40 protein-coding genes (1 of these 40 only partly in view) are annotated in these 57,671 nt (G+C 64.8%); 22 read left to right on the top strand and 18 right to left on the bottom strand.

Annotated features, from left to right (window positions below; all coding sequences use genetic code 11):
- Positions 1-61: 61 nt before the first annotated feature.
- The gene (locus VT84_RS09850) at positions 62-1,585 is read right to left on the bottom strand and encodes a hypothetical protein (protein ID WP_082839407.1); all 1,524 of its coding nucleotides are present in this window, start codon (positions 1,583-1,585) and stop codon (positions 62-64) included.
- Positions 1,582-2,787: a glycosyltransferase family 87 protein gene (locus tag VT84_RS09845; RefSeq protein ID WP_052559964.1), complete on the bottom strand. Its 1,206-nt coding sequence runs from the start codon at positions 2,785-2,787 to the stop codon at positions 1,582-1,584. Before VT84_RS09845 ends, VT84_RS09850 begins: the two co-directional genes overlap by 4 nt.
- 339 nt (positions 2,788-3,126) lie before the next feature.
- Between VT84_RS09845 and VT84_RS09840 the strand changes: the two genes are divergently transcribed.
- A complete protein-coding gene (locus VT84_RS09840) occupies positions 3,127-3,591 on the top strand; it encodes a hypothetical protein (protein WP_082839406.1) in 465 nt (154 codons plus the stop codon).
- A 361-nt stretch (positions 3,592-3,952) separates the two neighbouring features.
- Here the strand turns inward: VT84_RS09840 and VT84_RS09835 are convergent, their stop codons facing one another.
- Positions 3,953-5,146 (bottom strand): Lpg1974 family pore-forming outer membrane protein, encoded by a 1,194-nt coding sequence (locus VT84_RS09835; protein ID WP_052559967.1) that lies wholly within the window; start codon positions 5,144-5,146, stop codon positions 3,953-3,955.
- A 72-nt stretch (positions 5,147-5,218) separates the two neighbouring features.
- Entirely contained in the window at positions 5,219-7,249 is a 2,031-nt protein-coding gene (locus tag VT84_RS09830; protein ID WP_082839405.1) for an adenylate/guanylate cyclase domain-containing protein, read from the bottom strand.
- Between the two features lie 343 nt (positions 7,250-7,592).
- Between VT84_RS09830 and VT84_RS09825 the strand changes: the two genes are divergently transcribed.
- On the top strand, positions 7,593-11,648 hold the full coding sequence (locus VT84_RS09825) for a hypothetical protein (RefSeq protein ID WP_082839404.1): 4,056 nt from the start codon (positions 7,593-7,595) through the stop codon (positions 11,646-11,648).
- A gap of 104 nt (positions 11,649-11,752) precedes the next feature.
- Here VT84_RS09825 and VT84_RS09820 read toward each other — a convergent pair whose 3' ends face one another.
- The 7 genes from VT84_RS09820 to VT84_RS09790 form a co-directional block, all read right to left on the bottom strand.
- Positions 11,753-12,538 carry a hypothetical protein gene (locus tag VT84_RS09820; RefSeq protein ID WP_082839403.1) on the bottom strand — a complete coding sequence of 262 codons (786 nt, stop codon included), beginning with the start codon at positions 12,536-12,538 and terminating at the stop codon, positions 11,753-11,755.
- A gap of 178 nt (positions 12,539-12,716) precedes the next feature.
- On the bottom strand, positions 12,717-13,487 hold the full coding sequence (locus VT84_RS09815; protein ID WP_052559975.1) for an inositol monophosphatase family protein: 771 nt from the start codon (positions 13,485-13,487) through the stop codon (positions 12,717-12,719).
- A gap of 52 nt (positions 13,488-13,539) precedes the next feature.
- Positions 13,540-14,547, bottom strand: coding sequence for an ROK family protein (locus VT84_RS09810; RefSeq protein WP_082839402.1), 1,008 nt, complete (start codon positions 14,545-14,547; stop codon positions 13,540-13,542).
- A gap of 103 nt (positions 14,548-14,650) precedes the next feature.
- Entirely contained in the window at positions 14,651-15,304 is a 654-nt protein-coding gene (locus VT84_RS09805) for a phosphoribosylanthranilate isomerase (protein ID WP_052559978.1), read from the bottom strand.
- A 9-nt stretch (positions 15,305-15,313) separates the two neighbouring features.
- Positions 15,314-15,898 (bottom strand): Uma2 family endonuclease, encoded by a 585-nt coding sequence (locus VT84_RS09800; RefSeq protein WP_082839401.1) that lies wholly within the window; start codon positions 15,896-15,898, stop codon positions 15,314-15,316.
- A gap of 23 nt (positions 15,899-15,921) precedes the next feature.
- Positions 15,922-16,878, bottom strand: coding sequence for an ROK family protein (locus tag VT84_RS09795; RefSeq protein ID WP_082839400.1), 957 nt, complete (start codon positions 16,876-16,878; stop codon positions 15,922-15,924).
- Between the two features lie 98 nt (positions 16,879-16,976).
- Entirely contained in the window at positions 16,977-19,622 is a 2,646-nt protein-coding gene (locus VT84_RS09790) for a bifunctional YncE family protein/alkaline phosphatase family protein (RefSeq protein ID WP_082839399.1), read from the bottom strand.
- Positions 19,623-19,830: 208 nt separating this feature from the next.
- On the opposite strand from VT84_RS09790, the gene VT84_RS09785 reads away from it, so the two are divergent.
- The 4 genes from VT84_RS09785 to VT84_RS40680 all read left to right on the top strand — a co-directional run bounded on the left by VT84_RS09785 (position 19,831) and on the right by VT84_RS40680 (position 23,414).
- Positions 19,831-20,379, top strand: coding sequence for an HD domain-containing protein (locus VT84_RS09785; RefSeq protein WP_082839398.1), 549 nt, complete (start codon positions 19,831-19,833; stop codon positions 20,377-20,379).
- A 120-nt stretch (positions 20,380-20,499) separates the two neighbouring features.
- A complete protein-coding gene (locus VT84_RS09780) occupies positions 20,500-21,705 on the top strand; it encodes a hypothetical protein (protein WP_082839397.1) in 1,206 nt (401 codons plus the stop codon).
- A 188-nt stretch (positions 21,706-21,893) separates the two neighbouring features.
- A complete protein-coding gene (locus tag VT84_RS09775; protein ID WP_082839396.1) occupies positions 21,894-22,262 on the top strand; it encodes a hypothetical protein in 369 nt (122 codons plus the stop codon).
- A 36-nt stretch (positions 22,263-22,298) separates the two neighbouring features.
- Positions 22,299-23,414: a hypothetical protein gene (locus tag VT84_RS40680; protein WP_239465762.1), complete on the top strand. Its 1,116-nt coding sequence runs from the start codon at positions 22,299-22,301 to the stop codon at positions 23,412-23,414.
- A gap of 53 nt (positions 23,415-23,467) precedes the next feature.
- Here the strand turns inward: VT84_RS40680 and VT84_RS09760 are convergent, their stop codons facing one another.
- On the bottom strand, positions 23,468-26,164 hold the full coding sequence (locus VT84_RS09760; RefSeq protein WP_157469374.1) for a M48 family metalloprotease: 2,697 nt from the start codon (positions 26,162-26,164) through the stop codon (positions 23,468-23,470).
- Positions 26,165-26,581: 417 nt separating this feature from the next.
- Positions 26,582-26,968, bottom strand: coding sequence for a bifunctional nuclease family protein (locus VT84_RS09755; protein WP_052559991.1), 387 nt, complete (start codon positions 26,966-26,968; stop codon positions 26,582-26,584).
- Positions 26,969-27,133: 165 nt separating this feature from the next.
- On the opposite strand from VT84_RS09755, the gene VT84_RS09750 reads away from it, so the two are divergent.
- From VT84_RS09750 to pdxH, 8 genes are all read left to right on the top strand, one after another.
- Complete coding sequence (locus VT84_RS09750; RefSeq protein ID WP_082839394.1) at positions 27,134-28,303, top strand: PP2C family protein-serine/threonine phosphatase; 1,170 nt, start codon at positions 27,134-27,136, stop codon at positions 28,301-28,303.
- 243 nt (positions 28,304-28,546) lie between these two features.
- The gene (locus tag VT84_RS09745) at positions 28,547-28,825 is read left to right on the top strand and encodes a type B 50S ribosomal protein L31 (RefSeq protein WP_052559994.1); all 279 of its coding nucleotides are present in this window, start codon (positions 28,547-28,549) and stop codon (positions 28,823-28,825) included.
- A 149-nt stretch (positions 28,826-28,974) separates the two neighbouring features.
- Entirely contained in the window at positions 28,975-30,051 is a 1,077-nt protein-coding gene (prfA, locus tag VT84_RS09740) for a peptide chain release factor 1 (RefSeq protein ID WP_082839393.1), read from the top strand.
- Positions 30,052-30,443: 392 nt separating this feature from the next.
- Complete coding sequence (locus tag VT84_RS09735; protein ID WP_157469372.1) at positions 30,444-31,163, top strand: YHS domain-containing protein; 720 nt, start codon at positions 30,444-30,446, stop codon at positions 31,161-31,163.
- Between the two features lie 342 nt (positions 31,164-31,505).
- Positions 31,506-33,023 carry a hypothetical protein gene (locus VT84_RS09730; RefSeq protein WP_082839391.1) on the top strand — a complete coding sequence of 506 codons (1,518 nt, stop codon included), beginning with the start codon at positions 31,506-31,508 and terminating at the stop codon, positions 33,021-33,023.
- A 333-nt stretch (positions 33,024-33,356) separates the two neighbouring features.
- The gene (locus tag VT84_RS40675; RefSeq protein ID WP_239465760.1) at positions 33,357-34,064 is read left to right on the top strand and encodes a hypothetical protein; all 708 of its coding nucleotides are present in this window, start codon (positions 33,357-33,359) and stop codon (positions 34,062-34,064) included.
- Between the two features lie 95 nt (positions 34,065-34,159).
- Complete coding sequence (locus VT84_RS09720; protein ID WP_082839390.1) at positions 34,160-34,465, top strand: hypothetical protein; 306 nt, start codon at positions 34,160-34,162, stop codon at positions 34,463-34,465.
- 95 nt (positions 34,466-34,560) lie between these two features.
- Complete coding sequence (pdxH, locus tag VT84_RS09715) at positions 34,561-35,199, top strand: pyridoxamine 5'-phosphate oxidase (RefSeq protein ID WP_052560004.1); 639 nt, start codon at positions 34,561-34,563, stop codon at positions 35,197-35,199.
- Positions 35,200-35,462: 263 nt separating this feature from the next.
- Here the strand turns inward: pdxH and VT84_RS09710 are convergent, their stop codons facing one another.
- A complete protein-coding gene (locus VT84_RS09710) occupies positions 35,463-36,584 on the bottom strand; it encodes a serine/threonine protein kinase (protein ID WP_239465759.1) in 1,122 nt (373 codons plus the stop codon).
- A 425-nt stretch (positions 36,585-37,009) separates the two neighbouring features.
- Between VT84_RS09710 and VT84_RS09705 the strand changes: the two genes are divergently transcribed.
- The 7 genes from VT84_RS09705 (at position 37,010) to VT84_RS09675 (ending at position 49,281) form a co-directional block, all read left to right on the top strand.
- Positions 37,010-38,314 (top strand): hypothetical protein, encoded by a 1,305-nt coding sequence (locus tag VT84_RS09705; RefSeq protein ID WP_157469370.1) that lies wholly within the window; start codon positions 37,010-37,012, stop codon positions 38,312-38,314.
- A gap of 65 nt (positions 38,315-38,379) precedes the next feature.
- Positions 38,380-39,723, top strand: a complete 1,344-nt coding sequence (locus tag VT84_RS09700) for a hypothetical protein (protein ID WP_082839387.1) — start codon at positions 38,380-38,382, stop codon at positions 39,721-39,723.
- Between the two features lie 127 nt (positions 39,724-39,850).
- A complete protein-coding gene (locus VT84_RS09695; protein ID WP_082839386.1) occupies positions 39,851-41,314 on the top strand; it encodes a DUF1800 family protein in 1,464 nt (487 codons plus the stop codon).
- A 201-nt stretch (positions 41,315-41,515) separates the two neighbouring features.
- Complete coding sequence (locus tag VT84_RS09690; RefSeq protein WP_082839385.1) at positions 41,516-42,748, top strand: DUF1501 domain-containing protein; 1,233 nt, start codon at positions 41,516-41,518, stop codon at positions 42,746-42,748.
- Positions 42,749-43,239: 491 nt separating this feature from the next.
- Positions 43,240-43,827 (top strand): RNA polymerase sigma factor, encoded by a 588-nt coding sequence (locus VT84_RS09685; RefSeq protein WP_082839384.1) that lies wholly within the window; start codon positions 43,240-43,242, stop codon positions 43,825-43,827.
- A 22-nt stretch (positions 43,828-43,849) separates the two neighbouring features.
- Positions 43,850-47,164, top strand: a complete 3,315-nt coding sequence (locus tag VT84_RS09680; RefSeq protein ID WP_082839383.1) for a protein kinase domain-containing protein — start codon at positions 43,850-43,852, stop codon at positions 47,162-47,164.
- A 176-nt stretch (positions 47,165-47,340) separates the two neighbouring features.
- Positions 47,341-49,281, top strand: coding sequence for a matrixin family metalloprotease (locus tag VT84_RS09675; protein WP_082839382.1), 1,941 nt, complete (start codon positions 47,341-47,343; stop codon positions 49,279-49,281).
- 213 nt (positions 49,282-49,494) lie between these two features.
- Here the strand turns inward: VT84_RS09675 and VT84_RS09670 are convergent, their stop codons facing one another.
- The 4 genes from VT84_RS09670 to VT84_RS09650 all read right to left on the bottom strand — a co-directional run bounded on the left by VT84_RS09670 (position 49,495) and on the right by VT84_RS09650 (position 56,901).
- Complete coding sequence (locus VT84_RS09670; protein WP_082839381.1) at positions 49,495-50,796, bottom strand: MFS transporter; 1,302 nt, start codon at positions 50,794-50,796, stop codon at positions 49,495-49,497.
- A gap of 1,406 nt (positions 50,797-52,202) precedes the next feature.
- The gene (locus VT84_RS09660) at positions 52,203-53,900 is read right to left on the bottom strand and encodes a SulP family inorganic anion transporter (RefSeq protein WP_082839379.1); all 1,698 of its coding nucleotides are present in this window, start codon (positions 53,898-53,900) and stop codon (positions 52,203-52,205) included.
- Positions 53,901-54,010: 110 nt separating this feature from the next.
- Positions 54,011-55,471 carry a sigma-54-dependent transcriptional regulator gene (locus VT84_RS09655; RefSeq protein ID WP_082839378.1) on the bottom strand — a complete coding sequence of 487 codons (1,461 nt, stop codon included), beginning with the start codon at positions 55,469-55,471 and terminating at the stop codon, positions 54,011-54,013.
- Positions 55,472-55,473: 2 nt separating this feature from the next.
- A complete protein-coding gene (locus tag VT84_RS09650) occupies positions 55,474-56,901 on the bottom strand; it encodes a sensor histidine kinase (RefSeq protein ID WP_052560025.1) in 1,428 nt (475 codons plus the stop codon).
- A 505-nt stretch (positions 56,902-57,406) separates the two neighbouring features.
- Here VT84_RS09650 and VT84_RS09645 point away from each other — a divergent pair.
- Positions 57,407-57,671 carry the beginning of a proton-conducting transporter membrane subunit gene (locus VT84_RS09645; protein ID WP_204249734.1) on the top strand. 1,610 nt of this gene lie beyond the right edge of the window, so only the first 265 of its 1,875 coding nucleotides appear in the window; it begins with the start codon at positions 57,407-57,409; its stop codon lies beyond the right edge, outside the window.

The raw sequence follows: 57,671 nt of genomic DNA, 5'->3' as shown, positions 1-57,671 counted from the left end.
TGAACAGCGGGAACCAGCCTACCACCGCGCGAAGGGGCGTAAAAGAGCGGTTGCGGCGCGATCAGGGTGCGCGGCGCTTGTAGAGCGTAGCGGTCGGCGTGACTTTTACGACCTGCCATACGGGGGACTCGGCGAACCATTCGTCGAACGGGGTGCCGGTGCGCGTGAGTGCGAAATCAAATTGCCCGTATTCTTTCTGCCAATCGTCAATCGCACTGCCCGGGGTTTCTGATTTGTGAACGAACTTCACGAGCCACGGGCCGGTCATTAGTTCACAGCGATCATCAACGAACACTTTGTATCCCGGGGCGTGATAGATCACGAATCCGCCATCAATGTATTCGCCGTTGAATAAGTGATTCGGTTCACCCGGTTTCGGTTCATGTTCTTTGAGCACATCCAACAAGTCGACCGGCCACGCTGCCGGGTCGTGTGTTGCCCATCCCGAGCCAATGAGTGGGACCGGTGTGCGCGTGGTCTGTAACGTGAGTGCGAGCAGCACCACGGCGACCGGCAGCCACACGTGTGCCCACCCCGGGCGTGTTTCGGCACTGCCGGGCTGGTACAGGTCCGGGCGGTAGGCCGCGAGCCACAGTGCCCAGCGCGTATGTTTCCACATCGCGGTGATGGTTACGACTGTTACGACCGCGAAGAGCGATACGTGCCGACACCGACTGAATGCGAGTGCTAGCCACACGAGTGGGAGCAACCACGACACCCGAATCGCACTGCGCTTCACGCCGTATAGCACAAACAGATAAACCACCGCCAGCGCTACCACGGGCCACGCATACGGTGCGGTTACATCGAGTGGCCGGTGCTCGGAGATAATCTCGCGCAATTCGGGCGCGTCCATGATGACGTGCCACGTCCGGACCATGTCGATCCCGTAGGGGCTCGCGAGCACGCTCAGCCCGCAGCCGCTCGCGACGAGCGCGAGTAGCCTGACGTCGCGCCAGGACCGTACCGGGGACGGGCGCTTCAGTTTCCAGAAGACCACCCAACCCGCGAACGCGATACAAAGCGTGCCGATTCCCCCCAGTACGCCGCCGTGGACGTTCGTCCAAATCGCGCACAGTGGGATGAGCCAGAACAATCGCTTGAGGCGTGGTCGGGCGACATCTGTTTCGGCCAGTACGACCGCGACCACCGTCATACACGCGAGCGTGAACAGGTGAGGGCGAACGTGGAAGTGCGAGCCGGCCGCGGCTAGGGCTAGCGCGACCGTGCCGTACACGAGAATCGGGTGTAACCCGGTGCGCTGTAACCGAACCGTGAGCCACGCGAACACGGCGGCAATCAGTGTGACCGCACCGAGTAACTGCGTATCGAACCCACCTACCCTATGGGCCAGGGCCATTCCCACTTCGCCGAGCCACTGGTACGGCACCCACCACTGACCGCCGAACGTGAACGTGTACGGGTCCGCGCGGATGAACCCGTCTTTGAGAACGAGTTCGCCTGTCGTGGTGTGCCAGAACGTGCCGGGGTCGCGGAAGAACGCTGAGCGCCCGACCCCGAGCAGCATCAGCCAGACCAGAAGGAACGCGATCGCCCCCGGTCCGAACCAGCGCGGGAACTTCATGCCGTCACCGCGGCGGTTCGAGGCGCGCGACCGATTTCGGACTCAGAGGCGCGGAACGTGTGCATCGTGTACAGGAGCAGAATGGCGGGCGATACCCACAAAAACCAGAACGACCCGAGCTGGAGCAGATTAATCACGAGGCAGCCCAAATTCACTGCGAGAAGCCCAGCGAGGATCGCGGGGGAACCGATTCCCCGTTCGGACCGTTTTCCGATCACCATCGCGAACACCGCCGGCAGCAACAGTACCATGTCAAACGGCCACGCGCCATACGGCGCAGTGGTGAATGATACGAGTAACAGCAGCGGGAGCTGTTCGGTCCAGTTCCAAGTGTTTCGTTTGGTCCACCGATACCATACGAACCAGATCACCCCAATGCCGACCGAGACGAACTGAAGCCGGAAAAGGCGCTCGCCGAACGCCATTCGCAGTACCGAGCCGAGCGTGGGTGAGAGCCACTGCGCCGGCGGGCGGTTGCCCATCGCGTCCGCATACTGGTGCCACACGTCGGGGTTAAACGCCAACGGAATGAGAGCACAAGCCAATCCCGTTACGGCTCCACCTACGAGCACGCGCCACCGCCCGCGAACGAGCGCGTCCACCGCGATACCGGCCCACAACAGGTACGCGAGGTGCGGTTTGATCGCCACGAGTACGGTTGCCGCGCCCGCGCAATATTCCCACGAACGGTTCCGAACTGCCCGGCGCTCGCATTCGAGGAACAGCACCGCGCCGAGCACGAGGAACATGCTGATTTGACCGATGGAGAGCGCGAACACGGTCGGTAAGAACGTGAACGCGACCGTCCAGCCGATCCACCGCCGTTCGCGCGCGCCGCCGAGTAGCAGCCACGCTCGGTCCGCACAGAAACCCGTCACAACAAGGTGTATGAGCAGCCACAGGAGTTGGGCTTCGCGTGCCGACAACAAGCCGAGCGGCAGCACCACGGGGAGCGACCACGGCGGGTTCCACATCATGATCGCTTCGGACGTGTCGCGCCCGGCGTGTTGTTGGAGCGGGAGTAATAGCGACTCATCGAACGGGTTCTGACCGTTTAGCGCCAATTTTGCGGCCGCCCAGTATTCGACGAAATCGTCCGGCGGCCACACGGTCGGGTCGGCGAGTAACTGCCGAACTTGTCCCGCGAGCAGAACTCCGACGAGCGCCAGAACGCCGAGTGAGAGAACATTACGAGAAGTCATGCCACAGCTTAGAACGCATTTCGGCCTTCGAGCAGTTCTCTCGTAACGTGTGCTGCGCAGATCAATGTGTGCATAGTTCGACCAACAGGCAGATTACAGAATTTTCATCCCGATTCGGGCGCGGTGTTAGGTCGCCCCCCGGTCTCTCGTCTTTTAGGTACGACGGAAGGAATTCGCCACTGCTCGTCACGCCGCACGACCGCGAGCCGTCTTGTAAGTCAGGTACGGGACTTGCGGTAACTCCGACCAGTTTTTTTGAACCGGCAAATGTACCGAGCGCGCGATGCGCTTCGGGTGTGTTCTATGTTTGATTTGCTTTCGTGAAACTGAGACGTGTCCATGTTCACCGCAAAACTCTCCCACGTTCACCCAATTCTGCTCCTCGGTGTGGTCGTTCTCGCGTTCACGGGGTGGATTGCCTACGAAGGTGTTACTGGCCAGGGTGCGGCGTCGGTGATGGGATCGGAGCAATCAGAATCCGAAGACGGTGCCAAGCCCCTCCCAAAACTCCCGCCAGAAGTTGTGATCGGTGCCGTCTGTGTTGGGCAACCGCGATTGTTCGTAGAGCAGCACCTGATGGCGCACTCGGCCGGCGATATTGATCCGGTCGATCTTTCAGCGGGAGCGCCGGTGCTGCGGTCCCGGTACCGTGTGTACATCGGCCGTCCACTCCCGCACTTGAACCCGTCCCTGCCACCCCACATGTTCCGCCCCGGTTCGTACATCCTCACTCTGGAGTTCGACGGCCGACACGCGGGGCACCCGTTGTTCCGCATCGATCTCTCACCAGAGAATCCGGGGTAAGCGAGTTGAGTTTGTTAGGAATTGATATTCATCAAATGCGGCCCCCATTCATCGAAATGAATGGGGGCTTTTGTGTTTGTTGGGCGGGAACCGTGCCTGTGAACAAATGCTGAAGATGGTGACGAATTTTGACAGAATTTACAGGATCAACGAGATCAAGAGGCACGCTCGCAAAGTCACGAGATGAAAAGGACGTTCAGGGCAACGTGGTGGGCGAACGACCGAGATGACTCGGGCTGTTCGCCCTGTCTACAAAGTCTGCATTCTCACCGGCGGCGTAAGCCGACCGTTCGCCCCATGCCGGAAATGCAATGAGCCGGGGAGGTCCCCCGGCTCGCACGAAGTTCACATTGTTCGTGGATCAATACACCACGGACGCCTGGATGAACAGCCCTTCGAGTGACAGGTTCGAGGGACGGGTGATGACCTTGCCCTGTGACACGTCGTCCACGAACCGCGGGCGCTCGAAGATGCCCTGCCAGTGGGTCACCTCGTAGCCGGCGCGGATGGAGATGGTGCGGTACTGCCAGCCGGCCCCGACCGCCAGACTGCCGAACGGCACTTCCTTGCGCACGTCGTACCGGCTGTTCACGTAAGTCGTGGCGCCGCTATCGTTGGTTTCGATCACCAAATTCGTGCTGCGCCCGCTCAGGAATCCCCCGGTCGCCCGTGTGTAGAGGTGGAACCCCTTCGGACCGGCCAGGGTCGCTTCCGCGCCGATGAGCGGCCCGAAGCCCTGGAACCGCGACCGGGTTCGCACCGCGGCCTGGTTCGCATCAGCGCCGTCGTAGAACGCATTCAGTGTTTGCCGGATGTCGGAGAACCGGAACCCGGCAATGGCTCGCACCGCGAAGTTGTCTTGGATCACGAACCGCCGGCCCGCGAGCAGGTCGAACAGTTGGTAGTCGAGGTCCGCGGTGCCCGACGCGGTGAGAGCGCGATCGGTCAGCCCGGGGCGCGTGAGGGTCGGGAGTAGCGACACATTCGGTGTCGAGAAGATGGTGCTATCGGCGCCGGCCGTGAGGTACGTGTACGCGAACGCCGTTTCCCACTTCCCGCCGTCGTACAGGTAGCCGATTTCGGCCCGTAACCCGCTACCGAGTTGGTAGTTAAGTGAATCGATCGGCCCCACGGTCCCCAACCCACCGCTACTGTTGCGGATCACGAAGTCCATGTCCGAGTTCCGGGGGCGCATCAACAGGAACTCGCCTGTTGTGTAGAACCCGCCGTGTTGCGGCACCATTGGTGTGAGAGATCCCGGAATCTCGCCGTGCCCGCCGTGCTTATCCGGTGGCGGAAGGAGATCGCCGAAGCCGGCCGGGGTGAGGTCTTTCACTGGCAGAGAGTCGTCCGACAGCGCGGAGAGCGAGCGAACGGGCTGGCCGGTCGAGGGCGCTGGAGAAGCCGTCGGTGGGGTGCCGGGCGGCACTATGGGTGCGAGGGGCATCGAAGTACCGCTCGCGCCGATTCCCGGTAAGGTGCCCGGTTGGGCGGTGGCGCCCCCCGCGAACATTAATAACGCGCCGATTCCCGCCCACGAACGCACGTATCGCATGGCCGAACTCCCCCCAGAAACCAGCCCGCGTTGAACAATTTGCGCGGCCCATACCGGGGAGTCGAACGGGAATCAATAGAGATCTTCGGACCCGTGGACGAACACTTTACCTGTACCGCGGGTATTTTGCCCACTCTTCCGACGTGGGCAGTGAAGTGCGGGCAAGATGCCCGCGGTCCCAGGGGCGAAGTTACTCCGATCCCGACGGGGCCGGGGGAGCGAAGGAGCCGTCCCAGTTGGCCGGGGCTTGCGCTTGGTCGCGTCCATGACGCGGATCAGGCACTTGCCCACCGTGTCGTCCGTGAACCGGGTGGTGAGTTCTTCGTAGCACTCGGCCCATTTGCCTTGGGTGAACAACTCGACCGTCGCGGTCCATTCTTCTTGGAGCCAGTCCGGGACGCTGGGTGTTTGGGCCGAGTACAGTTCGTAGGCCCACACGGGGTCGGGGAACCCCTTCGCGCGCACTTTACCCAGCACCCGCGTGCGCATCTCGCGGCCCGTCGGGTCGGCTTCGGCGACCTGCTTGGAGACCTCGCCCGAAACGATAATGGGCACGCCAAACGCCTTCGTCATTGCCTCCAGGCGGAACGTCAGGTTCACGACGGGGCCGTACAGGTCCACCACCGCGAGGTCGTGCGCGCCCAAGCGCCCGGCCACCGCGGTCCCGTGGGTGATCCCCACGCCGCAGCGCCCGGACCGGGTCCAGTCGCCGAGGCGCCCGGCGATGGAAATGGCCGCGCGCGCGGCCAGTTCGACCTGCCGCGCTTGGGGCTTGGGCCAGCCCCAGAACCCGAGCACCGCGTCGCCGCGGAACCCGCCCACCACCCCGTCCCGGTCGGTGATGGTCGAGGCCATTGTGTTCAGTGCGTTGCCGATCTCCCGCTGCGAGGCGAGCAACTCGCTGGCGTGCTGCGAGGCGAACAGCGAGTAGTTCCGCAAGTCGCAGAACAGCGTGGTGATTTCCTTCTCCTCGGGAACCAGCATGCGCTCCAGTTCGGCCGGGTCGTCGAGGTACTTCCAGAGGCTCTGCGGCCACGCGCGCCGGATGACCTTGTTCTGCTCGGTGAGCCGGCTCACGCGCAGCGTGGTTTCGATCATCCCGACCAGCAGTTCGGCGATCTTCTGGTACTGGGTCAGGTCGCTGACGATCTTGTCCTGGGAGGCCTTGTCGAGCAGATCCCACTGCCCGCTGGTCTGCCCGGCGACGTAGAGCGCGTAGCGCGAGCCGTCCTGGAACGGGGTACACACGGCCCACGGGGTCACGCCGTGAACGTGCGTATCGGCCATCGTCAGTTCGGTAGCGCCCCCGGCCCCGGTCGGATCGGGGGACCAGCAGTGGAGGCAGCTCCGCCGGCGCTCCATGATCGCGCGGTGGGCGAGCCGCTTCGAGGGCGCGAACCCGCCCTGCGAGTGCGGCGTGTTGGGGCGGACGTTGTACTCCACGAGGTTGAGGCGCTTCTCGCTGGGCGGACAGTCGGGCGGGACGCGGACGATGGCGCACGCATCGGCCCGGGGCATCGCGTCCATGACCACGCGGAGCATCTGGCGGAACAGGGCCTGTTCGGTGGTGATGGCGCGAATGGTGTTGGGCAGGTTCTCCATCGCCCGGAGCGCGGCGGCCGGGTTCGCGAACGGGATCTCTTCGAGCTGCGCGCGGGTCTTCTCTTCCTGGCGCGGCGCGATGGTCGCGTCCACGGGGCTTTCGTGCTGGGACTCTTCGTCGTTGTGTAGGGTGAAGCGCGTCTGCCCGATCCAGAACGACTCGCCGCGCCCGACGAGGCACTTGCCCTGTGGCGCCTCCACCAGCTTCTTCGCGCGCTCGTCGAAGACCAGCGTCTGGTTCGCGGGCGGGTTCGGGTACCCGGGGCTGGTCGGGCGGGTTTGAACGGTCAGCTTCTCTTTGGCCGGCTCCCAGGTGACGACCGCCTGGAACCGCGAGATCTGGTCGTCCTCGGGGACGGCGATGTCCATCTTCCCCTCGTCCCGGCCGAGGTTCATCGCCTTGTTCGGGGTGAGCGGGAACCGACGCCCGTACTGCCGGGCCATGACCGCCGATTTTTTCGGGTCGGCCTGAATGTCGGTGATCGCTTCAAGCTCTGCCATCGTCTGCAAGCTCCTCACGCGCGCCCCTCCGGGCGCGCGCCCATCAGTCGCACCCTTTTATCGTACTTGACGAACCCGCTGGGTGAGAGGCACGTGTTCCGAGTTTTCTGCGCGCTCGGGCGCTGGGGCCGGAAATTGGAGGCCCGCGGGCGGGTGCGTGGGGCGGCATCGTGAGCGCGATTTCAACAGTGTAGTGCGCGGGGCGCCCGAGCCGGCACTTTGTCGAGGAGTTTATCGAGAATCGGGCACGTTTTTCGTTCAGATACTCTTGACAGCGTGCGTGTGGGCGGTATAGCCGCCGGTTCTCTGCGCTATCCGCGGATTATCGGGGGGGGAGTGCCGCATGGACGCGGTCGATACATCGGCTCCGGGGCGTTGCCCGCACCGGCGCGCCCGGCACACAGTGGTTCGGGCGCTCGTGCTGTTCCTGCCGCTCGCGTGCGTGCTCGCGCTCTGCGCGGTCGTCTACGCTCAACAGCCGGCCGCGCCCGGAGCGCCCAAATCCCCGATCCTGCCGGCGGCCGGCGACGGCACGCGCGACCCGAAGAACCCCGAGTGGTCCACGGACCCGGCGGACCCGTTCCCGATGCCACCGGAACTCGCCAACGTCGAGCTGATGAAGCAGACGCACGAGGAGGCGTATGCGAAGTCGGCCGGGTGCATGGCGTGCCACAAGGGGGTCGGCGACCCGCACGGCAAGGACACGCTCCGCATCGGCTGCACCGACTGTCACGGCGGGGACGCCTCGTCGATCGATAAGAACAAGGCGCACGTCCTGCCGAAGATGCCGCAGTTCTGGCTCAGTGCCGCGAACCCGGTCCGCTCGTACACGCTGTTGAACAACGAGTCGCCCGCGTTCGTCCGGTTCGTCAACCCGGGCGACTTCCGAATCGCGCACATCAGTTGCGGGACCAGCGGGTGTCACCCCAAAGAGGTGCAAACGAACCGCAAGCAGATCATGAACACGGGCTGCATGTTGCTCGGGGCCGCGGCCTACAACAACGGCACGCTCCCGGTGAAGCGCGCGATCATCGGCGAAGCCTACGGCATGAGCGGGGCACCGCTGATGCTCAAGACGTACCCGCCGCCCACACCGGAAGAAGAAAAGCGCGGGGTCGTTGCCCAACTCGTGCCGCTCCCGCGGTTCGAGATGAGCCAGCCCGGTAACGTGCTCCGGATCTTCGAGCCGGGCGGTCGGTTCCTACCCGAAATCGGCATCCCCGAGACGAAAGACGAACCGGGGCGCACGCGCGTCCGGCTCAGCCTCCGCGGGTTGGGCACGAGTAACCGGACCGACCCCGTGCTCGTGAGCGCGAACAAGACGCGCCTCTTCGACCCGACGCTGAACTTCCTGGGCACCAACGACAACCCGGGCGACTACCGCAGCAGCGGGTGCTCGGCGTGCCACGTGGCCTACGCGAACGACCGCTCCCCGATTCATTCGGGACCGTTCGCGAAATTCGGCAACCGCGGTACCAGTTTCAGCGACGACCCGACCATTCCCAAGAACGAGCCCGGGCACCCGATCGAGCACAAGTTCACCAACTCGATCCCGACCAGTCAGTGCATGGTGTGTCACATCCACCCCGGCACCACGGTCATGAACAGTTACATCGGGTACATGTGGTACGACGAGGAGTCGGACGGGAAGCACATGTACCCGTCGAAGCAGAAGGACCCGACGCCCGAAGAACTGGTGCGCTCGATGCTGCGGAACCCGAACGAGTCCGCGGCGCGCGGGCACCTGTCCGATCCGCAGTTCACCGCGAACCTCACGGACCTGAACCCGCACCTGTCGAAGAACCACTTCGCGGACTTCCACAGTCACGGGTGGGCGTTCCGCGCGGTGTTCAAGAAGGACAAGAAGGGGAACTACATCGACCACGCGGGCGGGTTCGTCGGCCCGCCCACCGCGGAGAAGATGGCCGCCGGGGTGGACTGGCCGAATCAGGCCCGCAAGTTCCACCAGGACTCGAAGTTCCCGGACCCGAAGACCGGCGCCCAGGCCGCACGCGAGGCCGAAACCAAGCTCAACGATTCGTGCCGCGCCGGGAAACCCGTTCACCTGATGGACATCCACATGGAGAAGGGGATGCACTGCGTGGACTGCCACTTCTCGCAGGACATGCACGGCAACAACCGGCTTCATATGGAAGTACGGGCCGCGATCGAGATCCAGTGCGTCGACTGCCACGGCACCGCGGGCGCCTACGCGACGCTCAAGACTTCCGGCCCGGCGAGCTACACTTCCGCGCCCGACGGTAAGGGGCGGAACCTGCTCGCCATGAAGACGCCGTTCGGTGTGCCGCGGTTCGAGATCCGCGAGGCCCCGGACGGTACCAAGCGCTACTTCCAGAACTCCAGTGTCGAGAAGGGGTTGCAGTGGGAGCTGGTGCAAACGAAGGACACCATCACGAAGGGCCACGCCCGGTACAACGAGAAGGCCGCGCTCGCGAAGACGGTTCGCGTCGATAAGACCAGCGGCAAGATGGTGTGGGGGGATCTGCCCGGCGACGGGAGCTGTGCCCACTCCAACGACAACATGAGCTGCATGACCTGTCACTCGGCGTGGAACCCGAGTTGCTTCGGGTGCCACCTGCCGCAGCGGGCCAACCTGAAGATGCCGACGCTCCACGCGGACGGGGGCGTACAGCGGAACTACACCGCGTACAACTTCCAGACGCTGCGGGACTGTACGTACATGCTCGCCCGCGACGGCGACGTGACCGGCAACAAGATCAACCCGGCCCGGTCCAGTTGCGCGATCCACGTGGGTTCGCACAACGGGAACCGCGAGGGGATCTACGTGCAACAGCCGACGATCTCGGCCGAGGGCTTCGGCGGCATCGCGTTCAGCACGAACGTGCCGCACACGGTCCGCGGGCGCGGGGTCGGCGAGACCAAGCAGTGCAGCGACTGCCACCTCTCGAAGAAGAACGACAACAATGCGTGGATGGCCCAGTTGCTCATGCAGGGCACCGGGTTCATGAACTTCGTCGGCAAGTACGCCTGGGTCGCGGCCGGTGAAGAGGGCGTGTTCGCGGTGCAGGTGACGGAAAGCACCGAGCCGCAAGCGGTGTTCGGGAGCGACATGCACTACTACGCCTACCCGGACAACTACAAGAAGCACGCCGAGAAGGGCGGGCTGCTGAAGAACGCGCACGAGCACCCGGGGCGCGACATCTCGAAGGGCATAACGCGCCCGTTCCTGAAGTCCGAGGTGCTGATGGTCCAGAACCGCGGGGAGTACCTGTACGCCGCGTGCGGCGAGGGCGGGGTCCGCGTGTTCGACATCGCGTTCATCGACGACAAGGCGTTCGCCGAGCGCATCGCGACCGCGCCGGTTTCGCCGATCGGCCAGAAGTTCTACCTGGACACGAAGTACGCGACCTACGTCGCGGCCCCGACAACGGTCCCGGTGGACCCGACCCGCACGCAGATGGAGGGGAACAAGGAACAGAAGATCCACCCGCTGTTCGGGTACCTCTACATCTGCGACAAGTACGAGGGGCTGATCCTGACCGGCGCCGCGACCACCATCGACGGTAACCCGGTGAACAACTTCTTGAAGAAGGAAGTGTGCTTCAACCCGGACGGGCTCCTGTACGACGCGAAGCACGCGGTGGTCCACGGGCACTACGTCTACGTGTCGTGCGCCGCGGGCCTCGTGGTGATCGACATCGACGACCCGAAGAAGCCGAAGGTGACCTCGGTCATCGGCGAGAAGCACCTGAAGCACCCGCACATGGTCGCGACGCAGTTCCGCTACGCCTACGTGTGCGACGAGGAGGGCGTGAAGGTCCTGGACATCACCGACCCGGCCAAGCCGGTTCCGAAGTCGTTCATCCGGCTCCCGGAGGCGCACAGCATCTACCTGGCCCGCACCTACGCATACGTCGCGGCCGGCCCGCGGGGGCTGGTCATCCTCGACATCCAGAACGCCGAGGAACCGAAAGTCGAACTGACGTACAATGCCAACGGGCACATCAACGACGCCCACGATGTGAAGCTCGGCATCACGTACAACAGCTTGTTCGCGTACATCGCGGACGGGAAGAACGGGATGCGGATCGTGCAACTGATGTCACCGGAAACCCCGGGCTACGAGGGCTTCGGCCCGAAGCCGACCCCGCGCCTGGTGGCGACGTTCCGGTTGCCGCACGGCGGGCACATCAAGAGCGTGGCGCGCGGGCTTGATCGCGACCGGGCGGTGGACGAGAGCGGCAACCAGATCGGGGTGTTCGGTCGCGTCGGGGCGCGCCCGCTGAACGAGAAAGAGCAGCGGAAGATGTACCTGCGCGACGGGATACCGTGGTACGTCAGCGACAACCCGAAGGAGCCGGGGCTGTACGAAGAGCGCCGGACGCCGAAGCCGAAACGCCGCCGACGGCGGGTGTAACACGACGAAAAGTCAGCCGGCCCCGCCGGGATGAAGACAAGGTTGTCCTTGCCTTCATCCCGGCGGGGCCGGCTGACGTTATGTGCGATGGAAAACCAGCGCGTTTACTTCGGGCTGACGTCGAACTCGACCGTCTTCACTTCGGTCGTCGGGCCGGCGATCTCGACCTGTTCACCGGCGCGCCCCTTGGCGCCGCCGCGGACGCCGTTCTCGTGCCAGTACACGAGCCGGTACTTCCCGACCGGTGCGTTCTTGATCTCGAACTTCCCGTCCTCGTCGGTGATCGCGTAGTACGGGTGATCGAAGATGCGGACGTAGCCCGTCATCCAGCCGTGAATGGTGCACTTGTACTGGATCGGGGTGTTTTCCTTCACCAGCGGATCGGGGAGCTTCCACTCTTCTTGCTTCGGGATGGTCTTGTTGTGGGTGCCGTTGTTGGCGGTGTCCCAGAAGAAGTTGTGCGCGACCGGGGCGGAGTTCTTCACCACCAGCTTGTCGCCGACGCGGGCGACCGAGACGCGCGGCCCGAACAGGCAGCACGGCTGATCGATGACCAGTTCACCGGGCTTCCGCTTCGCGTCGTCCGGGTGGATCTTGTTCTTCGGGAACTCGACCTTCAGGTCGGTATCGTCGGGACGCAGGAACACAACCACATTCTTGATGCCCTTGTTCTTCGCGTTCACGAGGATCGACTCGTCGAGCAGGTCGCCCTTGCTGGTGCAGTGATCCTTGTCCTGGGTGACGTTGAGCGTCGCGCGCTTGGGCAGTTCCTTGTCCTTCGGGAAAACGACTTGGCCCTTGATCGTCGCCCATTCTTGGGCGCTCACCGCGCTCCCGGGGCCGACGAACACGGCCGCGGCGAACAGCGCGGAAAAGACGAACCGTTGCATTCGGGGCAACTCCAGATTGGGAAAGGGGAATTGGGCGGCTACGGCGGGAACCTATCTTACCTATTGTTCTGCGGAAGTGTCCGGACGGCAACCGGTGGCGTGCGTTTGGTGCTTTGTATTTCGTAACGTTTCAAGAACCCCGGTCCGAATTTCGGGGTACCTGACCAGATATTGACCACTACCCGCGCAGCATTTCAACCACGGTCGCGTGCAGTTTCCCGTTGGTCGCGAGCACGTCGGGCGTGTGAATGGTCGGGACGCCGTTCCAGTCGGTGAACGCGCCGCCGGCCTCTTCGACGATGGGCTTGGTCGCGGCCACGTCCCAGGGGTTCACGCCGTGTTCGAGCATGATGTCCGCGGCGCCCTCGGCGACGAGCACGAAGCCGTAAAAGTCCCCGTGCCCGCGCTGGCGCTTGGTCTTGCCGTACAGGTCGTGGAACACCTTCTCGCGCCCGGCGCGCGAGAACCACCCCATGCTCGAATAGCACAGCGAGGCGTCCGCGAGCGTGGACACGTCCGACACGCGGATGCGGCGCTCGTTGTGGTACGCACCGTCCCCGCGGAGCGCCCGGTAGGTCATCCCGAACACCGGAATGTACACCACGCCGCCGATCTGCTCGCCCTGATATTCAAGCCCGATGAGCGTGGCCCAGATGGGCACGTGGCGAATGAACGACTTGGTCCCGTCGATGGGATCGATGATCCACCGGAACCCACTCGTGCCGGGCTGGTTGCCGAACTCTTCGCCCAGGAACCCGTCCGCCGGGAACGCCGCGGACACGGCCTCGCGGATCAGCTTTTCGGCGGACTTGTCGGCGATTGTGACCGGGCTGCTGTCGGACTTGTGCTCGACCTCGAACGTGGTTTCGTAGTAGGTGCGGGCGAGGTCGCCAGCTTTGTGGGCCGCGTTGACGGCCAGATCGTATCGGGTGCGCCAGTCTGCGTTCATGCGAGCTTGCGCGGGGCGTACCCCGCTTCCAATCCAAGGTAGGGGGGGGAAGTCAGATCGCTTCGCTCTGCACCACTTCGGCCGGTGAGGGTTCGGCGGGCACGGCCGGCGCTGCGGGCAAGTGAGCTTTGGCGTAAGCCGCACAGCCGACGATACCGGAATCGTCCCCGAGTTGCGCCGAGACGCACTTCACACCGTTGGCGGCGCCGGGCAGAGCGTACCGCTGGGCGATTTCCCAGATGCGCTCGATGAACGTGTCGCCGAGCGCGCCCGTTACGCCCCCGCCGACCACGATCACTTGCGGGCTGATGAAGTTCACCAGGCCGCCGAGGGCGGCACCGAGCGCGCGGGCCGCGTCGTCCACCAGTTGCACCGCGACCGGGTCGTCTTTCTGGTAGTATTCCGCGAGTTGCGAACTGCGAACGCCGGCCAGATCCACGCCCTTCCATTCCTTCCGCACGCGCTTGGGGGCGTCGTCCAGAATCTCTTTCGCGCGCTTCATCATGTACTTGCGGCCGGCGATGCCTTCGAGTTCGGTCCCCCGGCGCCAGTGAACGATCAGGTGCCCGATCTCGCCCGCGTTGCCGTTAAACCCGGTGAACAGTTCGCCGTTGAGGATCATCCCCCCGCCGACACCGGTGCCGACGAACACACCGAGGACGTGTCGGGCGCCCTTCGCCGCACCATGCGCGAACTCGCCGTATGTGCCCATGCGCACGTCGTTCTCGACGATGATCGGCCAGTGCCACGACTCGGGCAGGAGTGGCTTCACGTCCACGTCGCGCCAGTCGAGGTTAGGCGCGAACTTCACTCGGGTGCTGCCCAACTCGATCTGCCCCGGGATACCGAGGCACATGCCGAGGATCTTGCTGGGGTCGATGTCCGCCGCGCGCACGACCTCGTCGACGGCCTTAACGATGTTGGCGACAACCCCGGTCGGACCACCTGCGGCGGACGTGGGTTGTTTGGCGCGTGCGAGTAGTTTGAGATCGTCGTCGAACAGACCGGCCAGAATCTTGGTTCCGCCGAGGTCGACGCCGAGCCAGTATCCGGTGCTCATGCCGGGCTTCCGTAGGGTATGTCCGGTCGTGGGCCGCGTGCCGTCCTGGCGCCGCATATTGTAAGAGCGGACTATACTTACGCAACGAGAAACGGTCCGCAAGTCAAGTGAAAAGCGATTCCGACGCGGTTCGCACGTTCTTCACAAACAGGGCGACCTTATCGGGATCTTTTACGCCGGGCGCACTTTCGACGCCGCTGGCAACGTCGACACCCCACGGGCGCACGACGGCGATCGCGTCCGCAACGTTCTCCGGGGTCAGCCCCCCGGCAAGGATGATAGGTACGCCGACGTCGAACCCTTTCAGGAGATCCCACGGCGCCACGTGCCCGGTGCCGCCCATCTGTCCCGGAACGTGCGAGTCGATCAGCACCGCGGCGGGCGCCCGGTTGAGTGCCCGTGCGGTATCAACGAACCGGCGCACGTGCTCCAATCCGGCCTGATCCTTCACCCGGAACGCGGGGACGTGGGCGAACGGAAAGGTATCGGCGTCGGGCGGCTGGTCGTCGTAAGTCTGCACCCCGCGCAACCCCAACTGGAACGCGACCGCACACACCTGTCGCACCGGCATCCCCACGAACACCCCGACGGGCGTCGTGAACGCCGGGAGCGCGCGAACGATGGCCCCCGCTTGTGCGGGAGTGACGAACCGCGGGGATTGGGGATAGAAGTTCAGCCCGACCGCATCGGCCCCGGCTTCGGCCGCACCGCGTGCGGCCTCGGGGGTGGTGACACCGCAAATTTTGATACGAACCATACGGTAAGTTTACGCGGCGGGCGGCGCGGGTGGAGGTGTTAGCCCGCGCTCGCCGGGAAGTTTGAAGATGTCCGCAACTTTAATCGCCAGTTCCGGCAAATCGTCGCCGCCGGTGAGTTCGCCGTCTGCGCCGATGACTTCCATATCTTGTTTCGGGCGGTAAACAGTGATCCCGCGCTCTTCGTAATCAACTTGCCAGACGATTTTCACGCCGTTCGCGAGGTACTCGCGGATCTTCGCGTTAATTTGTCCGGGGCGGTCGTTCGGTGACGAAACTTCCACCGCAAGAACGGGCGGAACGTCGCCCCATTTTGGGTGCAAGTCCTCGAACTTGTTCGCGTCTGTGAAGAACGCCACGTCCGGTCCCAGAACGGTTGCCGGATTCCGAGCTAGGATCACACCGGATGCCGTGACGACGTACCCAAAGCGGACGTGCTGCGCGTACTCTTCGAGAAATGAGCCGAACCGGGCAAGAACAACGCCGTGCGGCCTTTCTGGGCGCGCGTCTTCAACAACCGTGCCGCGGATGAGGTGGAACGAGCGCGGCCCGTGTTCCGGGCGGTGGACGAACTCCCAGAATTCCTCGACGGTCATTGCGGCGCTCCTTCTCGCACAGTCTACCCGCCGAACTTCTGCCGCGCCAACGCCAGCGCGCCGTGAATGACCACCTCTTCGCCCAGCGCCGCGGGCACGATGTCCGTCAGCCCGGCGAACGGCGGGAACGCGCGCTCCGCGACCATTTGACGGAGCGGAGCGAAGAACAACTCTTCGCCCATTAGCGACACCCCGCCACCGATCACGATTCGGCGGGGGCAGAGAAGCAGGCTAACTTGTCGGATCGCTTGTTGAACGGCCCAGTGCGCCAATCCCAGGATGTGTTGGGCGAATGTGTCGCCGGCGCGCGCTTCGTTGGCAATGATGACCGCCGTAATATCTTCGAGCGGCAATTCGCGCAGCCGCGTTCCCCACATGTCTGAATGAGCGAGGTGGGCGCGCGCCGTGGACGCAATCCCCCACCCCGACGCGACGGACTCCAGTGTGACCAGCGCGGGTTCCGTATCCGCTTGGGTCGTCAAAACTTGTGTGTGCCCGATCTCCGCCGCTCCGCGGCCCACGCCGCGGTAAATCTGGCCGCCGATAATCAGCCCACCGCCGATACCACTGCCGATCGTGATGTAGAAGATCGGCGACATCCCCTTCCCCGCGCCGAACAGCGCTTCGCCCAACCCGGCGACGTCCGCGTCGTTGCACAACACAGCGGGTACGCCGACCAGATCGCTCACCCAATCTGCGAGCGGGAACCCATCCCAGCCGGTAATTTGGTGTGACTTAATGACGGTTTGATTTGTGTCGTCTGTTGGCCCGCCGAAGCCGATGCCGACGCCCTGTAAGGTGCCGGGGGCGGTATTAGCTTTGGCAAACAGTTCGGGCACAGCGGTGATGATTTGCTTGCGAATCCCCTCGCCGCCTTCCGAGGGGTTCACGGTTCCGCGCCACAGCGCGGGGATGTGTCCGTCGCCGTGGCCCAAGCCGAGTTGGAGCTTCGTTCCGCCGATCTCGATCCCGAGAAACATGATTCGTCCTTGCTTCGCGTTGCGTTGTACCGGTGCGCCAGAAGTTACGCTGTCGTCCCACCTCTGGCTACCCGGAAACGCTCCGCGTGAGCGACGAATCAGTTATCGTCGTCATCATCGTCCTTCTTCGCCGCCTTGAGCGGCACGAAGAACGCAGCCCGCACTGGAGGTGGCATTGCGCTCTTCGCCCCGCGCACGGCCTTCCAGATGATCTCGCTGAACAGCAGATCGTCCAGTGTGTCTTCTTTCGCGAGGTTCTGCTTCTCCATCCACGCGGCGCCGAACCCGCCCGGCTTGTTCTTCTCCTTGAGGTCCACTTTCGGCACCTCGTGCGTGTAGTCGCTCAGGTCGGGCTTCGCGGTGAACGAGTTGTACATGGGCCGTGCGGCCGCGTCGAACTGGCTCATGGGCTGCACGCCGAGGATCAGTTCCATCGTGCGCAGCATGCTCGTGGTCGAGTACAGCGTGCTGTCCACGAACTTGCGCTTCGTGTACGGCGAAATTACGAGCGCCACGGAACGGTGCGCGTCCACGTGGTCGGGACCGTTCTGCGTGTCGTCCTCGATCACGAAGATCGCCGTTTCCTTCCAAAACTTGCTCTTGCTGATCGCTTCGACCACCATCCCAACCGCGAGATCGTTGTCCGCGACCATTGCGGTCACGGTCGGCGAACCGACTTTCGTCCCGGCCGTGTGGTCGTTCGGCAACCGCATCACCTGCATGCGCGGCATGTCGCCGGTTTGCTCGAAACGCTTCAATTCGCTGATGAACCGCTCCGCGCGCTTCACGTCGGTATATTCGAGGTCGTACCCGCGGAACTTCGGGTCGATCTTGCCCTTCAGTGCGGGGACCGAGGGGGTGGCGTCCTCGAACCCGCCGTCCGGCTTGCGCTTCCCGTTGGTCACCCACTCGCCATAGGTGCGGTAGCTCACCTTCGCTTCCGCGCACTTGTCCCACAAGTACCCGCCGCTCGGCCGGGCGATGAGATCCTTCGCGCCCTCGCTGGGGTAGCCGAAAATCTTCCCGCCGCGGTAGCTCAGCGGCCAGATCTTCTCTACGAAGTCGGTCGCGTAGGCGCCCATCGTCCACTCGTGACCGTCGGCCGACACCTCGCCGTCGACGTACAGGTTGTCGAGCAGAACGAACTGCTTCGCGAGCTTGTGCTGATTCGGCGTCACCGCTTCGGGGAACAGGCACAGCGAGGCGTCGCCGTTGCCCTCCTTGATGTCCCCGAACACCTGATCGTAGGTGCGGTTCTCCTTCACGATGTAGATGCAATACTTGATCGGGCTGGCGTCCCCGAGTTTCTTGGGGATCGGGTTGCCCGCTTCCACGGCATCGGCTCGCACCGCACCGCCCTGAAGGTACGGACTGCACGAGTACGCGGTCTTGCTGTGCGTCGCCATTTGCTCCGGGGTGGGCAACTTCATGACGGCGAGAGAACCTTTGAGTAACTGCCCGATGTACTCGTTCAGGTTGCGCGCGAAGGGAACGAGCGGGTTCGGCCCGCCACGGTTCGCCTTGGACGACAGCCCCTTCCCGTTGGCAACGTAGAGCTGCTTGTCGGTCGGGTTGTAGCGCACGCTGGTCGGGTACCACCCGGTCGGGATGAACCCGAGCGACACGGCCTTCGTGCGGTCGGCGATGGTGAACACGCCGAGGTTGTTCGCGTCCGCGTTGGCGACGAAGAGCATCTGGCCGTCGGGCGTCATCGCGAGACTGTTCGGCGTGTTCCCGTTGGGCGCGTTCGGGTAGAGGGCACAGTTGATCGTCTGGAGCCCCTTACCGGTCGCCGGGTCGATCACGCTCACCTTCGTGGAGTTCGCGCACGCGACGTAAAGAGCGTCGCCCTTCGGCGCGAGCACCATTTCCGTTGGGTGCTCGGCGGCGGCCCACGTCGCGACGACCTGGTTCTTTTCGAGATCGATCACCGCGATACTGGCCCGCGCCCACAGACTGACGAAGCACCGCTTACCGCCCGGTTCCACGAGGCACGCATACGGGTACACTTGCGGGTCGCTGGCGCCTTCCGGCTCGTCCTGGGCTTTCGCGTTCGTTTTCTCTTCCTTGCGGCCGTCCGGTGGACTGGGCGGCTCGCCCTTGTTTGGCTCTTTCTTGAACTGTTCCGGGTTGAACGAGATCACCTTCTTGTTGTCCGGGTTCACGAGCGGCACGCGGACCACCGCGTCCGCCCACGGCACCGCGGCGAACAGATCCTTGCCCGTGGGGTCGAACGCCAGCCCGCCGACCACGCCCTTGCGCTTCGGCACGCTCACGTCGAGCGGCTTGCCTTTCGTCAGGAAGCCCTTGTCGAAATCGAAGACGTGAACGACTTCGTCTTCACCGCCGCTCGCGTAGATCTGCTTCCCGTCGACGCTCCAGGTGAGGCCGTAGAACGCCTGGTGAATCTGGACGCGGGACAACACCCGGGTGCGCTCCGGGTTGAGGTCGATGACGAGGATCTCGTGCGGCCCGAACCCGGCGCACAACACCGCGGCGAACTCGCCGGTCGGGTGAATGGCGATGTTAACCGGGAAGTCGCCGGCCTCGATGTGCCGGCCCGCGGGCCGCAACGACCACTGGTTCGGGAGCTGCACCGACCCGTCGCGCCGCAACCCCGGCAGTACCCGTTCCAGGGGCTTTGATTCCGCCTTCTGCTCGCTTTTTGCAGGCGGATCGACCGCGAACAGCCCGACGCACGCAGTCAGGACTATCCCGACCGCTAACAGCGATTGCCCACGCATGTTTCGACCTCGTGCGTGTAGAGATGTGGAAGGGAAGTTATTGTGCGAAATCAGCGGGCGTGCGGCGTGAAGTTGTGAAGAAGGCCAAAAGGCACCTAACCCCCTAACCCCCTTCCCTAAGAAGGAAGGGGGGCGTTGTCCGGCTCCCCCTTCCTTCTCAGGGAAGGGGGTTGGGGGGTTAGGTTCTTCACTTTGCTACAATCCCCTCATGTCAACCACCATTCCTCTTGCCGATATGCCGTTCGAGGCGGCCGCGCTCGCGGCACGGGCGCACCAGCACCAGAAGCGCAAAGATAACCAGACACCCTACGTCAGTCACGTGTTCCGCGTGTGCCTCGTGGTGCGGCACACCTTTGGTTTCGACGACCCCAAAATGCTCGCCGCGGCGCTGCTGCACGACACGATCGAAGACACCACAATCGACTGTGACGACATCATCGAGCGCTTCGGTGCGGACGTGGCCAAATGGGTGGCCGCGCTCACGAAGGACATGCGATTGCCGCACGACGAGCGCGAAGCCGTTTACGCGAAGGAACTCGCGACGGCCGACTGGCAAGTGAAGGCACTCAAGCTGGCCGATCTGTACGATAACCTCAGCGACTCCAAGCACCTCTCCCCGGGCGGGCGCCGGAAGACTGCGGGCAAAGCGCGGTTCTACCTCGACGCCATCCGTCAGGCCCTCCCCGATCAGATTCGGCCCGCGCTCGCGCTCGTGGAGCAGCGCCTGACCGAACTCGAACGCAGTCTAACGCCGTGATATTCTTGTCCGCGTGCGGGATTGCGGCTTTGGCGGGGCGGAGCGAATCGGAATAATGTCGGTGTGCTTCTCGCCCGTACCCATGCCGGCGCGGTTGAGAAAACGTCTTCGGAGACTCCCATGTTACTTCGCTGCTTGGTTCCGACCGCGCTGGCGGCGGTCGTGTGCCTCTCGTTCACCCCACCGGCGGCCGCGTGCCCCGGGTGCGGCCCGCCCTCCGGTCAGACGCTCACCAACGAGGTCGCGCAAGCGGACTTCATCCTTTACGGCACGCTCAGCAACGCGAAGCCGGATCCCAAAGATCCGGGTTCGACGAAGGGCACCACGGACATCACCATCGACTCCGTCGTAAAGGAGCACGCGCTGGTGAAGGACAAAAAGGTGTTCACCATCCCGCGGTTCGTTCCGCCGGACCCGAAGCCGTTCAAGTACATGGTGTTCTTCAACGTCGTGAACGGCGACGTGGACCCGTACCGCGGCGTGGTGGTGGGCACCGACAGCAAGCTGCCCGAGTACGTGAAGGGCGCGCTGGCCGTGAAGCAGAAGGACGTCACGACCCGGCTCCGGTACTTCTTCGACTACCTCGAATCGAACGAGATCGAAATCAGCGGCGATGCGTACAACGAGTTCGCAGTCGCCACGTACCAAGAGGTGAAAGAACTGGCGCCGAAGCTCCCGTTCGAGACGCTCATGAAGTGGCTGAAAGACCCGAACACGCGGTCCTCGCGCCTGGGGTTGTACGGCATGCTCGTCGGGCACTCCGGGAAGGCCGAGTACGCGAAAGAGGTTCGCGCCCTCATTGACGCGCCCGAGAGCAAATCCAGCAGTGGTTTGGACGGCCTGCTGATGGGTTACATCCTGCTCGACAAGAAGAATGGGTACGACTACCTGATGAAGCTGGTCGCGGACAAGGACAAAGAGTTCCTCATCAAGCACTCGGCACTGAAGACGCTGCGGTTCTTCTGGGAGTACCGCCCGGACGTGCTGACGCGCAAACAGTTGCTCGATGGTATGTCGGCATTGCTCGACCACCCGGACATCGCGGACATGCCCATCGACGACCTGCGCAAGTGGAAGGCGTGGGAACTGAACGACGCGGTGCTGAAGCTGGCGGACAAGGAGTCGCACAACACGCTGCCGATCAACCGGCGGGCGATCCTGAAGTTCGCGCTGGCCGCGAGCTGGGCCGATCCAAAGAACACCGCCGCTGCCGCTCACGTCGAGAAAGTCCGTAAGGACCAACCCGACCGCGTGCAACAGGTCGAGGATTTGCTGAAAGACGAAATGAAGGTGGCTCCGAAGCCTCCGGAACCGCCGAAGAAGTGAGGTGGTTGGAAACCGTGAGGTCTGTCTGCTCTCCACCCGCTCGGTTGCCCTCGCGGTTCGCCTGAGCTTCTTGACGAACTGCGAGGTCACGAGTCGGTGCCTGTCCGAATCTCCGAAAGCTCAACAGCCCCGTTCGTTTTTGGCGAACCGCGAGGGTAACCGAGCGGGTGGCGAGCAGCGAGTACCGTATGGACAGGTACTGGTTCTTTACCTGGCGCACATACGGGACTTGGTTCCCGGGGCAATCGGGTTTCGTGGGGAACTACGTCACGACCGCCGGGAATCGGGTAACGGACAACCAAACAGGGGAAATCACCGGCCCGTCAATGCCCGCTCTCGCAGATTGGGCACAGGAGCAGTTAACCGACACCTCGGTGTACCTCACGTTGGAACAAGCTGGCGCCGTTGCTGCTCAGATCCATGAAACGGCCCGAGTCCGCAATCGGTCAATCGACGCCTTGGCGATTATGCCCGATCACATCCACCTCGTTTTTGGAGTTGTTGGCGATCCGGGTGGTGCCCTATTTGCGCTGCACGAGCAAGATGGGTTGCCGTAGAGCGACTCCCGTCAATCCGGGGTCACGGGGGCGATCATGGACGACCTGGGGCCGTTCTGCGGTCTGAACCCGCGCGGCCCGGACCACGGGAAGCGTGGTCACGGGAACCGGACCGTGACCTCCCGGTACGGGCCGGGTAAGGTCCGCCGGATGCTCCGCTGTCGAACCGGCAAGGCGCGCGTCTCCGAGCGCAAGGGCACGCCCCGGTTCGACGCGCGGCTCTCGGCGGAGAAGGTGACCGCGGTTCGGGCTCACGTGGCCGAAGGGATCGGCACCCGCAAGACGGCTCGGCGGATCCGCGCCCACCCGGGCACCGTCGCCCGGTACACCCGACGGGCCGGCGACCACGCCGCACAACGGCACGACGAGTTGGTCCCTTTTTCCCCCGAACACCGCGGAGCTCCCGTTCGACGAGACGTGGGCGCTCGTCGGCAGGAAGCAGAAGAACTGTGCCGGCGATGCCCCCGACAAGGGGACGGCGGGGACCACGTGGCCCTCGACCCCGAGACCCGGTTGGTGGTGAGCCCGGTGGTCGGCAAGCGGACCGCCGACGCGCCCCACGCGCGGGTCCGGGACTTCCGCCCGCGGACCGGCGGTCGGGTGATGCGGCGGATGACGTCCGACGAGTACCCCGTGTACGCGGAGCCCATCCGGGGCGCCTACGGGCACGTGGTCGCGCCGCCGCGGGCCGGTCGCCCGGGTCGGCCCCGGAACCCGCACGTGGCGGTTCCGCCGGCGGTCACGTGCGCGACCGTTCACAAGGAGAAGGAGAACAACCGGGTGGTGCGGGCGAGCACGCGCGTGGTGCTCGGGACGGCGGCGGCGGTGGCCCTCGCCGTGGCCGCGTCCGCCGTCGGGCGGGTGGTGAACACGAGCGTCGTGGGGCGCCACAACGGGACGGACCGGAACCGGTGCCGCCGCAAGGCGCGCAAGACCTATGCGCTCTCGAAGGATTGGGACACCCATCGGGCCGCGACCGTGTTCCGCTACTTCAGTTACAACTTCGGCTGGCCCGTGCGGGCCCTCCGGGTCAAGGGCGAACGCGGTCGGTGGCAGAAACGAACGCCCGCAATGGCCGCCGGTTTAGCGGATCACGTGTGGTCAATGTCGGAATGGGTGGCGTATCCCGCCAAACATATGCCGCGCAAATAGGTCACCACCAGCGCGTCGCGGTGAGAGGCTACTGAGCCCACGCTCGGCCCCGCTCACCCGCGTGGCCCGCTCGGCACCGCTACGACGCTCGTGCCGGCGGAACTGCTCGGCCATTCCTTCAGGACGGCCTCGCGATCGGTCTGCGCCTGTTCATGGTCCCCGAGCGCAGCGGAGGCGTTGGCGCGCCCGACGAGCGCCGCTAGCGAAGAGCCGCGCCACTCAAGCGCTTCGCTGTACCGAGCGTGCGCGGCTTGATAGTCGCCGATTTTCGTCAGGCATTCCGCAAGGGCGACAAGGAAAACAACGTAGTCCTCTGCGCCGAGCGTGGAGTCGCGGGAGAACGGACCGTGGGCGTCCCGGCCCGATCCGGCGACGATCGCCTCGAACTGCACAATCGCCTGGTGGTATTTCTGGCTCTTCTTAAGCGCGGTCGCGAGGAAGTAGCGGATCCGAACTTCGCCCGGGATCGCGTTCTGGAGGAGCGTGAAGTCGGCGATCGCGTGCTCGTAGTCCCCGAGGCTCATGTGGAGCCGCGCGCGCTCGAGCAGGGCGTTCGGCTCGAACTGCCGCCGGAGAACGGTACTCATCAGCTCGATGCCGTTCTTGATGTGCCCGAGGATCGTGTCCGACTCGATCCGGACGATCGTTGCGATGCCCTGGTTCATCTCGGTGACGAGGCTCGCGTTTGTGGCGATCAGCGGCCAGGTGTCCTCGTCGGAACACCCCCGCAGGTCCGGATCGATCCGCGCGGCGAGTTGGAACCGGTCCCTCGGACTGGGGTGCGAGTCCTTGGCGTCGGTGGCGCGAGACAGGATCTCGGCAACGGCGGTTTCGATCTGCTCGCGCTCCTGGAGTTCGGGAACCAAGGAGTTATCGAAAAACGCGACCGCGGGGGTTCCGGTCTTGATCGCGTTGTCCACGGTCTTGTTCAGCGCCCACTGGTACTCGACGGAGCGCCGGATGACGTGGGTCAGCCCCTCGCGAAAGGCCGCCGCGCCGTACAACCGAACCGCGAGCCGGTCGGCGTAGACCTCTTGCAGCCGACTGGCGCCGAACGTCAGCTGCCGGAGGATGGAGTGGTACAGGCGCAGGAAGTGGACCGCGAGGTCCCACCAGCGGATCGTGCCGCGGGTCACGATCGCCTGGGCGAAGTTGTTCATCGCCAAGTTGACGCGCAGCGCGATATCGCCGCCGGCGGTGTCGCGGTTCTGGAAGTGCCCGTACTCGTGCGCGAGGATCGCTTTCAGGGCGTCCAGTTTCATTCCGTACAGCGCGCCGAGTCCCAGTACGAGAACCCGCCGGGCGCGGTCCCGGCGCCGCGCGCGCCAGCTCCCCTTTTCAAAGACGCACACATCCGTCGACCACACCAGCCGAATCTCGTCGATGGGGCGGGTGCCCACGTTGTCGGCGACGTCCCGTACCAGCGCCCAGAGTTCCGGGAGCTCGGCCTCGCTGACGTTGCGCCCCGCTTCAAACGTCCGGACCCGCAGGAACGCGGTCCGGACGCCGCTGATCGCGGTGACGACCCCGCCCGCGCCGACGAGGAGAATGGCCGCAACGAGGAGGATGTTCACATAGGGCACCATGAGCACCGCGTACCCGAGGGCGAGCGGGACCGCGATTGAAACGACCACGACCATCGGGAGCGACAGGTAGTAGTACAGCCCCGCCAGTGCGATGACGCGCCGGTACAGCGCCCGCTGCCACCCGTCGCCGGTCGTTCCTTCGGGGTTCCGGTGCAGGTTCGCGAGGGTGCGGCGCGAGAACACTTTGCCGACCAGAAAGAGCGCGAACAGGCCGACCAGCCACGCCGCGACCGCGATCCCAACGACCTCCGCGTACTCCCAGATCCACTTTTGGTTGTCGATCGCGACCCGCATGAGTTCCGCGATGCTCTCCTCCGGCATGCCGAGCTCCCGCGCCCGCTGCAGGGACTCTTCGGCCTGTTTGAAGTCGCGGTTCTGGAGGTGCTGGACGCCCTGGAAGAAGTGCGCGTATTCGCTGTCCGGGAACTTCTGCATGAGGGCGCGCGTCGCTTCGTTGAACTTCTGCGAGTTCTGATCCTGGAGCGACATTTGCGCCACAACCACGAACGGCATCGGTTGGTTCGCGCCCGCGCTGATTTGCTTTTGTGCGAGCTGGAGCGTCGTGGTGCGGAGCTGGGTGTACGCCGGGTTCTCGACCCCGTGCAGCGCGTTCACGGCCGAGAACAGGCCCGGCAGGTTGTTGTTGTTGGTTTGGGTGTGGGTGTTGAGGTAGCTAGTCAGTTCGGCCGTGCGCCCGGCCCGAGCGTACTCGCGGGCCTGGTTGAATTCGGGCGCCGAACCGCCGCCGAACTTCGGAAGATTGGGGTTGGAAACCTGGATCACGGTGCCCGCGGGCACGACGCGCGAGTTCGAGTTCGAGAACGGGTTCCGCACCTGAAGCGGCGCGGTCGGTTGCGGGGGCGCGCCGCCCGTTTTGAACCCACCGGCGGACGGGTTGAACACGCCCGGCCGATTACCACCCGCCGAACCTCCACCGGGGGCTCCGGGGTTGAACCCGCCGGGGTTTCCAGGGTTCCCGGGGTTGAACCCGCCGCCCGGGTTCGGGCGCCCACCCGGGTTGAAGCCACCTCCGCCGCCCGGGTTCGGGCGGCCCCCGCCGCCTCCGGGGTTAAAACCACCACCACCGCCGCCTCCTCGAGGTTGGGCAAAAATTGAAGCGGAGAGTAAGCCGACACACAGAACGGCGATTCCAAAAGGCTTCATGGCTGGGCTCTTGCTCGACGAAGCGCGACAAAAAATTCAAATCGTAATTAATCGCAGCTCGTTGTCAAGGACGAACAAAGTTGTGGGCAGGTCGTCAGGTCGTTTAGTTCTCGCGCAAGTTCAACGCGGAAGGCCCGAATATCGGGACCGCTTGCCTGAAGAATAACGACTTGCGCGAGAATTAAACGGCCCTGGACGCGCCCAGTGGTATTGAGCTCCAGTCGACCAGCGAGTGAAATGCGAAAACAAGAAGAGTTTTGACAGGATTAACAGGACCAACCGGATCAAGACCAAACACGAAGTTGTCTTTTAAAGACTGTCGATCCTGTTAATCCTGTCAAAACTCTTCTGCTCTATATTGGGAATCAACACCGGCCGCGCCGGTCCCTTGGAACTGCGCGGCAACGAGCGGCGCCCCTACTCTTCCAGCGCTTCGCCGAGAACGGCCTCGTTCACGTAAATCGGCACGCGGTTGGCCACCGCGACCGCGATCGCGTCGCTGGGCCGGCAGTCCACTTCGATCAGCTCGCCGTCCTTGCGGACGCGGAGCCGGGCGAAGTACGTGTGCTCCTTCAAGTCGCTGATGACGATGTCCTGGATCTCGCCGCCCATTTGCTCCACCACGGCGGTGATGAGGTCGTGCGTGAGCGGGCGCGGGGCCTGAATGCCCTTCACGCGGCGGTCGATGCTCGTGGCCTCGAAGATACCGATGACAATGGGGAAGTTGCGCTCGCCGTCCACTTCCTTCAGAACGACGATTTGGTGTTCCACCGTCTCACTGATGATGATCCGACGGAGTTCCATCTGGACGGGCACGGGGACAACCCTCGGTTGCAGTGTGTGGCGGTTCGCGTTTAGTGTGTGTGTGGAGTATTTGGCTGAACCGCGGCCCGGGGCCGAACGCGCACCCAAAACCCGACAACCCAATAGTAAACACCAAAGCCGAAACACCAAACACGAAACGCGCCGATGCCCACCCCCGCCACTGTGTTGCTGAGCTACTCCCCCGGTCGGACCGGGGGCGACAACCTCCGAGCACTGGTCGCGTCCGCGGGGTTCGTGGTCGCCGAGCACTCTCTCGGGTCCGCGCCGGCGGTGGATTTCGACCCGATCGTAGTTGCGCTCATCGACGCGGGCGCGCGAACGGACGTGGCCGCGGCGCAAACCCGGCGCTGGCGGGCCGAACTCGGCGACCAGATCGTACCGGTATTGTGGGTCGCGGCACCAGAACAGGTCGCGGTCGGGTTGGATGCGGGTGCTGATGTGGTGCTGACGCGCCCGATCGAACCGGGCGCGTTCGTGGCGCAACTCCGCGCACTGGCCCGAACGCAATCGACCGCGGCGCGAGTGGCGGTGCGCGCCGCGGAGGCGCGGTTGCTCGGCGATCAGTTAAAAAAGGCGCTCGCGCAACTCGAACGCGAACAGGAAATGGCCCGCCGGGTTCGCGCGACGTTTCTGCCGCGCTCGTTCCCGCAAGTCGGCGCGGCGCGGTTCCACGTCTGCTACCGCCCACGCAGTCGTTCGGGAGGGGATTTCTATAACGTGCAGCGCCTCGACGAGCACCATGTCGGGTTCCTCGTGGGGGACGTGGTCGGCACCGGTGCGGCTTCGGGCGGGTTGCTCGGCGCGTTCGTTCAGCGGTCCGCGGTAATGAAAGAGATTTCGGACCGCGGATACCGCATCGTGCCGCCGAACGAGGTACTCAACGCCGTCAACCGGCTGCTGATCGAGCTAAACGCGGGCGACGATTTGCCGCTCGTCGCGATGCTGGCCGGCGTGCTGCATACAGGAACCGGCGCCCTAACGATTGCCCGCGCCGGGCTTCCGGCTCCGGTTTACGTCCCCGCGACCGGGGCGCCAGAGGTGTGGGCAGTGCCGGGACCGTTCCTGGGCTCCGCGGACGCCACTTATCCGGTCCGGTCCGACACCCTCAACCCGGGCGACCGGCTCGTGATCGGCACCGACGGGATGCGGCCCACCGGCGATCCCGGTCCCGGCGGTCCGGACCGTTTACTCGAAATAGTCGTAAAGCACCAAACCGCAACCGGCTCCGACTTCGTGGATGCGATTGCACGCGACCTACTTCAGCACGTGCGCCACGCCGACGATTTCACGCTGTTGGGGGTCGAAATGGGGTAATCGGGCAGAACCCCCCTAAAGGGAAGGGTGCAGGCACGCGAAATCTCTGAGTTTAGTACCAGGTCGGTTGACTATGAACGGCCTGCACCCCTTCCCTTTAGGGAGGGGGACGGGGGTAGGTTCTTTCTCCCCTTCCCTTTAGGGAGGGAGATAGGGGGTAGGTTCTGTTTTGCCGGTCGAGTTGTCGCGCCGCGATCGAATTCCTATCCTAACTAGCCTAACCGAGATCCGCGGAGCTGAGTCATGAAGAAGGGCATTCACCCCAATTACCGGCCGGTCGTGTTCCAAGACGCCGCCGCGAACTACTCCTTCCTGTCGCAATCGTGCGTTCAAACCAACGACACGATCAAGTGGGCAGACGGCAACGAGTACCCGCTGTACAAACTGGAAATCTCCAGCGCCAGCCACCCGTTCTTCACGGGTAAGATGAAGCTGCTCGACACCACCGGCCGCGTTCAGAAGTTCAACGACAAGTACAAAAAGACCGCTGCTGGCTACAAGAAGCCGGCCGAAGGGAAGTAATCACTTCGCGGTGTTTGGCGCCCCGGAGAGTGCTTGTGACGGGTACTTCGCAGAACCGTGCCGCTTACGACCTGGGGCCGCTTTAGCGCCCCGGGCCGAGTCCGCGCGTTTCTCGAACCCCATCACACACTTAGAACCAAACACGACCCATGTTTCCCGTACTCGAAACGCAACTCACGCGCTACCGCGACCTCGAACAGCAACTCTACGACCCCGTAATTGCCAGTGACCCGGCGAAGGCCGCGGCCATTAGCAAAGAGCGCGGGGCGCTCGCCAAAATCGTTGAACCGTACATCGAATACAAGAATCTCTGCACCGCTATCGCGGACGCGGAAGCGATGGCCGCTGATCCCGACCTGAAGGCGATGGCGGACGAGGAACTCGCCGAACTGCGCCCGAAGCGCGACGCGCTCCACGCGAAGATCGAAGACCAGCTCCTGGTCGACCCGTCCGAGGACTTCTCGAACCTGATCGTCGAAATCCGGGCCGGAACCGGGGGCGATGAGGCCGCGCTGTTCGCGGGCAACCTGTACGAAATGTACACCCGGTACGTGCGCGAGAAGGGCTGGAAGCTCGAAGAACTCGCGTTCAGCCCCGGCGAAGCGGGCGGGTTCAAAGAAATCACGTTCAGTGTGTCCGGCGACGACGTGTACCAGTTCCTGCGCTACGAGTCCGGCGGGCACCGGGTCCAGCGCGTCCCGGCCACGGAAACGCAGGGGCGCATCCACACGTCCGCCGCGACAGTCGCGGTGATGCCCGAGCCGGAAGAGGCGCAGGTCGTCATCAACGAGGCCGCGGACATCGAGTGGGAGCGGATGCGGGCCGGCGGCGCGGGCGGTCAGCACGTCAATAAGACCGAGAGCGCGGTCCGCATCTGGTACAGGAAGGGCACTCCCGACGAGATGGAAGTGAAGTGCCAGGACGGTCGCAGCCAGGGCAAGAACTACGAGCAGGCGATGCGTATTCTGCGGTCGCGCCTGTTCGAGCGGCAGCAGGAGAAGCTCCACCGGGAACGGTCCGACATGCGCAAGTCGCTGATCGGCACCGGCGACCGGAACGCCCGCATCCGCACGTACAACTACCCGCAGAACCGCTGCACCGATCACCGCATCGAGTTCACCGCGTACCGGCTCGACTCGATCATGGCCGGCGACCTCGAACAAATGGTCCAGCCGATGCGAGACCATGTGAGGAAGGAAAAACTGGCCGCGAACAGCGCGAAGTGAGCCGCGGAATGTCGTCTCGCCCGCGCCCTCTCTTGTAGAAACAGAAAAAGAGCCGCGGATAACGCTGATTACGCGGATCAGACAAAAGATCGGGTTTTCTAGCCCCGTCTGGGGCGACAGCGTGTAGCCAGGGGTGGAGCGTTAGCGCAACCCCTGGCGAACTCCCACAACCTTCCGCGAGTGCCTCCCACTCGTCCTCGCATCCGCACTCTCTCAGTCGCCATTGCATCTCTCACATCTATTGCGCCGCGTTGCTCCCGGTATTCAGTGGCGGAGCGCGAGTTTATGACTTAGGAATGATGATGCGGAACCGAACCGCCCGAACAGGCGTCGAAATAGAGTCCGGTTCCGCATCACCCCGCCTACTCACCCCTCCGAGAGGAACTTTTACGATGTTTCAACGGGTAACGTACATCGCCGCGCTCGCCGCGTGCGGGCTCGGGCTGACCGCGCTCCACGGCAGCGCGCAGCCGGACAAGAAGGCCAAACCGGAAGACCAGGCCAAGTCGAAGAAAGCCCTTCAAGAAGTCCAGGACTTCATCGGGTTGTGGAACCTAGAGGGCACGCAGAAGGTCGGCGCGAAGACCGAGGCGTGGAAGGAGAAGGTGAGTTGGGGTTGGAAGTTCAAGGACGGCGACGCCTGGATCGTCGTGTCGTTCGCCGACGGGAAGGGTAAGTTTTTCAGCACCGGCGAGTTGAAGTACATCCTGGAAAAGAAGAAGTACGCGCTCGCGCTCACCCCGGCCGCGAAGGGTGAGGCCGCCCAGACGTTCGAGGGCGACTACGCGAAAGGCGCGCTGAAACTGGAGCGCAAGGACGCCAAAACCAACGACGTGTACCGCCTCACGCTGAACACCGTCGCCGAGGGCGAACGGTTCGTGATGAAGTACGAGAAGCAGGACGGCGGGAAGGGGCTGTTCTCCGCGGTCCACGCGATGCAGGGCAACAAAGACGGCGTCGTGGCGGGCGGCCCCAAGAAGCCCGAGTGCATCGTCTCGGGCGGCTCGGCCAACATCGCCGTCAGTTACAACGGCAAGACCTACTACGTGTGCTGCAGCGGGTGCCGTGACGAGTTCAACGCGGACCCGGCCAAGTACACGAAGGGCAAGTAACCAACACCACCGTTCCCGGAGCCAATTGCGTGCTCCGGGAACGGTACGAACTTGTATCTCAATTTGCTGCGTTGAATGGTGCTCGTGGTTCTTGGTTCGGTGGCACAGGCCTCTGGCCTGTGGAGCGCCTCCACAGGCCAGAGGCCTGTGCCACGAACAGTAGCACGTACTCTCAACGCGGCAATTCACCCGCGTAATACCACATATCCCTCTGACCCCTCTCCTTGCTTCCCGTTCCTCATTTCCCCCAAGTTCGCTCCCTTTCGCTCAAGCCGCTTATCCCTCCGGGTCGATCTTCTGTGTGGTGCACAGTGCCGGCGCACCGCGAAAGGAGGTCCGACCGTGCGCCCGAAACACGCCCTGATCATTGTTATCGGGTTGGGTGCGGCCCTCGCGCTGACTCCGGCCGCACGGCCCCAGGACGGGCGCGGTCCGTTCGACGGGCTCCAGGCGCACTACTGGCCGCACCGCAAACTCGGCATCCCGGTCGGCGTTGAGAAACTCGGGGGGCTCGAAAACAAGCCCACACACCTTCAGCTCTACTACTCCCTGAAGCGCGGCCCGTTCCAGAAGGGACCGAAACTGCCAATCGATCGGCTGGACGAAATCGACAGCGGGAAGAAGGGCATCATCTTCGAGGCCCCTCGCGACGGCGATTACGAGTTCACCGTGCAGCACGTGTACGCCGACGGGAAGGTCAAGCCCGCGACCGACGCGCTCGCCCCGGAACTGCGGATCATTGTCGATACGACGGCCCCGCGTGTGCGAATCGCGCCGTCGGGCAACGGAGTCGAATGGAGCGCCACCGACGAGAACATCGACCCCGCGGGCGTCACCGTTCAGTGCAAGTGGCCCGCAACTAACGAGTGGACGAACGTGAAGAATGTGGTGGACCGCCCGTTCTCGACGAGCGGCACTTACGGGTGGAAGTTCAAGTCGGGGGAGGCACTCGACGTGCGCGTGAAGGCCCGCGACCGGGCCGGGCACGAGGGCGTCTCACCGGTCGTCCGCGTGCCCGCGGAATCGGGCACGCCGGTTGGTCTGCCGAAGGGACCGGCGTGGAGCGGTGACCCGGCGCCGCCGATGCCCGAATCGCGCATCGACTACGTGAACACGCTCGATTTCAATTTCGATTACACCGTGCAGCACATGGGGCGCTCGGGGGTCCGGGCCGCGCACCTGTTCGTGCAGAAGGACCGGAGCCCCTGGGAGTTCGTGAAGAAGCAGCCGGAGAATCTGATGCCCGGCGGCAAGGAACCGCACTTAATCACGCTGTCGTACAATGCACCCAACGAGGGCATTTACGGGTTCTACATCATCCCGGAGAGCGGAGCGGGCAAAAAGGCCGACGACCCCAAGAAGGACGAACCGCCGATGATGCTGGTGGTCGTGGACACCACAAAACCGCAGGTGGAGATCACCAGCGTGCAGGTGAAGCCGGGCGGAGTTAAAGGGCCGATCGTCGAGATCACCTGGCGCGCGACCGACTCGAACCTGATGCCGCGGCCCGTGAACCTGGAGTGGTCGTCCGACAGAGAGGCGACCAAGTGGAACGAGATCAAGTACCGGCTCGACAACGACCTCACGGCCACAACCGGGCGCTACGCCTGGGAGGTACCGGACGAGAAACTGTGGAAGTTCTACGTTCGTGCCCGGGCAGTGGACAAGGCCGCGAACGCCGGCGAAAGCGTCTGGGGCCAGGAAGTGATCGTCGACCTGGAAAAGCCATCGGGCACGATCGATCGCGTCCGCGGGGGCGGCGGGGCGGGCACACCGGCGCCGAAATCCGACACGCCGGCCGGGACACCGGCACCGAAATCACCCTCGCCCGGCAAACCGGTCGACAAACTGTTACCTTGAGCACTGAAATCTTACTGCAATCAGTGCAACGACCGGGCTACCGGGTTGCACGAATCACCGCCTGTCGTTAATCTCACATCGGCTCGACGAATCTGCCCACACGGGCGGTGAGTCTTCTCACAGGCCGAACGTGATGCCCACTCCCCTTCTCCGCCCCGCGGTCCCGGGCACAGTGCCCGGGGACCGGCTCGAAGCCATCGAACAGCTCCGCGTTGCGCCGGATGGCACTCAAACAGCCACAGTAATTTGCCCCAGAACAGAACGTCCACTTCGGTAACGCTTGGCCCCGGTGTCGTAATCGGTCATGGAAGATGTGACTCCAGAGGGTGCCCGATGACCGAAAAGCAGTGGTTGAAGTGTGCGGAACCGGAGTTGATGTCGGAGTTACTCAAGGCGAAACTGAGCGAGCGCAAGAGCCGGCTTTTGGCGTGTGCGATTTGCAGAGACATGGGGAAGAAGATCAAGGACGAGCGCTACTGGAAAATGATCGATACCGGCGAACTCTGGGCCGACGAGGGAAATCAACCGCCCGAGGCGGAGGAGGTCTGGGAGACCGGGTTTAACCTTTACGATGAGGCTCAGGCCGCCGGTGACTTCAACACTCACATTGCAGCTCTCTACACGACGTGTTGTGTAGAGCCGGACCCTTTACACCTATTTTTTCAGCCGCCGAAGCCCGAGCAGCAAGGCTGGCGGCGGGTTTTGAAAATCAGCTCCGAAATCGTGGACCGTGTGCTCGGCGATGGAACTGAGGGGCAGGTGCAGGTCCAAAAGGAGAGACGAACTTGGTGTTGCTACGCGCGTGAAGTTCTCGGCAATCCCTTTCGTCCCATAACCTTCTCCCCTTCGTGGCGCACCTCCACCGCGGTCGCGCTGGCGGCTCAGATGTACGAGTCGCGTGACTTCAGCGCGATGCCCATTCTGGCCGACGCACTGCAAGACGCGGGCTGCGAGAACACCGACATCCTGAATCACTGCCGCGGTCCTGGTTCGCACGTCCGCGGGTGCTGGGTCGTCGACCTGGTGCTTGAAAAGGAATAAACACCGCGGGCGCCAGAACGCGCGTGCCTTCGCGTGGCCCACCGTGCGGTACGAAGAATGTTGAACACCATTACACCGATCAGGGCGGCTGATATATGACGATTCGAGCGGCGATTGTCACGATCGGCGTGTGTACCGCGCTGTTTGCCGGCATCGGGGGCGGTATCGGGTGGGCACTCGGTTCCTTCGCACCGGGCTACTACCGCAGCGTGTTTCACCACGGCAATGAACCGTGGTTCGATCCGGTGAGCGTCGGTGTCGGACAGGGGCTCACGCAGGGCGTTACCGGCGGCGCGGTTATTGGTCTCATCGTCGTGGCCCTGTTCCTGTGGCACGACGTGCGCGTTCGGAGGTTGTCGCGCACCTCGGGCGACGACGCACTGGCATCCACTGATTGGTGACGAGGCTCGGAGCCGACGGCGGGTTGGCTCTGCGCGTACAATATCGTCGGGCGCAACTGTTCGGCGCTCGCCACTCGAACGGAGCCAAAGTACACGTGCCTTCACTAGCCGATTTGCGCAAAGAGTATTCCGCCGGCGGGCTGTCGGAGGCGGACGCGGGGAGCGACCCGTTCGCACTGTTCCACCGCTGGTTCGCGCAGGCGGTCGCGACTGAGATGACCGACCCCAACGCGATGATCCTCGCGACCAGCACCCCCGACGGGCACCCGTCCGCGCGCGCGGTGCTGCTCAAGGCTCTCGACGACCGCGGGTTCACGTTCTTCACGAACTACGACAGCCGCAAGGGAAACGAGATGGCGGCGAACCCGCGCGTCGCGCTGGTGTTCCTGTGGCACCCACTCGAGCGCCAGGTCCGCGTGGAGGGCACGGTCGAAGTGGTGACCGCGGCGGAATCCGACGAGTATTATGTGAAGCGCCCGCTCGGGAGCCGGCTCGGGGCATGGGCGTCTCCCCAAAGTGCCGTGATCGCCGGGCGCGAGGTGCTGGAGAAAGCACACACCGAACTGATGGCAAAGTTCCCGGACGGGAACCCGCCGCGCCCGCCGAACTGGGGCGGGTACCGCGTGCTCCCCACGGCGATCGAATTCTGGCAGGGGCGCCCGAGCCGACTACACGACCGCGTCGTGTTCCGGCACACCGCGACCGGGTGGGTGCGCGAACGTCTGGCGCCCTAGATCGATTGGAATCGGTAAGAACCGAAGCTACTAACAAAACAATATGGGACCGGGATCAAATTTCGATTACGGTCCCGCGCGTGCATTAATTCTGGATCGTGTTGATCCTGTTAATCCTGTCAAAAGTTCTTGTGTGATCTGCGATTTCACCGGCCGGTATAAGCCGGCCGTTCGCCTAAAGCACCGACCGGCTTGCCGACCGGCCACTTGAAACACACCACGACCCGTCAGGCACTCGACCGAGTCCCGCACGCGAGCGCGTTTCAGCCGACGTCGCTCTGCGGGCGCTTCGGGGGCGGGGTGATGCTGGTCGGGGTCGCGGACGAGGACGCCGTGTCGGGGTCGGGCGAACTGCGCGTCGTGAGCGCCTCCAGAGCGAGCCGCCACTCGTTCGCGTCGGCCGGGCGCCGGGACGGGTTGTGCGCGACGCTGTGGACCAGGAGCGACACGAGGCTTCGAGGAAGCCCGAGGCCGCGCAGGTCGTCGGCCATGTCGGGACCGGGCCAGAGGGTCAGGTCGCCCAGGAGCATCTGGAACCCGAGCACCCCGAGCGCGTACACGTCGTCGCGCGGGTCGGGCGAGTCGCCGTTGCGCTGCTGCGGGCTGGCGTAGCCGAAGCTCCCGGCGGAGCGGAGCAGCGTCGGCACGCGGCCGCTGTTGGTCATCAGCCCGTGGGTCTGGCCGTCGATCAGGTGCGCGACCGCGGTGCCGCCGATCCCGAAGTCCGTCACCCGCAGCGCGCCCGTTTCGTCTCGGAGCACGTTCGCGGGCTTCAGGTCGCGGTGAACGATCGGGGTCGCGAGTTGGTGGCAGTGCGCGATCGCGGCCCCGATCGAGAGCAGCGCGCGGACCGCGCGGCGGATGCGCTTGGGCTGCGACCGGGTGTTCCACTCGCGCACCGCGTCGGCGAGCGTGCCCCCGGGCACGTACTCGTACATGAGCCACGGCACCTCGCCGTCGAGGTTGCACTCCACGAGCGGGACGATGTTCGGGTGGTCGCCCGCGTGCTTCATCACGCGCACGAGCACCTTCTTCTCGTGCGTCACGAGCCGGTGGCGCGCGTCCGGGTGCGTGAAGAACTTGACCGCGCGGCGCACGGCCTTCCACTCGTGGCGCACGAGCCACACCTCGCCGAACCCCCCGACCCCGATCTGGCGCTCGAGCACCCAGCTCGACAGCCCCGGAATCGGGTCGCCGTTCTCGAACACGAGGCGGATCGGTTCCACGACCTGGACTCCGGTCCCGAGGCGCGCGCGGTCCGCGCTGTCTTGCGCGCGGGTGTCCGGCGCCCCACCGGGGTAGCTGGTCGGCGCGGGGCGGAACGGGGTCGCACCGGGGTGGGACGAACTGGCAACGAACCGGAACCCGCACTTCGGGCACGTCACGGCTCGGCCGCTCGGTACCCGCAGGGGCGTCCGGAGGGACGCCCCACAGTTTGGGCTTGGACAGACATACGAAACGGGCATTCGGCACTCCCGCGTCACTGCGGTGCCTGGGCGCACTTGCGAGTTTGGACGACGTGTAGAAGTATGCTACCAGAGCGGCCCGGAATTGGGAATCTGGATGTATCGACGGGGCGAATGGTACAGATTTGTTGTCGAAAAAGCCGTCACTTTTCGCCGGGCCACACTTCTGCACGGGCACCCGTGACCCGAGCGTAGGACGCTTTTGCGGGGGATGAGAAACTCGTTCCCCCGCAAGTTCTCCATTTTCGTGGAATTCTTCGGGACCGGTGTCGTCTCTGGCGGTGACGGCCGCGGAAATTTCAACCGGGCGCGATTCCGCACCGGCCGGTCGGTGGAGACTCGCTGTGACCGAAATGCTCGTCTCGTGCGCGGTTGTGATCGCGTCGGCCGTTGGGTCGGGCGCGCCCCCGCAACCGCAACCGGAAACGCTCATCCGACTCACGGTCGACGCGACCCGGGCACCAAAACCGGCGCTCAAATATTTGCTGTTGCCCGAAATCGGAGAGATGACACAGGGCAACCCGATTCCGAACTATCTGAAGTGCGTCCTGGATCAGGAGTCAAAGGGAACCGACGCACCGCTCAGCCGGCTCGCGCTCAAGCAGGTGGACCGCGCCGCCCGGATGGACAAACCCGACTGGCAGATCCTGCCCAAGCTGAAAACCGACGGCGTGAGCCTGCTGCTCCCGGACGTTCAGAAGATGCGGCAACTGGCGAACGAACTCAACGGCCGGTTCCGTGACGAGGTCGCGCTCCGCCGGTTCGACGACGCCATCGTGACCGCGAAGACCATGTTCGCGCTCGCCCGGCACATGGGGGAGCACCCCACGCTCATCGGCGGGCTGGTCGCCGTCGCGATCGCCACCGTTGCGATTGCCCCGCTGGAGGAGATGATCGGGCAGCCCGGGTGCCCCAACTTGTACTGGGCGCTCACCGCACTGCCGCACCCGTTCGTCCCCCTTGATAAGGGCTTGGAGGGCGAGCGCGTGTTCGTCGGGACGGAACTGCGTGAACTGGACGACACGAACCCAATGACCGCAGCGCAGCTCCGGAAGCTCATGACGCACCTCGATCGGGTTCGCGAAATTCAGAGGAACGAGAAAAAGACCGGCGAGTGGCTCGCGGAGCGGGCGAAGGACGAAAAGAACCTCGTAGCGGCCCGGGCGCGGCTCCAGGAGCACGGGCTTCGTGCGGACCGACTCGCGCTCTTCTCGCCGTACCAGGTGCTGCTCCTGGAAGCGAAACTGGACTACGAGATCCAGCGCGACGAGACGATGAAGTACGCCCCCCTGCCGACCTGGGAAGCGCTCGCGTACATCGACAAGGTTCCCGTCCCCAAAGAAACGCCGCTCTTTAGTTCGTTCCTGTCTTCGCTCTACAGCGTGCGCCGGGCGCAGGGGCGCCTGGAACAGCGGTTGGCGCTGCTGCGTCACGTGGAGGCACTGCGCCTGCACGCGGCCGATCACGAAGGCAAACTGCCGCAGAAACTGTCCGAGGTTGCGGTCCCGCTGCCGGTCGACCCGTTCTCGGGCAAGCCGTTCCGCTACGAACTGGTTGATGGCGTGGGCCACCTGCGCGGCAGCCCGCCGAAGGCCGGTGAGACAAACGCCGTTTACCACATGCACTACGAGATCATCATTCGCAAGTGATCGGCGGCATTGGTCCACATTCTCTTTAGCGCGACCCGCATTCAACCCGTAGGAACCCGCTCGCGATGACTGCCATTCTCCTGGCTGCTGCGGCCGTGGCCGCTCCCGTCGCGGCGCCGACCGTGCGCGTGACCGTGCAACCGATGGCCGCGCCGAAGCCCGCGCTCAAGTACCAGTTCTTGCCCGAGATCCGCGAGCTAAAAGCCGGGAACGCGGCGCAGTGGTACCTGCGGTCCTTCATGGAGCAGCGGTCATTCTTCTTTAGTAAGGAGGGCACCGCCCAGCGCGTGCGCTACCAGGGGATGACGCTGAAGGAACTCGCGAGTGAGCCGCTGAGCAACTATGGCGGGTCCGCACTCACGCAGACGGATTGGGGCGCCCGACTCGATACGGTCGACTGGCAGGTGCTCGACCGCATTCAAGCCGAAGGGCCGGATCTGCGACTGCCCGAACTCGCACCGTTGCACCTGCTTGCCGCTTCGCTCCAGATCCGGTTCCGCGTGGAAGTGGCACGCGGGGAATACGACGACGCGATTCGGACCGCGAAGACCATGTTCGCGCTCGCTCGACACCTGAGCGACTACCCGACCACAGCCGCGAACCGTATCGGTCTTACGATCGCCGATATGACTCTGGACACACTCTGGGAAATGATTCAACAACCGGGCTGCCCCAACTTATACTGGGCGCTGACCGATTTGCCGTGCCCGCTCGTGGAACTGCGCAAGGGCGTGCAGGGTGATCGCGCTCTGGTGGATACGGAGCTACGTGCGTTCCGCGATAACTCCGTGCTGGCCGACACCGAAGTCGAGGACTTGGTGAGCCGGCTATCCGGGCGTGCGGGGTACATTCGCGAGCAGGCCGGGTTGCCCCCGCGAAACCTGCGGGCGGCGCTGGCGGCGCGGGCCAAGGACGCGACCGGGGTCCGAGACGCGCGGCGCCGACTCATCGAATCGGGGCTGGGTAAGAACGCGGTCGAGGGGTTCGATCCGGTCCACGTTGTGTTGCTGGACGACAAGCGCGATTACGAGGTTCGTCGCGACGAGGAGATTCGTCTACTCGGTGTGAAGGCGTGGGAGATGGACGCGATCCCGCGCGAGAAGCACGCAGCGGACGGGCTGTTCACCGATCTGGTCCCGCGAATCGCGGACACGCGCCGCGCGCAGGCCCGGTTCGAGCAACGGGTTGCGCTGCTGCGACACGTGGAAGCGCTCCGCATGTTCGCGGCGGCCCACGACGGGAAGTTACCCAACAAACTCGACGACGCGGGCGTTCCACTCCCGGTGGACCCGTTCACGGGCAAGCCCTTCGCTTACGTGCTTGAGGGCGGTGTCGCCAAGCTGCGCGGATCGGCGCCAAAGCGTGATGGGCACGCCCTTAGTTACGAAGTGATTGTTCAGAAAAAGTGAAGTTCCAAGTTTCAAGTTCCAGCAGTTCCAAGTTGAAAATACGCACGCGCTGAAGCTGAAACGTGGGACAGCAGAATCTGGAACTCTGGAACTCTGGAACTCTGGAACTAAATGCAGGAGGTCGGTCATGCCCGCTCCGCTCCCGCTGGACAAGCTCGATCCCGTTGAGGTGTGGAAGCCGTGGGTGCCGACCGCGGCCGATCCGTGGGACCGCAAATGGGCCGCGCACCTCTATCGTCGGGCCGCGTTCGGCGCGAGTACAGCGGACCTCGACCAAGCCGTAAAAGCCGGGCCGATCAAGACGCTGGACCTGCTCCTCGCCGGGCAGTCCAACGCGGCGGAAATGGTACCCACGCTCACGGACGTGGGGAAGGTCGCGGCCACGCGCGACGGGGACGGCACACAGCTCCGCGGGTGGTGGCTGTACTGCATGTTGCAAGGCGGGCACCCGCTGCGCGAGAAGATGACGCTGTTCTGGCACAACCACTTCGCCACGAGTCTCGTGAAGGTGCGCGACCCGAACCTGATGTTCCGCCAGAACTGTCTCTTCCGCACGCACGCGCTGGCGCACTTCGGCCCGCTGCTGCACGCCGTCACGCGCGACGGGGCGATGCTCGTGTGGCTCGACTCGAACAGCAACGTGAAGGCCAAGCCGAACGAGAACTATGCCCGCGAGTTGATGGAACTGTTCAGCCTCGGTGTGGGCAATTACACAGAAAAGGACGTGCGCGAAGCGGCGCGCGCGTTCACCGGCTGGCACACCAACGGCACGGGCTTCGAGTTCAACGAGGCCCAGTACGACTTCGGCGACAAGACCGTTCTCGGCAAGACCGGTCCCTGGCGCGGCGACGACGTCGTGAAGATCGTGCTCGAACAGCCGGCCGCGGCGCGGTTCCTGGTGCGCAAACTGTACACGTTCTTCGTCAGCGAGATCACACCGCCACAAGCACTCCTGGATCCGCTCTGCGAGTCGTTCCGCAAGAGCGAGTACGACGTCGCAGCGCTCGTGAAGACGATGCTGGCATCGCGCCACTTCTATTCCGAGCACGCCTACCGCAAGCGGATCAAGAGCCCGATCGAGTACGCGCTCGGCGCGGTCCTGGCGACGTACCGGCGCTTCGACGAGGACGACCCGCACTACAAGGTGATCTCGCACCAGTCACTTATCAAATGGTTAAACGGCATGGGGCAGTCACTTTTCGCTCCGCCGAACGTGAAGGGCTGGCCGGGCGGCCGGACGTGGTTGAACACCGCGACCGTACTCGAACGGAACAACTTCGCGGCGGAACTCATGTCGGGAACGGTGTGGGCACCGCCGCCGGAAATGTCCCTGTTCGTGGTGTCGAGCGACCTACCGCCCCCGAAAGCGCTCGACCCGGCCCGCGCAATCGAAGACGCGCACGCGACCACTTCCGAGGCCGTGGTGGACGCACTCATCGACGTATACGCGCCCGGTGGGGTGCGTGCGGAAGCGCGCGAGAAACTCGTGGCGTTCGTCGACGAAGACAAACCAACGGGCCTGCTCCTCGCGCACCGGGCGCGCGAAGCCGCGCACGCGATTCTGACGATGCCGGAAGCTCAATTGGCCTGATCGCGGTCTGATTACGAGCCGTTGTGACTGTATTGGATTGGTGATTTGTGGTTCTTGGTTCGGTGGCACAGGCCTCTGGCCTGTGGAGGCGCTCACACAGGCCAGAGGCCTGTGCCACGAGCTAAAACGCCGTCATTTGACGGTGGTGCTTCATACTCGCCTGGAACACCGCGGGCACGACCCGCACGACCGGAGAAACCCATGTTCAACCGTCGGCAGTTCCTGACGCGCGCGGTGCGCGGGTCGTCGCTCCTGGCACTCGGGTCCGCGGTGCCGCAATTCGTCGCGCAGACCGCGCGCGCGGCCGCACCCGGAAAAGACACGATTCTCGTGGTGGTCGAAATGACCGGGGGGAACGACGGCCTCAACACCGTCATCCCCTACGCCGACGACCTGTACCACAAGGCGCGCCCCACGCTGCGCCAGACCAAGCAGCAGGTGGTCGTACTGGACGACCACGTCGGGCTTCACTCGGGGATGCAGGCGCTCCGGCCCCTCTGGGAAGCCGGGAACCTCGCGGTGGTTCAGGGCGTCGGGTACCCGAACCCGGACCGCTCGCACTTTGAAGCGATGGACATCTGGCACACCGCAGACCCGAAGCGCGCGGCCACGACCGGCTGGCTCGGGCGCGCGTCGGGCGAGATGGAGAACCGGTCCGGCGGGGTGCCAATTCTCCACGTGGGGACGGGCAAGGCGCCGCTCGCCGCGACCGGCGCCCAAGGGCGCGGGGCCGTGAGCGTGGGCGACCAGAACTCGTTCCGGCTCGAACTCGGTAACGGGGACCGCAAGGATTCGCGGCGAAAGTTGCTCGAAGCCGTAACGACTCCCGCGACGAGCACGGACGACGATGATCCGCTCGCGTTCGTTCAGCGGCGCCAGGTGCAAACGCTCACCGCGGTCGAGAACCTGCGCGAGTTGCTCGAAGGTCCGCGTGCGATCCGCGGGTTCGGCGGCGGGCTGCAACAGAAGTTCCAGCTCATTGCGGGACTAATCGCACGCGGGTTCGGAACACGCATTTTCTACGTGAGCCTGGACGGGTTCGACACGCACGCCGATCAAGCGCCCGCGCACCAGCAGCTCCTCACGCAGCTCGCAACGGGCATCGGCGAGTTCTTCCGTGAGCTGAAAGACACCGGGAACGACAGCCGCGTGCGGGTGCTGACGTTCTCGGAGTTCGGGCGCCGGGTGACCGAGAACGGCAGCCGCGGGACCGACCACGGCGCGGCCTCGTGCGTACTTTTGGCCGGCGGAGGTGTGAAGGGCGGCGTGGTGGGCAAGCACCCGAGCCTGTCCGACCTCGATTCCGACGACCTAAAGTACCACACCGACTTCCGCAGCCTGTACGCGACGCTGCTCGACGACTGGCTGAACTGCGACAGCAAGTCCGTCCTCGGCGCGAAGTGGGACCACATCAAGGCGCTGGCCGCGCGGTAATTGTGCGGGGAGATGCCACACAGTTCGCTCGGCGCCTCTTGGCGAACGGCCGGTGTGAGCCGGCCGGTGAGATCAACAAATGACTTTGACAGGATCAACAAGATTAAGAGAAGACGCGATGCGAATCCGTTTTGAATCCGGCCGATCCTGTTAATCCTGTCCAAAACTCTTCTCTTACCAGCCATTCACTCTGATCCTTCATGCTCACACCGGCCGTTCGCCAATATGGTGCGAACGGCCCGTCGGCACATTCGTTACAGGCGCATCTCCAGTTCTCGCATTTAATCATGCCGTGCGTGATTTCTTCACTTCCGAGGCGACGCGGTTCGTAAAGAACCTCAATTCAGGTGCGATCTATCATCCTGGCGGAATTCCGACATTCCGCAAAATCCGTGCGCGCGGACATATCCGCGCCCTACGGTTCACGGTGGACGACTAGAACGCGCTGGGTCCGTGGTCCCACCGAAAAGCGCCCGATAGGAGATCGCCCGATGCCCGCTCTGCCCGACCGCCCCGCCGCGGGCGCTACCGGCACCGATGCGGCGCTGCTGCAGCGGTACCAGTCCGGCGACGAGGCCGCGGCCACGGACATCTATTCGCGCTACGCGCACCGCCTCCGCGCACTCGCGCGCCAGTACTGCACCCCCAATTTTGCCGGCCGGTTCGACGCGGACGACGTGATCCAGTCCGTGTTCCGCGCGTTCTTCCACGGCGCCCGGCACCGGGCCTACGAGGTGCCCCCCGAGGGGGAACTGTGGGGGCTGCTGATGGTGCTGGCCGTGAACAAGGTGCGCGCGCTCGTGGGGCACCACCAGGCCAACAAGCGCGCGGTGCGCCACACCGCGTCCGTTCCGGACCTCGACTCCCACCCCGCACTGGCCGCCGACGATTCCGCCGCCGCGTTCCTGCGGATGGTGATGGACGAGCAACTGGCCGCGCTCCCCGAATCGAACCGCGCCATCATCCGCTTGCGCACCGAGGGCTACGAGGTCGGCGAGATCGCGCGGGAAACCGGGCGCTCGCGCCGCACCGTTGAGCGCGTCCTCCAAGACTTCCGCGCGCGACTGTCGCGCGCCTGATCCATCCCCCGCCGGAGCTGTTGTGAACGCGCCCACCGCCGCAGCCGTCCCGTCCATGTCCGCCGAACTCGCCCACCGAGTCGATGCGTTCGAGGCGGCCCTGGAGACCGATCCCGGGGCCGATTTCGCGCTCTACCTCCCGGCCCCCGGGCACCCGCTCTACCCCGCCGTGCTGGGCGAGTTGGTCCGCATCGACCTGGAACACGCCTGGACCCGCGGCCGGCGCAAGCGCGTGGCCGATTACACCTCGCGCTTCCCCGCCGTGCTCACGAACTCGGTGCTGCTCGCCGCGGTCGCGTTCGAGGAGTACCGCCAGCGGCTCCGGGCCGGCGATTCGGTTCACCCGGACGAGTACCGGAACAAGTACGGCGTGAACACGTCCGATTGGGGTTCCTTCGGCCCGGGATCGTCTTTTGCTCCCGGACCGGACGAAGAGATCGCGCGCACGAACGCCCTCCCCGATCTCACACCCCCGCCACGCGACGACGCCCGTACCGCGGCCGTTCCGGAAATGCGGCACACGCAGCACCGCAACAACGGGAACCCGCCGCGTCAGACGGCCCGGGCGCGGGTGCTGTCCGAGGCGGAAGAACTTTCGGAGTGGCAAGAAGCTACGGCGTCGCTGCCGGACCCGGGCACGGAGTTCGTCGGGTTCCACCTGACCAAGGAACTCGGGCGCGGGGCGTTCGGGCGCGTGTACCTCGCGCGCCAGGGCGATCTCGCCGGGCGGTTCGTGGCGCTCAAGGTCGCGAGCGGGCTGGCGGGCGAGTCGAACACGCTCGCGCAGCTCCAGCACCCGAGCATCGTACCCATCTACTCGTACCACAAGGCCGGGCCGTTCCAGGCCGTGTGCATGCCGTTCCTGGGCGGCACCACGCTCGCACAAGTGGTGCAGCACCTGAGTTCGCGCCCGAACGTTCCGAAATCCGGGCGCGAACTTCGGAGCACACTGACTCGCGGGAACCTCGAAACCTCCGTTAAAACGAACGCCGGTCACGCTTCGGGGACCGGTTCCGAGGTGGCACTCCCGCCATCCGATGTCGCGTCCGCGGTCGCACCCGACGCGGAACCGCCGCTCCCGGCCGAGGCCCCGGAGGGTTGGGCGCGCCTGGACGGGTTGCCGTATGTCGATGCCGTACTCGCGCTCGGCGGGCAACTCGCGGACGGGCTTGCACACGCACACAACCGTGGGATCCTGCACCGCGACCTGAAGCCCGCGAACGTGCTGCTCACGGACGAGGGGCGCCCGATGCTCCTCGACTTCAACCTCGCCGAAGACATGAAGCTCCGCGGCTCGGCGGAGCGGGCAATGATCGGCGGCACGCTGCCGTACATGGCTCCGGAACACATGCAGGCGTTCCGCTCCGCGTCGGGCGTACTCGACGGCCGGTGCGACCTGTACGGGCTGGGCGTCATCCTGTTCGAGTTGCTCACCGGGCGGCACCCGTTCCCGGTCCGGCGCGGGTCGCCGCGTCTTACTGTTCCGCAAATGATCGAGGACCGGGCGACCCCGCCCTCCCCTCGCGCGATGAACCCGGCCGTTTCACCGGGTGCGGATGCCATTATTCGTAAGTGCCTCGCGCCGAAGCCGGAAGACCGGTATCAGCGTGCGGAGGATCTACGCGAAGACATCGACCGACACCTCGCCAACAAGCGATTGAAGTTCGCCCCGGACCGGTCCGTGCGCGAGCGCGCTCGTAAGTGGGCGCGGCGGCACCCGCGGCTCGCGTCGTCCGGAGTCGTCGCCGCCCTCGCGATATTCCTCCTGACCGGCACGGTCGGGGCCGCGGCGTACACCCGCGAGCGCACCCGCGACCTCGAAGCACGCGGACGGTTCGCCGACCACCAGACCGCGTTCCGCGACGCCCAGACGTTCCTCGACGACCGCACGCGGTCCAGTTCGCGGCTCGACGAGGGGCTGGGAAAACTGCGCGCCGTGCTCACCGGCTACGGCATTCCCGAAGACACCGGGGCCGATGCGTGGCAGTCCACCCCGATCGTGCAGTACCTGCCGGAGTCCGATCGCGAGCGCGTGCGAGGGGACGTCGGCGAGACGTTCTTCCTCATGGCTCAAGTCGCGCTGCTGAAAGCCGCGGGCACCACCGATGAGCAGGAGCGCGCGGCCCACATCGGGCGCGCGACCAAGTGGAACGAATTCGCCGAGCGCTACGGGAACGATCGGTTGCCCCGAGCGGTCCGCGAGCAGCGGGCGCGCGTGGCGGACCTCAACGGGAGCCGGGCCGAGGTCGAGCGGCTCCGGGCCGAGTCCGAACTCACACCGCTGGAATTGCCGCGGGACCTGTACCTCGCCGGGAGCCAGTTGACGCGCGACGGGCACCACCGGGCCGCGCTCCGGCACCTGCGGCGCGCGACGCAGCTCGATCCCGAGAACTTCTCGGCGTGGTTCCTGCGCGGAACCTCGCACCTCGCGCTCGAACAAGACGATCAAGCCGTGATGTGCTACAGCGCGTGCGTTTCGCTCCGCCCGGACTTCGCCCCGGCGTGGATGAACCGCGCGTTCGCGTTCTACCGCATGCGGGTCTACCCCGAAGCGCGTGAGGACTACGACCGGGCGCTGAAACTCGACCCGAAACTGGCCGAGGCATACGTCCAGCGCGGCCAGCTCCGCGAAGCGACCGGCGACGCTCCGGGCGCGATCGAAGACTACACCCGGGCACTCGCGACCGGTATCGCACCGGCGCGGGCGTACTTCAAACGAGCCACCACGAAGTTCCTCAAGAACGACCTCGAAGGCGCGAAGGCGGACCGCGAGGCCGGGTTCAAAGTGACTCCGGCGGATGAGATGAGTTGGGTCGCCCGAGCCGAAAACCTGCTCCAATTTTCCCAAGACCCGAAGGCCGCGCTCGCCGACGTCGACGAGGCACTGAAAGCCAACCCGTGGTCGGTGTTCGCCCTGGAACTGAAAGCACACCTGCTTTCCGAGCACCTCCAGCGCCCCGACGACGCACTCGCGGCCCTGAACCGCGCAATCGAGTTGCACCCGGACTACGTTGCAGCTCGCGCCGGGCGCGGGGTGCTGCTCGCTCGCGCCGGGAAGCGTGTCGAAGCCCTGCGTGACGCGCAGGAGGCGGTCCGACGCGACACCCGTGCCACCAACTTGTACCAGGTCGGGTGTATTTACGCCCTGACCGCCAAGACCAACCCCGAGGACAAGCGCGCGGCCCTGAACCTGATCTGGGACGGCATCAAGACCGGGTACGCGCTCGACTTCGTCGACACCGATTCGGACCTCGACGCGATCCGGAAGGACCAGGAGTTCCAGAAACTGGTACGCGACGCGAAGGCCCTCAACGCGCCTCGATCCGAGGCGAAGTAACCCGCCCACAAATGTGATGGAGCGCACGAGCCCTCAGAGCGATTCGTGAAAAAAGCGACAAAGTGTGGCGGGTCGGAACCGGCCACACACTTTCACTCAATACACCGAGTCCGCCTGCCCGAAGACCGCCCGCTAAGATCGTTTGCCCGCTAAAACGCCCACAGAGTGAGATACCGATGAAGTTCGCCCGCCTCGGTTCGACGTTTGAGACTCTCGAAGACCGCAGCCTGCCTACCACGTTCGGTGTGCCCTGGGCCGACCCGGAACACCTGACCTTCAGCTTCGTCCCGGACGGCGCCCAAACGCCGCTCGGTACCAACAGCCTCAGCCAGCTCCTCAACTCCGCCGGCACGAGCCCGCAGTGGAAACTCGAAATCCTCCGCGCGTTCCAGACGTGGGCGGTGAACGCCAACATCAACATCGGCCTCGTGACCGACGGCGGGCAGGTGCTCGGCGCGGTCGGCGCGGTGCAGGGTGACACCCGCTTCGGCGACATCCGAATCGCGGCAGCCGGGCTCTCACCGGACGTGCTGGCGAGCACGTCGCCGTTCAGTTGGACCGGCACCACCCTGAGCGGGGACATGGTGCTGAACTCCAACGCCCGGTTCGGGATCGGGTCCGCCTACGACCTGTACTCGGTCGCGCTGCACGAGGCCGGGCACGCCTTCGGCCTGGACCACGACCACGATCACGACGAGGCCTCGGCGATCCACTCGGGCTACGAGTACCAGACCGGGCTGAGCGCGAGCGACATCGCGCACCTCCAGGCGCTTTACGGTGCGCGGCGCGCGGACGCCTACGACCTGGCCGGTGGCAACGACACGGTCGCGCGGGCCAGCTCGATGCCGCGCAACTCGATCACGCAGCTCCTCGTGAGCGGCGACCTCACGACGATGTCCGACGTCGACTACTACAAGTTCACGGCGCCCGCGATCACGTCGATGATTAGCAGCGTCACCGTGCGGCTGAAGACCGCCGGGCTGAGCCTGCTGACGGCGCGCGTGACGGTATTCGACGCGGCCGGCAACGTGGTCGCGAGCGGCGCGAGCACCGACCCGATGAACAACGACCTCCTGCTCACGTTCCGGCCGGGGCTGTTCGGCGGGAACTACACGATCAAGGTCGAGGGCGCGCGGAACGACGTATTCGACATCGGCGGGTACAAGCTCGCGGTGGACTTCCTCTCGATCAGCGGGCTGCTCAGCCCGATCACGACGACGCTGACCGGGGTTCTCGACGGGCACACCGACGACATCCTCGCGACCGCGCTCAACCTGCAGACAAATAAGGGCAACGACTCCCGGTTCGACGCCGTCTACCGCGGGGTGCTCGAAGACTCCTACGACGTGGACAGCTACCGCGTGCGGACGGACCGGTACGCCCCCGGCACGTCGGTCACGCTGAACGTGATGGTGTGGGGGCTGGATGCGAACCCGGTGGACGCCCGGGTCCGGGTGTTCGACGCGAACGGCAACGCGGTCGCGTTCCAGGTCCTCTCAAACGACCGCGGGCTGTTCAGCGTACAGGTGCTCAACGCGACCGCCGGGAAGGACTACTACATTCAGGTGTTCGCCCGCGCCGGCGCGGTGAAATCGACCGGCAACTACTTCATCGCGGCCGACTTCAACCAGCTCGCGCCGCTCGTGTTCGATAACGTTGCGAACGGAACCTTGAACGCAGGTGCGACCACCGCGGTCGACACGCTCGCACTGAACAAGGCCGGGGTGTACCAGTTCGCCCTGAACGCCCAGGGGCAGAGCGCGGGCGACTCGGTCACGATGACGGTGTACGACGCGGACGGCAACGTGGTGTTCACGCTGACCGCGACGGCGGGTCAGCCCGCGGTCACGTCCAGCCGGTACCTGAAGGCCGGGACGTACACGGTGAAGTACACCGGTGCGAAGTCGAACGCCTCGCGGATCGGGTACGGATTGTTCATGACTCAATTGAGCGAGGGCGTCGGGCCTTACGCGACGAGCACGGCCAGCCCGCCGACGTCGCAAACGGCCCCACCTCCTCCCCCGCCGCCCTCGTCGTCGTACTCCTACACCAGCTCGCCGAGTAACCCGAGTTCGCCGAGCAGCCCGAGTTCGCCTGGCTACCCCTACGCCTACTGATGCTCGCCCGCCCCGTTTGTCCTCATGTGGGGACAAGCGGGGTTCGTGGCACGGACCTCTACCGGTGAAATCGCTCACACCGGCTAGAGGACCGTGCCGCGAACAAAGGACCGAGCTCAGCAACACAGGAATGAATACACGGTCGGCGGTGGCCCTCTGGGAACGTTCCCAGAGGGCCACCGCCGACCGTGCGTTGGGAGACGAGTAGTAGCTCTACGAAACCTCGTCCGGCGGTTCGGGCAGCATCAGCGCGAACGCTGCGGCGGGGATGAACAGGAACCCCGCAGTGAGCAACACGAGCCGGTAGTCGATCGACGCAAGCGCGCCGGACGCCAGCGTGCCGATGCCCGCCGCGATGCGACCAAAGTTGTAGCAAAAGCCCGCACCGGTGGTGCGCAGGAGCGTCGGGAACAGCGGGGGCATGTACATCGTGAACAGCCCGAACACGCCCTGGCACAACCCGATCGCAACGAACCCGACCCACAGCGCGTTGTGGTCGCGCGGGACGCAGTACGTCGCGGTCATCGTCGCACAGTACGCGAGGCACAGTATCACAATAGCCCAACGGTAGCGGACCTTCTGAGCGATAGCTGCTGCGATAAAGTTCCCGACGATGGACGCCCCGATGACCACCCACATCGCAATGCCCCCGAGACGGTTCCGGTCGCCCGGGGTCCACTCGGCAAGTTCGGGCATGGCGCGGAGGTGCTGACCGAACCAGAACAGGAACGCCCAGTGCGCGGTCAGGGCACAGGAGCACACCACGAGCGTGAGAACGGTGATCCGTCGCACCGGCGGGCGAAACAGGTCAGAGAACCGGGGCGCGTTCGCGGCTGCGGCCTCCCTCGCGCCGGCCCACTCTTCAGGTTCCGGAACTGCTTTCCGAATCCAGAGCACGATGAACGCCGGGGCCACGCCCACGAGGAACACGTAGCGCTCCGGGAGGTCAGCCATAAAGTAGAACGCCGCGGCCGCGATCATCACCCCGACATTCACCCCGCTCTGGAGGACCGCCGCGATCCACGGGCGCCACTTCTTCGGCCACGTTTCTGAGAGGATCGACGCACCGATGGCCCACTCGCCGCCGATCCCCAACGCCGCGAGGAACCGGAAGATCATCAACTGCCACCACGTTTGCGCCACGGCCCCCAGCCCGGTACAGATGGCGTAGGTGAGGATCGTGAAGACGAGCGCGCGGCTGCGGCCGATGCGGTCCGCGATCCGGCCGAAGAACCCGCCCCCGAGCGCCCACCCAAACAGAAACGCGGCCATAATCATGGACGCATGCTTGCGGACCTCGGGGTTCGTTTCGTCGTGTTTCAGCCCGATGAGTTCGGCGACGAACGGCGTGGCGACGAGCACGTACAGGTGCATGTCGAGGCCGTCGAACATCCAACCCAACCATGCGGCAGCGCCGGACTTCCACTGTTGCGGGGAGATGTCGCGCAGGCGGGTCACTTCCTTCGTCGGCGCGGGTGAAGGAAGCGCGTCGGGGGAGAGTTCGGGGGTTCCCATGCGGTTACGTTCCGATCATCAGCTTTTGCGGAGGAGGAGATCTATGACCCAGCACCCGCGAACGTGCGGGGTGGAACTATCGCGGCAATGATTCAGAATATCAGTGTTTTCGCAACCGGCGTCCTGAAGTGCGTCCGCGAGGACCGGCAGCGCGCTGAATTCCCGTGATTCGTACATCTGCGCCGCCAGTGCCACAGCCGTGGACGTGCGCCATTCCGGGAGGAATGTGACCGACCGAAACGGGTTTCCGAACACTTCGCGGAGGAGATTGCTTTGCGCCGTGTGTTCGTGCTCAAAGACTAGGCGAGCGCGTTCGGGATCCTGTAGTGGAGTAAAGGGCTTACCTACGCGGCGGTGTACGGCTCCGGATGCGTGGGAACAAACTCGTGCCGTGCAGAACTCGGCGTAAGCCCCGGGTTCCTCAAGCCGCGGAGTAAGCGACTGAGCCCACTCGTTTAATTTCCAGTCCGGTTCTTCACTGTCGGGCCACCCCAAACAGAAAGCGGCGGCGTCTACATACTGCCGATAAGTGAGTACGAATGGCTTTGATAGATCGGGGTTGCTGAAGGCCAAAGCCCATTCTTCTGGATCGGCGCGACCGTCTGCGTGCGACTCTGTGATTTCGACTTGCTGTTGTTGAGATGGCGTCATCGATTCCCATAATCTTCGACAACAAGCACAAGCGAATAGTCGAAGTTTACGGTGGCTCACACCGCGAACGGCTGTGAGCAATTCAATGGGATTGATACTAGCCAACCATTCCACTTCGGTCATGTTTGCACACTTCCGCAGCATCCGGCATAGATGAGTTCTTCGTTATTTCTACTAGGTAAGATTGAAGTCCGGGCGGTACCGTTTAATGCCCACGTCGATTCGTGGCATTGGTGTGCGAATGCTGCATTCTCCCGAGTGAATCGCGTACCGAAGTGTTTGAAAGTGTCGCTCGAGCGATTGCTCCCCAGGAGTATTGGTGCCCGCGACCTGACGGGAATTAATCCGTAGGTGCCCCCAACTCACAAGGACGGCGGATGGAATGTCTTGGCGAACGGCCGGTGTAAGCCGGCTGGTGGGAGGCCTCTCCTGTTTGTCGCCACAAGGCACAGCAAACGGTCGGTGTGATGTGAAAACAAGCAGCATTTTGACAGGATTAACAGGATCAACCGGATAAGGCCAAACGCGAGATTGCCTTCAGAATCCTGTCGATCTTGTTGATCCTGTCCAAGCTCTTCTGCACGGGAGATTATCACCGGCCGGCTCACACCGGCCGTTCGCCAAGAGATGTCGGCAAGCCGCAGTCGCCCAGGAGCGGGCGGTGTAGTTCGGACGTACCGCGGGCGAACCGCGTCCGCGGCGCCACAAGGGGTTGGAATGTGGTCGCACACCGACGCGGCGCCCGCGGCACGCTCTCAAACCGCGGCATCAACCGGCGCCTGCCGGGTTCCTTTGCGTGCGGCTAGGGGGTGCGACGAGAGCGGCTTGTGTGAATCCAAACCGACTACCCGCAACACTTTCCCGCCCGCGGCCAGTTCCTGTTCCATCTGGTGCAGCTTTTCCATCGTACTGTGGTCCACGAGCTTGACTTCCGACAGATCGAGGACCACTTCATCGCGATCGGTCGCGTACTTCGCGATCGCGCTCTTGAGGCCGAGCCAGTTCGAGAACACGGCCGCTTGGCGCACCTTCAGGACCGCGACCCGTTCGTCGTCGGTACTCGCCACCTCGATGTCGGCCCGAACGAAGCTCCGGAGCGGGGCGCCGTTAAGGACGTGGATCACCAGTTTCAGTGCGATCCCCGACGCCACGCCGATCAGGAGGTCGGTGCAGAGGGTCACCACGATCGTCGTGACGAATACTACAAGCTGTTCGATCCCGATCTTATAGGTGTGGATGAACTCCTTCGGCGAGGCGAGCCGGAACCCGGTGAACACCAGCATCGCGCCCAGCGCGGCCAGCGGAATCATCCGGATCACGAACGGCAGCAGCAGGATGAACGCGAGCAGGAACAGCCCGTGGAAGAAGTTCGCGTACTTGGTCCGCGCACCGTTGTCGATGTTCGCCTTGCTCCGAACGATCTCGGAGATCATCGGCAGCGCCCCGACGAACGAGCACAAGGTGTTCGCCACGCCCACCGCGAGGAGGTCGCGGTTCTGGTCGGCTTTTCGGCGCCACGGGTCGATCATGTCGACGGCCTGCGAACTGAGCATCGATTCGATCGTCCCGATCAGCGCGAACAGCACCACGTACTTCACACCGGTCGCGGTCGCCAAGCCCGTGAAGTCGGGGAACAGGAACGCGGCGGACGGGTTATCGAGCACGTTCGGAACGTTGACCAGGTATTTCATTGGGTTGCCGACCGATTCGCCGAGGCCCGTGAACCCGAGCCCGAGGGCCATCGGGATCGAGACGAGGACCACGACCAGTTGCGCCGGTACCGGCTTCAGGACCGGAACCCGCGCTTTCAGGAACGGGAACAGGATCATGATCGCCAGCGCGGTCACCCCGACGATCGCGACGGTTTGGGTCACCGATTGGCCCAGGTTCTCAAAGACCTTCGGGATCGCGATGATCGAATCGATCGGGGCGCCCGGGGGGGCCGATTGCCCGAGCATCACGAAGAACTGTTTGGCCATGATCGTGATGCCGATCGCCGCCAACATCCCGTGAACCGGGGTGAGCGGGACCATCTCGCCGACCTTACCGGCCTTAAGCAGCCCGAACAGGATCTGGATCACCCCCGCGGTCACCCCGACCCCGAGTGCGAGCGGGTACCCGTACTTGGCGAGCGTCGCGAGGTCCTTCGGGTCGGTTCCGGGCGGGGCCGCTTCCAGTCCCAGTTCGAGCACGGCCCCGGAAACGATCACGATCAGCCCGGCAGCCGGGCCTTTAATGGTCAGTTGCGAGTTGCTGATGAAGCAGGTGACGATGCCGCCGATGACGGCGGTCCAGATCCCGGCAATGGGCGGGTAGTAGCTGGCGGACGCAATACCCAAGCAGAGCGGCATCGCGATCAGGAACACCAGGAAACCGGACAGGAGATCGAACCGGAGGTTCGGGAGCAAACCGGGTGTGAGCGGTGCGGCGGAACTGTGCACGGGGTCGGCCACGGGGCATCCTCGGGAACTCGTTGGTTCCACTCAAGGCAATGCCCGTGCCGTTTCAAAAACGTTGATTTTTCCGTGTAATTCAGCGAGCGTCCGAGAGGGGCGATGGCCGGTTAGCCGTCACTGTGGTCGTCGTCGGACCACACCGAGCGGGCGATGCTGATGCCCAGGGTCCGGATCTTGTTCCGGAGGCTCCCGCGGGTGATGCCGAGGATGCGCGCGGCCTGGAGCTGGTTCCCGTCGGTGTGCTTCAGCACGCGCACGAGAACCTCGCGCTCCATCCGCTCCAGGGACTCCGCGTACAGGTTCTCGCTGTTCGCCGCGATGCGCCCGCCGACGAACTGCTCCCAGTCGAACGCGCCGCCGGCACCGTTCGTCGCCGGCGCGCTCGCCACGGAACTGGTTGGGTGAAAAACGTGGTCCGGCAGGAAATCCGCGAGCAGTGCCGAACCGCTCATCCGGAGGACCGATTGCTTGAGTACGCTCTGCAACTCGCGCACGTTGCCCGGCCACGGGTACGCGCGGAGCGCGGCCGCCGCGTCGGGCGCGACCTCGGCCACCGGCTTGTTCAGCTCGTGCCCGAACCGCTTCAGGTAGTAGTCGATCAGCAGCCCCACGTCGTCGCCGCGCTCGCGCAGCGGCGGGAGCTTGATCGTGAACACGTTGAGCCGGAAGTACAAATCGCGCCGGAACCGCCCGTCCTCGACCATCTTTTCGAGGTCCGCGTTGGTCGCCGCGACCAGGCGCACGTCGGTCTGCACCGTCTCCGCCCCGCCCAGGCGCTCGAACCGCTGCTCCTGGATGAGGCGCAGCATTTTCGCCTGCGTGAGCGGGGCCATTTCGCCCACTTCGTCGAGGAAAATGGTACCGCCCTGGCACTGCTCGAACTTGCCGATGCGCTTGCGATCCGCGCCCGTGAACGCGCCCTTCTCGTGCCCGAACAGCTCGCTCTCCAGGAGCGGCTCGGGGATCGCGGCGCAGTTGATCGCCAGGAACGGCTTGTCGGACCGGCGCGAGTGCTGGTAGATCGCGCGGGCGACCAGTTCCTTCCCGGTACCGCTCTCCCCCAGGACCAGCGCGATCACGTTCTGGCCGGCGACCCGGCCGACCGCCTTATAGACCTCCTGCATGGCCGGGCACCGGCCGAGCAACACGTCGCCGAACACCGGGGCCGGTTCGACCTCGGGCATCGTGGCCGGGGTGCGCATCAACTGGCTGGACTGCACCGCGCGGTCGATGAGCTGCCGCAGGTCCGCCAGCTCCAGTGGCTTGAGGAGGTACTCGTAGGCCCCGTCCTTCATCGCTTCGATGGCGAGGTCGGTGGTGCCGTGCCCGGTGACGAGGATGACGGGCACGCGGGCGTCGATCGCGCGCACCTGGCGGAACGTGGTGAGCCCGGTCGCGTCGGGCAGGTGGACGTCGAGCACGACCACGTCCGGGCGCTCGCGCGCGACCTCCGCGAGCCCCTCGGCCGCGGTGGTCGCGGTGCGCACGGTCACCCCGCCGTCCCGGAACGCGCGCTGGAAGGCGTGCCGGATGGCCGGTTCGTCGTCGATCACCAACAGCGTCGGCATCATCAGCCCTCGATCGGAAGGCGCACGAAGAAGCTCGCCCCGCCGCCCGCCTGGTTCGCCGCGTTCACCGTGCCGCCGTGGTCCTCGACGATCCGCCGGGAGATCACCAGCCCCAGCCCCAGCCCCGTGTCCTTGCTGCTGGCGAACGGCTGGAACAGGCGCGACATCATCCCCTTCTGGATCCCCGGTCCCGTGTCGGATACCACGATCTCGACTTGGTTTACGGTGCGGTGGGCCGTCACGGTTAACGTACCGCCGGTGGGCATCACGTCGAGCGCGTTGAGGGCCAAATTCACGAACACTTGCTGGAGCTGGCCGGCGTCCGCGGCCAGCACGATCGGGTCGGTGTCCGTTTCCACTTTCGTGGTCACGCGCTGCTTCTCCGCGCGCCCCCGGATCAGTCCCAGAACCGCCCGGAGCACGGTCTTCAGTTCGACCGGTCGGCGCTCCAACTTCGGCGGCCGGGCGAATTCGAGGAACGTCTGAAGCGACCGCTCCATGCGGCGGATCTCGGCCTCGATCACGCTCAGATCCTCGGTCGCGAGTCCGGCCGCGTCCTCCAACCCGGCCTGGACCAGCATTTTGATGGACGTGAGCGGGTTCCGCAGCTCGTGCCCCACGCCCGCGGCGAGCTGCCCGACGGCCGCGAGTTGCTCGGCCCGGGCCACCTCGCGCTCGCGCTCGCCGAGTTGCCGCACGACCTCCTCGATGCGGTCGGTGAGGGAGTCGAGATCCTCGTGCAACCGGCCGAACTCGAAGTCACCGGTGAGGACGATCTCCGGCGGGTCCGGTCCGAGTTTGCCGGCCGCGTCGCGGATCTGCACCCGCAGGCGCCGGATGGACTGGCTCAGGAGCCGCGCGGCCGCGTAGCCGGACACCAGCCCGGCCACCGCGCCCAGCCCGCCGACGACCGCCATCCCCCACGCGAGCTGGCTCAGCACGCGCTCGTGCTGGGCGGTCGTCTCCTCGACCCGCTGGTCGTTGAACGCTTCCAGCTCGCGGCACGAGTACAGGACGTTGTTTTCGAGGTAGTCGGTGGCCTGGGTGACCCGGGCCGCGTGCGCCGGGTCGTCCTTCGGCGGGAGCGATTGCCACAGCGCGAGGTACCGCTGGACCCCGTCGTCGAGCCGGGCCGAGAGCGCCTTCTCTTCCGGGTGGTTCGCCAGTTTGCGGATCTCGGTCAGGTGCGTTTGCGCGCGGGTGTGCAGTTCGGCGACCGATTCGACCTGGTTGAGTTCGAGCGCGATGAGCGTGTTCAGGCACCCGCGCAGGTCGGCCGCGGCCCGGCGGCTGGACACGTTCTCCCGCAACACGCTGGTGATCGTGGCCTGCTGGTGGAACAGCGAAATAGCCGTGAACGCGCACAGCGCCACGATGCACAGCGTGCCCAGCGAGACGGGGCCGAGGAACCGCCACCGGAGGCCGCTCATGTCGATCTTCCTTCAAATAGAACGTCGCGTGATCGGCGCGCGGCCAAGCTGGTCGCATCGGGACCAGCAATTTCGGGCATTTGGTTCACACCTGCATGATTTCTCGGGTACGAGCATTGGCGCGTCAGTTGCATTCAAAGATTTTGAACCCCACAACGGAGCCGCGCGAGCGCCCCTCATTACGAGGGGTGGTTCCCCGCCAAATGTGTTCGGGGAACGGGTTCGGTGCGACCGCGGCTGCCAACAAACCTTCCGGACCGAGGGCGCTCGCGGAGCGATACCCTCGGTTTTCCGATTTGAAGGTAGCCGACGCGCCGTCGGTGCCCGGCTCGGATTATGTTACAGTACCCGCGGCGCGGTATGCTGGTTCTTTGAACTCGCGGCGAGCGGACAAATCCCAGTGACGCAGTTGGTAATTCGATGAGGACGTCGATGACCCGGGGTGAGATACGGGCGACCGTTGGCTGTGCTCTCAGATTCGGAAGCCGAGCGGCGGGAGGTTCTCGTGCCTGATCTCGCCCGGCTCTCGACGTTTGCGGGCTTGGTTGCGCTCGTGGCACCGGTGGCCCTGGTCGCGGTGCTCGGGGTGCCGTCCCTGGTCGGGCGCCCGCTGTCCGAGCGGGCGACGGGGCGCACGTGCCGGTGGTTCATCGCGCTGGGGTTCCTCGCGACCCTCGGCGTGTTCGTTCTCATGCTCGTGACCGGGGACCGGCACGTCGTCGTGAACCTGGGCAACTGGGTGTCGATCCACGACACGCGCGAGAGCGCCC

Origin of the sequence: Gemmata sp. SH-PL17, from assembly GCF_001610855.1 — a bacterium.
GTDB lineage: Bacteria > Planctomycetota > Planctomycetia > Gemmatales > Gemmataceae > Gemmata > Gemmata massiliana.
Note: the sequence above shows the minus strand (reverse complement) of the source record. Positions and strands in the feature narration are given on the sequence as shown.

Bases quoted from the DNA above. Each gene is read 5' to 3' on its own strand.
- VT84_RS09815 (WP_052559975.1), bottom strand. From the start codon at position 13,487: ATGAACGCAGACTGGCGCACCCGATACGATCTGGCCGTCAACGCGGCC.
- VT84_RS09690 (WP_082839385.1), top strand. From the start codon at position 41,516: ATGTTCAACCGTCGGCAGTTCCTGACGCGCGCGGTGCGCGGGTCGTCG.
- VT84_RS09840 (WP_082839406.1), top strand. From the start codon at position 3,127: ATGTTCACCGCAAAACTCTCCCACGTTCACCCAATTCTGCTCCTCGGT.
- VT84_RS09825 (WP_082839404.1), top strand. From the start codon at position 7,593: ATGGACGCGGTCGATACATCGGCTCCGGGGCGTTGCCCGCACCGGCGC.
- VT84_RS40680 (WP_239465762.1), top strand. From the start codon at position 22,299: ATGGACGACCTGGGGCCGTTCTGCGGTCTGAACCCGCGCGGCCCGGAC.
- VT84_RS09795 (WP_082839400.1), bottom strand. From the start codon at position 16,878: ATGTTTCTCGGGATCGAGATCGGCGGAACGAAGCTCCAACTCGGCTTG.
- VT84_RS09655 (WP_082839378.1), bottom strand. From the start codon at position 55,471: ATGCCGACGCTGTTGGTGATCGACGACGAACCGGCCATCCGGCACGCC.
- VT84_RS09820 (WP_082839403.1), bottom strand. From the start codon at position 12,538: ATGCAACGGTTCGTCTTTTCCGCGCTGTTCGCCGCGGCCGTGTTCGTC.
- VT84_RS09785 (WP_082839398.1), top strand. From the start codon at position 19,831: ATGTCAACCACCATTCCTCTTGCCGATATGCCGTTCGAGGCGGCCGCG.
- VT84_RS09720 (WP_082839390.1), top strand. From the start codon at position 34,160: ATGACGATTCGAGCGGCGATTGTCACGATCGGCGTGTGTACCGCGCTG.
- VT84_RS09780 (WP_082839397.1), top strand. From the start codon at position 20,500: ATGTTACTTCGCTGCTTGGTTCCGACCGCGCTGGCGGCGGTCGTGTGC.
- VT84_RS09805 (WP_052559978.1), bottom strand. From the start codon at position 15,304: ATGGTTCGTATCAAAATTTGCGGTGTCACCACCCCCGAGGCCGCACGC.
- VT84_RS09745 (WP_052559994.1), top strand. From the start codon at position 28,547: ATGAAGAAGGGCATTCACCCCAATTACCGGCCGGTCGTGTTCCAAGAC.
- VT84_RS09830 (WP_082839405.1), bottom strand. From the start codon at position 7,249: ATGGCAGAGCTTGAAGCGATCACCGACATTCAGGCCGACCCGAAAAAA.
- VT84_RS40675 (WP_239465760.1), top strand. From the start codon at position 33,357: ATGACCGAAAAGCAGTGGTTGAAGTGTGCGGAACCGGAGTTGATGTCG.
- VT84_RS09760 (WP_157469374.1), bottom strand. From the start codon at position 26,164: ATGAAGCCTTTTGGAATCGCCGTTCTGTGTGTCGGCTTACTCTCCGCT.
- VT84_RS09755 (WP_052559991.1), bottom strand. From the start codon at position 26,968: ATGGAACTCCGTCGGATCATCATCAGTGAGACGGTGGAACACCAAATC.
- prfA (WP_082839393.1), top strand. From the start codon at position 28,975: ATGTTTCCCGTACTCGAAACGCAACTCACGCGCTACCGCGACCTCGAA.
- VT84_RS09685 (WP_082839384.1), top strand. From the start codon at position 43,240: ATGCCCGCTCTGCCCGACCGCCCCGCCGCGGGCGCTACCGGCACCGAT.
- VT84_RS09845 (WP_052559964.1), bottom strand. From the start codon at position 2,787: ATGACTTCTCGTAATGTTCTCTCACTCGGCGTTCTGGCGCTCGTCGGA.
- VT84_RS09790 (WP_082839399.1), bottom strand. From the start codon at position 19,622: ATGCGTGGGCAATCGCTGTTAGCGGTCGGGATAGTCCTGACTGCGTGC.
- VT84_RS09810 (WP_082839402.1), bottom strand. From the start codon at position 14,547: ATGAGCACCGGATACTGGCTCGGCGTCGACCTCGGCGGAACCAAGATT.
- VT84_RS09675 (WP_082839382.1), top strand. From the start codon at position 47,341: ATGAAGTTCGCCCGCCTCGGTTCGACGTTTGAGACTCTCGAAGACCGC.
- VT84_RS09750 (WP_082839394.1), top strand. From the start codon at position 27,134: ATGCCCACCCCCGCCACTGTGTTGCTGAGCTACTCCCCCGGTCGGACC.
- VT84_RS09835 (WP_052559967.1), bottom strand. From the start codon at position 5,146: ATGCGATACGTGCGTTCGTGGGCGGGAATCGGCGCGTTATTAATGTTC.
- VT84_RS09735 (WP_157469372.1), top strand. From the start codon at position 30,444: ATGTTTCAACGGGTAACGTACATCGCCGCGCTCGCCGCGTGCGGGCTC.
- VT84_RS09650 (WP_052560025.1), bottom strand. From the start codon at position 56,901: ATGAGCGGCCTCCGGTGGCGGTTCCTCGGCCCCGTCTCGCTGGGCACG.
- VT84_RS09700 (WP_082839387.1), top strand. From the start codon at position 38,380: ATGACTGCCATTCTCCTGGCTGCTGCGGCCGTGGCCGCTCCCGTCGCG.
- VT84_RS09850 (WP_082839407.1), bottom strand. From the start codon at position 1,585: ATGAAGTTCCCGCGCTGGTTCGGACCGGGGGCGATCGCGTTCCTTCTG.
- VT84_RS09800 (WP_082839401.1), bottom strand. From the start codon at position 15,898: ATGACCGTCGAGGAATTCTGGGAGTTCGTCCACCGCCCGGAACACGGG.
- VT84_RS09775 (WP_082839396.1), top strand. From the start codon at position 21,894: ATGGACAGGTACTGGTTCTTTACCTGGCGCACATACGGGACTTGGTTC.
- VT84_RS09670 (WP_082839381.1), bottom strand. From the start codon at position 50,796: ATGGGAACCCCCGAACTCTCCCCCGACGCGCTTCCTTCACCCGCGCCG.
- VT84_RS09695 (WP_082839386.1), top strand. From the start codon at position 39,851: ATGCCCGCTCCGCTCCCGCTGGACAAGCTCGATCCCGTTGAGGTGTGG.